The organism is Halalkalibacter suaedae, from assembly GCF_017939705.1.
Lineage (GTDB): Bacteria > Bacillota > Bacilli > Bacillales > Bacillaceae_D > Halalkalibacter > Halalkalibacter suaedae.
In genome coordinates this window covers 1-56,083 of sequence record NZ_JAGKSQ010000006.1, presented here as the reverse complement: position 1 = coordinate 56,083, position 56,083 = coordinate 1, and the positions used below count along the sequence as shown (strand labels likewise).

At 38.3% G+C, this 56,083-nt stretch carries 67 protein-coding genes and 1 rRNA gene (1 of these 68 cut by a window edge); 36 read left to right on the top strand and 32 right to left on the bottom strand.

The features are described 5' to 3' along the window. On the top strand, positions 1–633 hold the 3' portion of the coding sequence (locus tag J7W16_RS14915; RefSeq protein ID WP_210598119.1) for a carbon-nitrogen family hydrolase. 162 nt of this gene lie to the left of the window's left edge; 633 of the gene's 795 nt are visible here — the last part of the coding sequence; its start codon lies off the left edge, out of view; it ends in the stop codon at positions 631–633. 76 nt (positions 634–709) lie between these two features. On the opposite strand, the gene J7W16_RS14910 is transcribed toward J7W16_RS14915, so the two are convergent. From J7W16_RS14910 to glcT, 4 genes are all read right to left on the bottom strand, one after another. After that, complete coding sequence (locus tag J7W16_RS14910; protein ID WP_210598117.1) at positions 710–1,195, bottom strand: hypothetical protein; 486 nt, start codon at positions 1,193–1,195, stop codon at positions 710–712. Between the two features lie 348 nt (positions 1,196–1,543). Further along, on the bottom strand, positions 1,544–1,672 hold the full coding sequence (locus tag J7W16_RS14905) for a YflJ family protein (RefSeq protein WP_210598116.1): 129 nt from the start codon (positions 1,670–1,672) through the stop codon (positions 1,544–1,546). Positions 1,673–1,776: 104 nt separating this feature from the next. Further along, positions 1,777–3,807, bottom strand: coding sequence for a glucose-specific PTS transporter subunit IIBC (gene ptsG / locus J7W16_RS14900; RefSeq protein WP_210598115.1), 2,031 nt, complete (start codon positions 3,805–3,807; stop codon positions 1,777–1,779). Between the two features lie 171 nt (positions 3,808–3,978). Continuing rightward, entirely contained in the window at positions 3,979–4,809 is an 831-nt protein-coding gene (glcT, locus tag J7W16_RS14895) for a glucose PTS transporter transcription antiterminator GlcT (protein ID WP_210598114.1), read from the bottom strand. A gap of 262 nt (positions 4,810–5,071) precedes the next feature. On the opposite strand from glcT, the gene J7W16_RS14890 reads away from it, so the two are divergent. Both J7W16_RS14890 and J7W16_RS14885 read left to right on the top strand, forming a co-directional pair. Next, entirely contained in the window at positions 5,072–5,485 is a 414-nt protein-coding gene (locus tag J7W16_RS14890) for a thiol-disulfide oxidoreductase DCC family protein (protein WP_210598112.1), read from the top strand. A 171-nt stretch (positions 5,486–5,656) separates the two neighbouring features. Beyond that, a complete protein-coding gene (locus J7W16_RS14885; protein WP_210598111.1) occupies positions 5,657–5,992 on the top strand; it encodes a hypothetical protein in 336 nt (111 codons plus the stop codon). Positions 5,993–6,086: 94 nt separating this feature from the next. Here the strand turns inward: J7W16_RS14885 and J7W16_RS14880 are convergent, their stop codons facing one another. Both J7W16_RS14880 and J7W16_RS14875 read right to left on the bottom strand, forming a co-directional pair. Beyond that, positions 6,087–6,338 (bottom strand): hypothetical protein, encoded by a 252-nt coding sequence (locus J7W16_RS14880; protein ID WP_210598110.1) that lies wholly within the window; start codon positions 6,336–6,338, stop codon positions 6,087–6,089. A gap of 212 nt (positions 6,339–6,550) precedes the next feature. Further along, positions 6,551–6,688, bottom strand: a complete 138-nt coding sequence (locus tag J7W16_RS14875) for a hypothetical protein (protein ID WP_210598109.1) — start codon at positions 6,686–6,688, stop codon at positions 6,551–6,553. Positions 6,689–6,772: 84 nt separating this feature from the next. Here J7W16_RS14875 and rnhA point away from each other — a divergent pair, with 84 nt between their 5' ends. Beyond that, entirely contained in the window at positions 6,773–7,396 is a 624-nt protein-coding gene (gene rnhA, locus J7W16_RS14870; protein ID WP_210598108.1) for a ribonuclease H, read from the top strand. A 78-nt stretch (positions 7,397–7,474) separates the two neighbouring features. Then, positions 7,475–8,833, top strand: coding sequence for an aldehyde dehydrogenase (locus J7W16_RS14865; RefSeq protein WP_210598107.1), 1,359 nt, complete (start codon positions 7,475–7,477; stop codon positions 8,831–8,833). Between the two features lie 269 nt (positions 8,834–9,102). Here the strand turns inward: J7W16_RS14865 and J7W16_RS14860 are convergent, their stop codons facing one another. Then, positions 9,103–9,309 (bottom strand): zinc ribbon domain-containing protein, encoded by a 207-nt coding sequence (locus J7W16_RS14860; RefSeq protein ID WP_210598106.1) that lies wholly within the window; start codon positions 9,307–9,309, stop codon positions 9,103–9,105. Between the two features lie 152 nt (positions 9,310–9,461). Here J7W16_RS14860 and ggt point away from each other — a divergent pair, with 152 nt between their 5' ends. Beyond that, positions 9,462–11,075, top strand: a complete 1,614-nt coding sequence (gene ggt / locus J7W16_RS14855) for a gamma-glutamyltransferase (protein ID WP_210598105.1) — start codon at positions 9,462–9,464, stop codon at positions 11,073–11,075. A gap of 84 nt (positions 11,076–11,159) precedes the next feature. Here the strand turns inward: ggt and J7W16_RS14850 are convergent, their stop codons facing one another. Further along, complete coding sequence (locus tag J7W16_RS14850) at positions 11,160–11,609, bottom strand: Lrp/AsnC family transcriptional regulator (protein ID WP_210598104.1); 450 nt, start codon at positions 11,607–11,609, stop codon at positions 11,160–11,162. Positions 11,610–11,747: 138 nt separating this feature from the next. On the opposite strand from J7W16_RS14850, the gene J7W16_RS14845 reads away from it, so the two are divergent. After that, positions 11,748–13,529: a M3 family oligoendopeptidase gene (locus J7W16_RS14845; protein ID WP_210598103.1), complete on the top strand. Its 1,782-nt coding sequence runs from the start codon at positions 11,748–11,750 to the stop codon at positions 13,527–13,529. A 43-nt stretch (positions 13,530–13,572) separates the two neighbouring features. On the opposite strand, the gene J7W16_RS14840 is transcribed toward J7W16_RS14845, so the two are convergent. From J7W16_RS14840 to J7W16_RS14830, 3 genes are all read right to left on the bottom strand, one after another. Beyond that, a complete protein-coding gene (locus tag J7W16_RS14840) occupies positions 13,573–14,610 on the bottom strand; it encodes a cytochrome d ubiquinol oxidase subunit II (RefSeq protein ID WP_210598102.1) in 1,038 nt (345 codons plus the stop codon). A gap of 28 nt (positions 14,611–14,638) precedes the next feature. After that, entirely contained in the window at positions 14,639–15,973 is a 1,335-nt protein-coding gene (locus J7W16_RS14835) for a cytochrome ubiquinol oxidase subunit I (protein ID WP_210598101.1), read from the bottom strand. Positions 15,974–16,151: 178 nt separating this feature from the next. Next, a complete protein-coding gene (locus J7W16_RS14830) occupies positions 16,152–16,295 on the bottom strand; it encodes an FbpB family small basic protein (protein WP_210598100.1) in 144 nt (47 codons plus the stop codon). Between the two features lie 150 nt (positions 16,296–16,445). On the opposite strand from J7W16_RS14830, the gene J7W16_RS14825 reads away from it, so the two are divergent. The 3 genes from J7W16_RS14825 to J7W16_RS14815 all read left to right on the top strand — a co-directional run bounded on the left by J7W16_RS14825 (position 16,446) and on the right by J7W16_RS14815 (position 17,655). Further along, entirely contained in the window at positions 16,446–16,871 is a 426-nt protein-coding gene (locus J7W16_RS14825) for a hypothetical protein (RefSeq protein WP_210598099.1), read from the top strand. A 150-nt stretch (positions 16,872–17,021) separates the two neighbouring features. Then, the gene (locus J7W16_RS14820) at positions 17,022–17,168 is read left to right on the top strand and encodes a hypothetical protein (protein WP_210598098.1); all 147 of its coding nucleotides are present in this window, start codon (positions 17,022–17,024) and stop codon (positions 17,166–17,168) included. Positions 17,169–17,292: 124 nt separating this feature from the next. Further along, on the top strand, positions 17,293–17,655 hold the full coding sequence (locus tag J7W16_RS14815; protein ID WP_210598097.1) for a hypothetical protein: 363 nt from the start codon (positions 17,293–17,295) through the stop codon (positions 17,653–17,655). Between the two features lie 315 nt (positions 17,656–17,970). On the opposite strand, the gene J7W16_RS14810 is transcribed toward J7W16_RS14815, so the two are convergent. Next, on the bottom strand, positions 17,971–19,134 hold the full coding sequence (locus tag J7W16_RS14810) for an MFS transporter (protein ID WP_210598096.1): 1,164 nt from the start codon (positions 19,132–19,134) through the stop codon (positions 17,971–17,973). A gap of 114 nt (positions 19,135–19,248) precedes the next feature. Here J7W16_RS14810 and J7W16_RS14805 point away from each other — a divergent pair, with 114 nt between their 5' ends. Both J7W16_RS14805 and J7W16_RS14800 read left to right on the top strand, forming a co-directional pair. Further along, on the top strand, positions 19,249–19,629 hold the full coding sequence (locus tag J7W16_RS14805) for an OsmC family protein (protein WP_210598095.1): 381 nt from the start codon (positions 19,249–19,251) through the stop codon (positions 19,627–19,629). Positions 19,630–19,735: 106 nt separating this feature from the next. Next, a complete protein-coding gene (locus J7W16_RS14800) occupies positions 19,736–20,365 on the top strand; it encodes a YczE/YyaS/YitT family protein (protein WP_210598094.1) in 630 nt (209 codons plus the stop codon). A 63-nt stretch (positions 20,366–20,428) separates the two neighbouring features. Here J7W16_RS14800 and proC read toward each other — a convergent pair whose 3' ends face one another. Next, positions 20,429–21,226: a pyrroline-5-carboxylate reductase gene (gene proC / locus J7W16_RS14795; protein WP_210598093.1), complete on the bottom strand. Its 798-nt coding sequence runs from the start codon at positions 21,224–21,226 to the stop codon at positions 20,429–20,431. A 120-nt stretch (positions 21,227–21,346) separates the two neighbouring features. Here proC and J7W16_RS14790 point away from each other — a divergent pair, with 120 nt between their 5' ends. Continuing rightward, a complete protein-coding gene (locus tag J7W16_RS14790; protein WP_210598092.1) occupies positions 21,347–22,153 on the top strand; it encodes a YfkD famly protein in 807 nt (268 codons plus the stop codon). Between the two features lie 114 nt (positions 22,154–22,267). Here J7W16_RS14790 and yfkAB read toward each other — a convergent pair whose 3' ends face one another. Then, positions 22,268–23,380: a radical SAM/CxCxxxxC motif protein YfkAB gene (gene yfkAB / locus J7W16_RS14785; protein ID WP_419095845.1), complete on the bottom strand. Its 1,113-nt coding sequence runs from the start codon at positions 23,378–23,380 to the stop codon at positions 22,268–22,270. A 151-nt stretch (positions 23,381–23,531) separates the two neighbouring features. Here yfkAB and J7W16_RS14780 point away from each other — a divergent pair, with 151 nt between their 5' ends. The 4 genes from J7W16_RS14780 (at position 23,532) to pdaA (ending at position 27,065) form a co-directional block, all read left to right on the top strand. Then, positions 23,532–23,732 carry an SE1561 family protein gene (locus tag J7W16_RS14780; protein WP_210598090.1) on the top strand — a complete coding sequence of 67 codons (201 nt, stop codon included), beginning with the start codon at positions 23,532–23,534 and terminating at the stop codon, positions 23,730–23,732. Then, the gene (locus J7W16_RS14775) at positions 23,733–24,371 is read left to right on the top strand and encodes a histidine phosphatase family protein (protein WP_210598089.1); all 639 of its coding nucleotides are present in this window, start codon (positions 23,733–23,735) and stop codon (positions 24,369–24,371) included. It abuts the gene before it with no gap. A 116-nt stretch (positions 24,372–24,487) separates the two neighbouring features. Continuing rightward, positions 24,488–26,032: a fumarate hydratase gene (locus J7W16_RS14770; RefSeq protein WP_210598088.1), complete on the top strand. Its 1,545-nt coding sequence runs from the start codon at positions 24,488–24,490 to the stop codon at positions 26,030–26,032. Positions 26,033–26,264: 232 nt separating this feature from the next. Further along, a complete protein-coding gene (gene pdaA, locus J7W16_RS14765) occupies positions 26,265–27,065 on the top strand; it encodes a delta-lactam-biosynthetic de-N-acetylase (RefSeq protein ID WP_210598087.1) in 801 nt (266 codons plus the stop codon). Positions 27,066–27,132: 67 nt separating this feature from the next. Here pdaA and J7W16_RS14760 read toward each other — a convergent pair whose 3' ends face one another. Continuing rightward, positions 27,133–27,495 carry a GAF domain-containing protein gene (locus J7W16_RS14760; protein WP_210598086.1) on the bottom strand — a complete coding sequence of 121 codons (363 nt, stop codon included), beginning with the start codon at positions 27,493–27,495 and terminating at the stop codon, positions 27,133–27,135. A 108-nt stretch (positions 27,496–27,603) separates the two neighbouring features. On the opposite strand from J7W16_RS14760, the gene rlmD reads away from it, so the two are divergent. Beyond that, positions 27,604–29,016, top strand: coding sequence for a 23S rRNA (uracil(1939)-C(5))-methyltransferase RlmD (rlmD, locus tag J7W16_RS14755; protein ID WP_210598085.1), 1,413 nt, complete (start codon positions 27,604–27,606; stop codon positions 29,014–29,016). Positions 29,017–29,071: 55 nt separating this feature from the next. After that, entirely contained in the window at positions 29,072–30,019 is a 948-nt protein-coding gene (locus tag J7W16_RS14750) for an alpha/beta hydrolase (RefSeq protein ID WP_210598084.1), read from the top strand. A 650-nt stretch (positions 30,020–30,669) separates the two neighbouring features. Here J7W16_RS14750 and J7W16_RS14745 read toward each other — a convergent pair. Further along, positions 30,670–31,224: a hypothetical protein gene (locus tag J7W16_RS14745; protein WP_210598083.1), complete on the bottom strand. Its 555-nt coding sequence runs from the start codon at positions 31,222–31,224 to the stop codon at positions 30,670–30,672. A gap of 202 nt (positions 31,225–31,426) precedes the next feature. Then, positions 31,427–32,170, bottom strand: a complete 744-nt coding sequence (locus J7W16_RS14740; RefSeq protein WP_210598082.1) for a (S)-benzoin forming benzil reductase — start codon at positions 32,168–32,170, stop codon at positions 31,427–31,429. Between the two features lie 100 nt (positions 32,171–32,270). Here J7W16_RS14740 and J7W16_RS14735 point away from each other — a divergent pair, with 100 nt between their 5' ends. Together J7W16_RS14735 and J7W16_RS14730 are read left to right on the top strand one after the other, a co-directional pair. Continuing rightward, positions 32,271–34,193, top strand: a complete 1,923-nt coding sequence (locus tag J7W16_RS14735; protein ID WP_210598081.1) for a putative bifunctional diguanylate cyclase/phosphodiesterase — start codon at positions 32,271–32,273, stop codon at positions 34,191–34,193. A 56-nt stretch (positions 34,194–34,249) separates the two neighbouring features. After that, positions 34,250–34,546, top strand: a complete 297-nt coding sequence (locus J7W16_RS14730) for a hypothetical protein (protein ID WP_210598080.1) — start codon at positions 34,250–34,252, stop codon at positions 34,544–34,546. A gap of 507 nt (positions 34,547–35,053) precedes the next feature. On the opposite strand, the gene J7W16_RS14725 is transcribed toward J7W16_RS14730, so the two are convergent. The 6 genes from J7W16_RS14725 to J7W16_RS14700 form a co-directional block, all read right to left on the bottom strand. Further along, positions 35,054–35,440, bottom strand: coding sequence for an ectoine synthase (locus J7W16_RS14725; protein ID WP_210598079.1), 387 nt, complete (start codon positions 35,438–35,440; stop codon positions 35,054–35,056). 64 nt (positions 35,441–35,504) lie between these two features. Next, entirely contained in the window at positions 35,505–36,788 is a 1,284-nt protein-coding gene (gene ectB, locus J7W16_RS14720; protein ID WP_210598078.1) for a diaminobutyrate--2-oxoglutarate transaminase, read from the bottom strand. Positions 36,789–36,868: 80 nt separating this feature from the next. Next, positions 36,869–37,420 carry a diaminobutyrate acetyltransferase gene (gene ectA, locus J7W16_RS14715; protein ID WP_419095844.1) on the bottom strand — a complete coding sequence of 184 codons (552 nt, stop codon included), beginning with the start codon at positions 37,418–37,420 and terminating at the stop codon, positions 36,869–36,871. A 342-nt stretch (positions 37,421–37,762) separates the two neighbouring features. Further along, entirely contained in the window at positions 37,763–37,885 is a 123-nt protein-coding gene (locus J7W16_RS14710; RefSeq protein WP_210598077.1) for a YfhE family protein, read from the bottom strand. A 62-nt stretch (positions 37,886–37,947) separates the two neighbouring features. Next, positions 37,948–38,499 carry a GNAT family N-acetyltransferase gene (locus J7W16_RS14705; RefSeq protein ID WP_210598418.1) on the bottom strand — a complete coding sequence of 184 codons (552 nt, stop codon included), beginning with the start codon at positions 38,497–38,499 and terminating at the stop codon, positions 37,948–37,950. A 343-nt stretch (positions 38,500–38,842) separates the two neighbouring features. Continuing rightward, positions 38,843–39,748 (bottom strand): TIGR01777 family oxidoreductase, encoded by a 906-nt coding sequence (locus tag J7W16_RS14700; RefSeq protein ID WP_210598076.1) that lies wholly within the window; start codon positions 39,746–39,748, stop codon positions 38,843–38,845. 84 nt (positions 39,749–39,832) lie between these two features. On the opposite strand from J7W16_RS14700, the gene recX reads away from it, so the two are divergent. Further along, positions 39,833–40,639 (top strand): recombination regulator RecX, encoded by an 807-nt coding sequence (recX, locus tag J7W16_RS14695; protein WP_210598075.1) that lies wholly within the window; start codon positions 39,833–39,835, stop codon positions 40,637–40,639. Between the two features lie 17 nt (positions 40,640–40,656). Then, positions 40,657–40,977, top strand: a complete 321-nt coding sequence (locus J7W16_RS14690; protein WP_210598074.1) for a YfhH family protein — start codon at positions 40,657–40,659, stop codon at positions 40,975–40,977. Between the two features lie 19 nt (positions 40,978–40,996). Here the strand turns inward: J7W16_RS14690 and J7W16_RS14685 are convergent, their stop codons facing one another. Together J7W16_RS14685 and sspK are read right to left on the bottom strand one after the other, a co-directional pair. Then, a complete protein-coding gene (locus J7W16_RS14685) occupies positions 40,997–41,149 on the bottom strand; it encodes a YpzG family protein (RefSeq protein WP_210598073.1) in 153 nt (50 codons plus the stop codon). Positions 41,150–41,182: 33 nt separating this feature from the next. Then, a complete protein-coding gene (sspK, locus tag J7W16_RS14680; RefSeq protein ID WP_246880043.1) occupies positions 41,183–41,362 on the bottom strand; it encodes a small acid-soluble spore protein K in 180 nt (59 codons plus the stop codon). A 71-nt stretch (positions 41,363–41,433) separates the two neighbouring features. Here sspK and J7W16_RS14675 point away from each other — a divergent pair, with 71 nt between their 5' ends. Further along, on the top strand, positions 41,434–41,700 hold the full coding sequence (locus J7W16_RS14675; protein WP_210598071.1) for a YfhJ family protein: 267 nt from the start codon (positions 41,434–41,436) through the stop codon (positions 41,698–41,700). A gap of 207 nt (positions 41,701–41,907) precedes the next feature. Here J7W16_RS14675 and J7W16_RS14670 read toward each other — a convergent pair whose 3' ends face one another. After that, a complete protein-coding gene (locus tag J7W16_RS14670; RefSeq protein ID WP_210598070.1) occupies positions 41,908–42,888 on the bottom strand; it encodes a metal-dependent hydrolase in 981 nt (326 codons plus the stop codon). An 85-nt stretch (positions 42,889–42,973) separates the two neighbouring features. Between J7W16_RS14670 and J7W16_RS14665 the strand changes: the two genes are divergently transcribed. From J7W16_RS14665 to J7W16_RS14655, 3 genes are read left to right on the top strand one after another with little or no spacing between them, the layout of a single operon-like run. Beyond that, a complete protein-coding gene (locus tag J7W16_RS14665; RefSeq protein ID WP_210598069.1) occupies positions 42,974–43,285 on the top strand; it encodes a hypothetical protein in 312 nt (103 codons plus the stop codon). A 3-nt stretch (positions 43,286–43,288) separates the two neighbouring features. Beyond that, entirely contained in the window at positions 43,289–44,371 is a 1,083-nt protein-coding gene (gene mutY / locus J7W16_RS14660; RefSeq protein WP_210598068.1) for an A/G-specific adenine glycosylase, read from the top strand. A gap of 5 nt (positions 44,372–44,376) precedes the next feature. Continuing rightward, positions 44,377–45,132 (top strand): SDR family NAD(P)-dependent oxidoreductase, encoded by a 756-nt coding sequence (locus tag J7W16_RS14655; RefSeq protein WP_210598067.1) that lies wholly within the window; start codon positions 44,377–44,379, stop codon positions 45,130–45,132. A 223-nt stretch (positions 45,133–45,355) separates the two neighbouring features. Here the strand turns inward: J7W16_RS14655 and J7W16_RS14650 are convergent, their stop codons facing one another. Both J7W16_RS14650 and J7W16_RS14645 read right to left on the bottom strand, forming a co-directional pair. Continuing rightward, positions 45,356–45,691: a hypothetical protein gene (locus J7W16_RS14650; RefSeq protein ID WP_210598066.1), complete on the bottom strand. Its 336-nt coding sequence runs from the start codon at positions 45,689–45,691 to the stop codon at positions 45,356–45,358. A 20-nt stretch (positions 45,692–45,711) separates the two neighbouring features. Beyond that, entirely contained in the window at positions 45,712–45,936 is a 225-nt protein-coding gene (locus tag J7W16_RS14645) for a cytosolic protein (RefSeq protein WP_210598065.1), read from the bottom strand. A 97-nt stretch (positions 45,937–46,033) separates the two neighbouring features. Between J7W16_RS14645 and fabL the strand changes: the two genes are divergently transcribed. The 4 genes from fabL to J7W16_RS14625 all read left to right on the top strand — a co-directional run bounded on the left by fabL (position 46,034) and on the right by J7W16_RS14625 (position 49,659). Beyond that, entirely contained in the window at positions 46,034–46,783 is a 750-nt protein-coding gene (gene fabL / locus J7W16_RS14640) for an enoyl-[acyl-carrier-protein] reductase FabL (protein ID WP_210598064.1), read from the top strand. Between the two features lie 61 nt (positions 46,784–46,844). Further along, positions 46,845–47,024, top strand: a complete 180-nt coding sequence (locus tag J7W16_RS14635) for a gamma-type small acid-soluble spore protein (RefSeq protein WP_210598063.1) — start codon at positions 46,845–46,847, stop codon at positions 47,022–47,024. A 295-nt stretch (positions 47,025–47,319) separates the two neighbouring features. After that, complete coding sequence (gene ntdP, locus J7W16_RS14630; protein ID WP_210598062.1) at positions 47,320–47,847, top strand: nucleoside tri-diphosphate phosphatase; 528 nt, start codon at positions 47,320–47,322, stop codon at positions 47,845–47,847. 90 nt (positions 47,848–47,937) lie between these two features. After that, positions 47,938–49,659, top strand: coding sequence for an ABC transporter ATP-binding protein (locus J7W16_RS14625; protein ID WP_283246051.1), 1,722 nt, complete (start codon positions 47,938–47,940; stop codon positions 49,657–49,659). A 63-nt stretch (positions 49,660–49,722) separates the two neighbouring features. Here the strand turns inward: J7W16_RS14625 and J7W16_RS14620 are convergent, their stop codons facing one another. The 3 genes from J7W16_RS14620 to J7W16_RS14610 form a co-directional block, all read right to left on the bottom strand. Continuing rightward, a complete protein-coding gene (locus J7W16_RS14620) occupies positions 49,723–50,808 on the bottom strand; it encodes an FUSC family protein (protein WP_210598060.1) in 1,086 nt (361 codons plus the stop codon). Between the two features lie 55 nt (positions 50,809–50,863). Beyond that, positions 50,864–52,153 carry a glutamate-1-semialdehyde 2,1-aminomutase gene (locus tag J7W16_RS14615; RefSeq protein WP_210598059.1) on the bottom strand — a complete coding sequence of 430 codons (1,290 nt, stop codon included), beginning with the start codon at positions 52,151–52,153 and terminating at the stop codon, positions 50,864–50,866. A 234-nt stretch (positions 52,154–52,387) separates the two neighbouring features. Continuing rightward, positions 52,388–52,537 carry a sporulation histidine kinase inhibitor Sda gene (locus J7W16_RS14610; RefSeq protein ID WP_210598058.1) on the bottom strand — a complete coding sequence of 50 codons (150 nt, stop codon included), beginning with the start codon at positions 52,535–52,537 and terminating at the stop codon, positions 52,388–52,390. A 280-nt stretch (positions 52,538–52,817) separates the two neighbouring features. On the opposite strand from J7W16_RS14610, the gene bcp reads away from it, so the two are divergent. From bcp to perR, 3 genes are all read left to right on the top strand, one after another. After that, positions 52,818–53,291: a thioredoxin-dependent thiol peroxidase gene (gene bcp / locus J7W16_RS14605; RefSeq protein WP_210598057.1), complete on the top strand. Its 474-nt coding sequence runs from the start codon at positions 52,818–52,820 to the stop codon at positions 53,289–53,291. 197 nt (positions 53,292–53,488) lie between these two features. Continuing rightward, positions 53,489–53,797, top strand: coding sequence for a cyclic-di-AMP receptor (locus J7W16_RS14600; RefSeq protein ID WP_210598056.1), 309 nt, complete (start codon positions 53,489–53,491; stop codon positions 53,795–53,797). A 70-nt stretch (positions 53,798–53,867) separates the two neighbouring features. Continuing rightward, the gene (gene perR, locus J7W16_RS14595) at positions 53,868–54,305 is read left to right on the top strand and encodes a peroxide-responsive transcriptional repressor PerR (RefSeq protein ID WP_210598055.1); all 438 of its coding nucleotides are present in this window, start codon (positions 53,868–53,870) and stop codon (positions 54,303–54,305) included. A gap of 14 nt (positions 54,306–54,319) precedes the next feature. Here the strand turns inward: perR and J7W16_RS14590 are convergent, their stop codons facing one another. Continuing rightward, entirely contained in the window at positions 54,320–54,688 is a 369-nt protein-coding gene (locus tag J7W16_RS14590; protein ID WP_210598054.1) for a YgzB family protein, read from the bottom strand. A gap of 162 nt (positions 54,689–54,850) precedes the next feature. On the opposite strand from J7W16_RS14590, the gene J7W16_RS14585 reads away from it, so the two are divergent. Both J7W16_RS14585 and J7W16_RS14580 read left to right on the top strand, forming a co-directional pair. Beyond that, positions 54,851–55,717 carry a nucleotidyltransferase-like protein gene (locus J7W16_RS14585; RefSeq protein ID WP_210598053.1) on the top strand — a complete coding sequence of 289 codons (867 nt, stop codon included), beginning with the start codon at positions 54,851–54,853 and terminating at the stop codon, positions 55,715–55,717. 282 nt (positions 55,718–55,999) lie between these two features. After that, positions 56,000–56,083 (top strand): 16S ribosomal RNA (locus J7W16_RS14580); the annotation flags it as partial.

The following is a 56,083-nucleotide window of genomic DNA, read 5'->3' as shown; positions in this document are numbered from 1 at the left end:
ACGATTATTCAAGAGCTGGATACAGATATTGTCTTGTTCCTTCAGGGGATTGCTAAGAAGCATATGGTGAATTTAGTTGCGGGTTCTATTGCTGTTAAGGAGAATGGAAAGGTGTATAATCGTGCGTTGGTTATTGATCGTCATGGTGAGCTAATATATCAATATGACAAAATTCACCTCGTTCCAATGCTAAAGGAGCATCTCTATCTTGATGGTGGAAAGGAAGCTGGAACCGTATTTGAGTTGGATGGATACAAAATGGGCCTCATGATTTGTTATGACCTTCGTTTTCCAGAATTAGCACGTTCGCTCGCATTACAAGGTGCAGAAATTATTTTTGTTGTTGCAGAATGGCCATCAGCACGTGAGCTTCACTGGAACATCCTACAAAAGGCAAGGGCAATTGAGAATCAAGTGTTTGTTGCTAGCTGTAATCGGGTTGGAATATATGATGGGGTCGAATTTGCTGGTCAATCACAAGTGATCACACCATGGGGAGAAAGCCTATCTGTTGGTTCAAGTTCTACGGAAGAAACCTTAACTACCAGCTTGGATATGAGTACTGTCAAAAAAATTCGAAGTGAGGTCCCAGTTTTCAATAGTCGTGTCCCAAGCTTGTATAAGCATCAATAATCTTGATGGACTTGAAAGATCTCGTCTTTTGTAAGGTGTTCTAAAGGCGAGATCATGTCCATCATTTGAAATGGTTTTACTGATGACTAATAACCCATTTGAAAAACTCTTCAGTAGTAAGAAGCTGTTGTATTGTTTTGAGACTATCAATCATCGTAGGCCTATTTTTTTTTATTTCATTGAGCATTTTTTTCTTTTTCTTTTCATGGAGAATCCAAGCCAAAAGCTGACGATAAGAGATAAGTGGTAAATTCGTTTTTCCTTGATAATAATGTTGGATTAGTAGAAATGTAAAATCAATTTGTAGCAAGTCATTTGCAAATCCAATAGAGTCTATATGTAGTTTAGTTTGGAGAGTGTCTTTCATTTTAATTGAATGCGAGCCAAGCTGTTGGAGTGCTTCCTCCATTTTGTCGAATTCCTCATTTATATAAAATTTACGGGTGCGATATAGCTTATAAAAAAATTGAGGTTCCTCATTAAGAAAAAAGCCCTTAACATCTTTATCGACATATCCTTGTTTATGAAGTCTTAACAAATCTAAATGCTTGTACTTCCTCATCGAAAAAATAGTCTCTAACGATGTGGTCATATCCTTTCCTTGCTGAAAAGGGATGGATGTTGATTGTATGGTTGGAGAGTACTGATGTAGGAACTATATTTGTTATGTCTAAATCTCCTATAGAAAGCAACCTTTATTCCCTGATTAGATGCGAATTTCGCTATTTGCTTCACTATATTCGACATAAATTCCTCCATTCATGATCGTTCAGTGTCGTAAGAACGTTTATCTAATTGTACATCATGTATAATATTTGTCTATGCATTTGAAGATATCGCTTATAAATAATTAGAGGGTTGTCGTAAAAAGGACTTCGACCTTTTTGCAACAACCCCACCTTGTAAGTCCTTATTTATTTTCAAAATATAAATTGGCCAGAACATGTGCTTTATATCGTTCGATTTTCCGACCTTCAATATAGCGAATCCCTAAGTCTTTTAATTTCTGAACATACCAGCCCTTCGTTCCAACGTACATTAAGCTCACCCTTTCAGCATAAATAATAAAACGAGTGAGCAATATATCTGCTCACTCGTTACTTATTTCATCTTATGCAAAAGGGTGAAAAAAATGATACGAAATTACTTTTGACTAATGGAAATGATGTTCGTATCGTTTAGCTTTGCATTTCTGTTAAGGATTTCAACAAACTCACCTTCAGCTAAGTTTGTGAAGACGATCGGTGTAATAATTGATGTTGCATTTTCTTTAATATAATCAAGGTTAAAGTTTAAAAGCTCTTGTCCTTGTTTGACTTTATCTCCTTGTTCAACAAGTGTTTCAAAGCCTTCTCCCTTTAAGTTGACTGTATCAAGACCAACATGAATTAAGATTTCTTTTCCTTCTTCAGAAAGGATTCCAATTGCATGCTTCGTAGGGAATAGGTTAACAATTTCTCCATTAACAGGTGAGACAACCTTTCCTGCTGTTGGTTCAATTGCAAATCCATCACCCATCATTTTGCCAGCGAAAACTTGGTCTGGAACCTCTGTAATTGGAAGGACTTTCCCTTCAAGTGGTGCATTAAAAGCAATATTTCCTGCAACTGCCTCTGTTTGTTTAACGTCCTCAGTTACTCTAGCTGGAGTACGTCCACTAATAATATCTTGCATCTGTGTTTTAATTTGATCCGAACGTGGACCAAAGATTGCTTGGATGTTATTCCCCATTTGCATGACACCAGAAGCACCTAATTTTTTCAGTGTATCTTTTTCAACTTTTGAGACATCATTCACACTAATACGAAGTCTAGTGATACAAGCATCTAGATTAGAAAGATTTTCCTTTCCGCCTAACGCTTTTAAGACGTCGTAAGGTAGGTCAGAAACTGAACCAGCTTGAGCAACTTCTCCCGTTTCGTCTTCTGCAACTTCTTCACGTCCAGGAGTCATTAAATTGAATTTCTTGATCGCAAAGCGGAAACCGAAGTAATAAATAAGGGCGAACACTAAACCTACTGGAATAACAAGCCACCAATCGGTTCGACCTGGTAAGACACCATAAAGTAAGAAGTCAATGACCCCACCAGAGAATGTCATACCGATTTTAACATCAAGCATATGCATGATCATAAATGATAACCCAGCAAAAATAGCATGGATACCAAACAAGACTGGTGCAACGAATAAGAAACTAAATTCAAGTGGCTCTGTAATACCAGTTAAGAATGAAGTGAGGGCTGCTGAAAGCATGATCCCAGCAACAACCTTCTTTTGAGCTGGACGAGCACAATGATAAATAGCAAGTGCAGCTGCTGGAAGACCGAACATCATGAATGGGAATTTACCAGTCATAAAGGTACCAGCTGTTAATTCTGCTCCATCTCGAATTTGAGCAAAGAAGATTTGTTGATCCCCACGAACGAGGTTTCCAGCTGCGTTTGTATACGTACCGAATTCAAACCAGAATGGTGAGTAGAAGATATGATGCAAACCAAATGGAATTAACGAACGTTCAATCACACCAAAAATAAATGCTGCTAACGTACGGTTTGAATCAACCATGATATGAGATAAACCGTTCATTCCTAATTGAACTGTTGGCCAGACAAAATGTAGAAGCACACCTAGTAATAGAGCGAAAAATGCAGTTGCAATAGGAACAAAGCGTTTCCCTGCAAAGAACCCTAAATAAGAAGGTAACTCAATATTAAAGTATTTGTTATACATATAGGAACCCAGTAACCCGGCAAGAACCCCACCGAATACCCCGGTACCCAGTGTTGGGATTCCGAGTACTAACTGATATTGAGGATTTTCAGCGTTAATCATCTCCGCTGTGATTCCTCCTGTAACTCCCATCGTAACATTCATAATTAAATATCCGATGATTGCGGCAAGACCTGCAACACCATCCCCATTAGCAAGACCGATTGCAACCCCAACTGCAAATAACAGTGGTAGGTTTGCGAAAACGATATCCCCCGCATTTTGCATGATGCTTGCTAGCATCACAACCCAAGTTGCTTCTAAAGCAGGGATGGCTGAAGTGATATCAGGATTTTGAAGAGCATCTCCAAATGCTAAAAGAATACCTGCAGCTGGTAATAATGCGACAGGAAGCATTAATGCTTTACCAACACGTTGGAGAACTCCAAAAGATTGTTTAAACATGTTTTTTCCCTCCTATTAAAATTTTGGAATTTGATAAAAATGCAACAAAAAAGGCATGAGTGGAAGAGATTAGCACAAATAACAGGAGAATCCTCTCCTTAACATGTGCAATCTCTCTTCCTCTCATGCCTGCATAACCAGTCACACGGTAAAAGAATGATTGATAGTATATTATTTTTTCGACAGACGCTGTAGATGTAGTGTTAAGTATACTGCTTCCGCATCTGGAACCGCTTTCCGCAGAGTCTGTTGCATGATCTTCATCAGTTTCCACGACAAATTGTAGCACAGTGGATATTCGGTCTGCAATACCTTTTTTAATAATTCTTGGTTGTCAATATAATCCTCAGTTTCAATACGTTCAATTGCATGGTGAAGATGACGAACTAAGCGTAGATAGTTAATATCGTTAGGATCAATTGATAATTTCAACGACTCTTCAACAACCTGAATCAATTCACCAATTAATCGAGTGTGTTTGTTTACTTCTTGCAATGAACGCCTCGACAATGCACTATGAATATGCAAAGTAACAAAGCCGATTTCTCCTGATGGAATTAAAATATTTAACTCGCGATTGATATACGCAATAAGTTCAGTAGCAACTGCATATTCTTTCGGATAGGCGAGCTCTGTTTCTTTTAAGAAGGGATTCGTTATATCCAGTCCTTGTTTGACTCTTTTGACAGCATAAAATAAGTGATCAGTTAGTGCGATATGGATATGTTCATATAGAGTAACTGAGAATCTTGCTTCGACAATTTTGATTAAATCATCCATGATACCAATAAACGATTCATCAATATAATCAAGCAGCTGCTTATATTGCTCCTGCTCCTTCGTTTCCTTTAGTACAAAGAACTTCTCAGCAAGTGTTTCTGAAACTGTTTCACCTATTTTTTTCCCGAAGCCGACTCCCTTGCCAATTAATACAACCTCACCGTACTGGGAGTCATCTGCGACAAGAACATTGTTATTTAACACCTTTTTAACAGATAACATGAAGACCCTCCTTCCGCATTTTATGTCGAAATTTCACTAATTTATATGATAGCCAGAAAGCATGAAAGCGTCAATGATTATAACCTTGATCTTTAGGGGATTTTGTGAATAAAACGGAAGTGACTTATCTCAAAGCTTCGATTCCGGTCATTGTCGTAGATTGGATCAGATAAAAACAGCCTAAACAAATGGTTTTCCTGAGATGAAAGCTATATAATTTTAACTAGATTGTTGTTGTACTGTTACAGAAGGGGAAGTGTTTATGGATCATTCTAATCAAGGAGATCGTCCTATTTTACTTTTTGATGGTGTCTGTAATCTTTGTAATGTTGTTGTCGATTTTATTTTACGATATGAGGTAGATTCACGCTTTTTATTTGCTTCATTACAATCAGATAAAGGGAAAGAATTAACAGAGAAATATCATCTTTCTAAAGATATAGATTCTGTAATCGTAATTAAGAGTGGTTCCGCATACTGTCACGCGAATGCTGTTTTTCAAGTATTAGATGTATTGCCATGGTATTTTAGAATAATAAAAGTGTTCAAAATCCTTCCAAATAACCTATTGATTGCTGGTTATAAACTAATTGCAAAAAATCGGTATCGCTTCTTTGGAAAGAGAGAGACTTGTCGTTTACCAAAGAAAGAAGAGAGAATGCGATTTTTAGGTTGATTGAATAAATGTTAGTATTTTTCATTTTAGTCTGAACATTCGACGTGTTATGATAAGGGTAGTCGAAATTGTTATTCTTTCTTATAGCCGGTTTGCATATTATAAGAATAAGAACGAAATGAACGGCTATGGTAGAAAAGATAGAAACATATTTAGGGAGGGAATCATTAGATGGAAAAGAAACAAGTTGAGGCTTATTTTGAAAAACGAGTGCAGGAGGCCAAACGTCAATTTGAGCGTACGGTTGATTGTAAGCATACTGAATTTGATGATCTCTACCCATATATGACCGAACAACCACAATTCTTTTGGTATAAACGATATGTGGCATGGCAGGAATTACTGACGGTTGTTCAAACTGCTGAAGATATGGATGTCTCTTGGGAGAGTATCTTTCTAGAGAAGCAAGCAGATTTTGTAAAACAAAGAGTCTTAGATGCGAAAGTCTTAGATGATTGGTATGAAGAACAAGAAAAATTTGAAGAAGCTGAATCAAAAAATGAATAATATATCGACTCGTTCAGTAGTTACAGACTGAACGAGTTTTTTTTATATGATGATCTGATTCAATATGATAACAACTAAGCTACGAATTGAATTCTTAGTTAACGGTTATGTGTGAATCCTTGTGCTGATAAATGCCGTCTAATTTGTCACCAATATCCTCTTCAATTTCTGATGTTGTTGGTAGAGAATCATAGCTCTCTACGATCTTAAATGATTGGAGACATAAAAGGTGGTATGGGTATTTTTCACCGAGATCTTCGATAAGGGCATAAAGTTTGTTGCCTTTTGTACTAATCAGATCTCCCGGTTCTTGCACAGAGCGTTTTCGATTAATAGTAATATTCATGCCAATCACCTCTTTTTTCTTCCATTATCGGAAAAAGAGCAGAGATTTATTCGCTATTAAGAAGAAAAATATAGTTGAGCCTGTAGACGATCTCGTTGAAATGAGACAATCGACAGGCCTTTTTATATGACTTGATTTTTGGTGGCTGCTGAATTCGTTTATCAACTTACTTATTCTCTGCGTTAAACGTAATTTCAACAGTTGGAAATTGCTTATTTTTTGTTTTTGTGGTTTGCACGATTGGAACCATTATCAATCATTTCACTTGCTACACCTTCGTTGAACAATGTCTCAGTTGGAGTTTGGTTATTTGTAAGAGCTTTGTCTTTTTGTGGTTGACGTTTCTTCATAATTAATCCCTCCTATTATTGTCTATAAAACGTTTCACTGTTACTATTTCATTAGAAGGAAAAATATATTCAAGAGGTGTCACTTTGGCTAAAAAGAAGTATTACGTTGTTTGGAATGGTCGTAAAAACGGAATATATACAACATGGGCTGAGTGTGAAGCTCAGGTGAAGGGTTTTACTGGGGCGAGATTTAAATCATTTCCTACAAAAGAAGAAGCAGAACAAGCATTTTCAGACGGGAAGCCAGCATCATCAACAAAGAAAGCAAAGAGTGTGACAACAGAAGCGAAATCAACGGACGAAATTGAATGGGATAGCATTTCCGTAGATGTTGGATGCAGGGGAAATCCTGGAATTGTTGAGTACAAGGGTGTAGACACAAAGACAGGAGAAATTCTTTTTTCACATGATGAAATTGAAATTGGTACAAATAATATGGGTGAATTTCTAGCAATTGTTCACGGATTAGCTTATCTTCAGAAACAAGACAGCTCGAGAACAATCTATTCTGATTCAATGACCGCGATAAAATGGGTCAAGCAGAAAAAGGCAAAATCTACGTTAGAGCGAAATGCGAAAACAGAATACATATGGTCGTTAATGGACCGTGCAGAGCAGTGGCTTCAGACAAATCGCTATTCAAACAAAATTGAAAAATGGCAAACAGTTGAATGGGGAGAAATTAAGGCTGACTATGGTAGAAAATAATGTCTCTTCTGAAAAAATATAGTGAAATAATTTTCTAACTGTCTTCATTCAAGTCATTCTTGTTAGGAAGTGAATAGGATGAACATTCTTGAAATCCAGAAATTCTTTTTTGAAAAAGGTCAAACGAGAAACATTGATTTTCGAATAGAACAATTAGAGATGCTGAAAAAAGCAATAAATTCATATGAGGATCAACTGTTAGAGGCTCTGAAAAATGATTTAAATAAGACATCGGAAGAAGCTTTTTTGACGGAAATCGGGCCCGTCTATCAAGAAATTACTCATATGATTAAGCATTTACCAGATTGGGCGAAAAGAGAAAAGGTGAAAACAGCTCATTCTCATACCGGCTCAAAAGGGTATATTTATCACGAACCCCATGGTGTGTGCTTAATTATTTCACCGTGGAATTATCCGTTTCAACTAGCTGTTGCCCCACTTATTGGTTCTATTGGTGGTGGCAATTGTTCTGTGTTGAAGCCATCGGAGTTAACCCCTCATACATCGGCAGTTCTTTCTAAAATGCTAAAAGAACATTTTAATGAAGAATATATTACAGTGATTGAAGGCGATGCCGAGACGAGTCAAGCCCTGTTAGCACAACCGTTTGATTATATTTTCTTTACAGGAAGTGTGGCGGTTGGTAAAAAGGTGATGGAAGCCGCAGCTAAGCATTTGACTCCTGTCACGCTAGAATTAGGTGGGAAAAGTCCAGCAATTGTCGACAAGACTGCTGATTTACATTTGTCGGCAAAACGTATTGCATGGGGGAAATTTATAAATGCAGGCCAAACTTGTGTAGCTCCTGATTATGTCTATGTCCATCAAGAGGTCGAGCAGGAATTCATGAGATTGTTAAAAAAACATATCAAACAACTGTACGATCAAAGCTGGGACAAAGAGCGTTACCCGACGATCGTTAGCAAACGACATTATGAGCGACTTGTTGGTTTTTTAGATGATGGTCATATCGAAATTGGTGGAGGCGTTCAGGAGGAAAGGCTCGCAATCATGCCAACAGTAGTGACTGGTGTTAGCTGGGAAGCACCTGTAATGCAGGAGGAAATCTTCGGTCCGATTCTTCCACTCTTTTCTTACTCAGACTTAAATGATGTGATTGTGAAAATTAGAGAGATGCCGAGTCCTTTAGCACTTTATGTGTTTACAGAATCTAAGGACGTAGAAGAAAGATGTATTCATCAGCTACCATTTGGTGGTGGCTGCGTAAATGATACAATTATGCATTTGGCTACTCCTTATCTCCCATTTGGAGGTAAGGGTACAAGTGGAATGGGAGCCTACCATGGGCATGAAAGCTTTCGATCATTTACAGTGAAAAAAAGTATTTTGAAACAAACGACTAAATTTGATTTACCCCTACGCTATAAGCAAGGGCCGCTTGTGATGAAGCTACTTAGGAAATTGTTTATGAAATAAGCGTTTGTTTAGTTATTAATAGAAGAAAAGGTCGGGACATAACTAAGTGTGTAAATGAAAATACCGAAGAAATCAGTGACTTAGCGGATGAAATATACGTAGACTCCTGCGGGATGCAAAAGCCAAAGGTGAGACCCCGCAGTGCAAAGCACGAGGAGGCTCACCGGCTTCCCGCGGAAAGCGAAGTATATTTCAGGAGCGGTGTTGCTACACAGTCTATGATTTTGGGGCTTTTCATTTAATTGAGTCACATTTGTCCAGGCCTTTTTCTATCCTCCAAAAAAGAAGTCAATCACATTTGATGTTTTAGACATTTGACTATTATAAAGCTCGGAATAACCGCAGTTTGTGCAGTAGACGACAAGAAATTTATTGTTTTGGACGTCAAACATTTTAGAGAGTCCCGTCCCTGTCGTAGCAATCTCCTTCGTTTTCGCTTCGGTATGACCACATTTCAAACAACCTTTTTTGCTCATTTAAATCCCTCCAATCTGTGTTGCTTATTTATACGAATGAAAATCTAATAAGTTTCAGTGTTGTCAGTAAATTTGGGTTAGACTATAATAAAGAAGTCTATTTATTTAGTTTTACGAAATAAATAATAGAGTACATAATAGGAGGTCTCTTAATGAAACTTGATGGTCAAACATATCCATATCCCTCTAAACGTAATGTTATATATGGCAGAAAGGGAATGGTCGCGACATCTCAACCTTTGGCTGCTGAGGCTGGATTAGATATTTTGAAAAAAGGTGGAAATGCAATTGATGCAGCCATTGCTACGGCGGCTTGTTTAACTGTAGTTGAACCGACCTCGAACGGAATTGGTTCTGATTGCTTTGCACTTGTATGGGTAGATGGTAAATTGCACGGACTTAATGGAAGTGGCCAAGCACCGGCTGCACTTACTATTGAAGCAGTGAAGCAATTAGGTCATGAGAAGGAATTACCTAAGTTTGGAATGGTCCCCGTAACCGTTCCTGGAACTCCGAAGGCATGGGCTGAATTATCGAAAAAATTCGGTAAATTACCTTTGACAGAGGTTTTAGCTCCAGCAATTGAGTACGCTGAAAATGGATTTCCTCTTTCGCCGACATTAGCGAATTATTGGAATCGTGCTTATAAGGGCTATTCAAAAGTATTTAAAGGAGAAGAGTTCAAGCATTGGTTTGAAACATTTGCTCCAGAAGGAAAGGTTCCACAAGTAGGTGACATATGGAAATCGCCTGGCCATGCAAGAACACTCCGTTTGATCGCTGAAACGAATGCAGAAGCTTTTTATACAGGTGAATTAGCTGAAGAAATTGATTCGTTCTTTAACGAATATGGCGGCTTTCTTAACAAGGAAGATCTGGCAGCATATGAGCCTGAATGGGTTGAACCAATTAGTATAAACTATCGCGGCTATGATGTTTGGGAAATCCCACCAAACGGTCAAGGACTTATTGCTTTAGAAGCCTTAAATATTTTAAAAGGATTTGAATTGACTGAAAAGGAAGCAACCGAAACATATCATAAGCAGATTGAAGCGACAAAGCTTGCCTTTATTGATGGAATGAAATACATCACAGATCCGAGTGAGATGAAGGTAAAGGTGGAGGATTTGCTTTCAGATGCCTATGCAAGTGAGCGTCGCAGCTTGATTGGTGATGAAGCAATTACGCCAGAGCCTGGAACTCCGCCAAGTGGAGGGACGGTCTATCTCGCAACAGCAGATGGTGATGGCAATATGGTTTCCTTTATTCAAAGCAACTATATGGGCTTTGGCTCTGGTATTGTCGTGCCTGGTACAGGGATTGCAATGCAAAACCGAGGTCATAATTTCTCGCTAGATCCAAGTCATGATAATGCCTTAAAGCCGGGCAAGAAGACGTACCATACCATTATTCCAGGATTTTTAACAAAGGGTGATCAGGCTGTTGGTCCATTCGGTGTTATGGGTGGATTCATGCAACCACAAGGTCATCTGCAGGTTGTTGTTAATACTGTTGATTTTGGACTTAATCCACAATCGGCTCTAGATGCACCTAGATGGATGTGGTCAGAGGGTAAGACGGTACATGTTGAGCGTCACTTACCAGCCCATATTGCTGAGCAACTAGCAGGTATTGGTCATGATATTAAAGTGGCACTTGAAGGAGGCTCGTTCGGCCGTGGGCAGATCATTTGGCGTGATCCTGAAACAGGCGTCATGTCTGGGGGTACTGAGTCGAGAACGGATGGTCATATCGCGGTTTGGTAGGTGAATAAAAAGTGCTGCAATTCTGTAGTTCGTATAAGTCCTACAGTGGTTGCAGCAGCCCTGCTAATTAGTATTATGTTTGAATTACAACTTCAAGCCAGTTCTACTCTTGAAGCGGCGTAAAAGGATATGGCTTTCGACACGGGTGATGCCTTTTAGAGCGTAAAGTTCTTCGTTAATAAAATGTTCGAGCTGTTCAAAGTCTTCAACAAGAACATGCATATGCAATGTGCTTGGACCAGTCATTTGATAACAGCTTGCGACTTTTTGGTTTTCAGCTAATGTCTCTGCAACGGAGACGAGGGACGTTGGTTCACAATCAACTTCAAAAAAGGCAGAAACCTTTTTTCCGATCTTATCGGAATTAATCACGACACTGAACTTTTCAATGACTTCTTCGTCAATTAATTGATTGATACGTTCTCTAATGGCGACTCTAGATAAGCCTAGTTCTTTAGCGATATCGACATAGGACATGCGACCATTTACCGTAAGTAGCTCTAGAATTCGACGATCTGTTGCATCTATTTTCACTTTGTCATCACACCTTTAGTATCGTTGTTTTTCTATTATAAACAATCCTAGTAGCAGGGAATAGGTCTTCTTTGTACTAGTCATAGAAATAGTCATAATCTATATGTTACTACAATTATAACTTGGAGGTAATTATTAATGAAATATCCAGAGGTATGGGAGCTTTCTTCGATTTTTAAAGGAGGAAGTGAATCTGAAGAATTTAAAGCTTTTGTCAAGGAAACAGACGAATTGCTAGAAAAGTTGGAAGCTAAAATAGGAGAGCAGGAAGCCACAATTGAACATTTAGAGGCAACTATTGTTGAAATCCAAAGCTATATGCAGCGAACAAGACAAGCCGGTGCCTTCATTAGTTGCTTAACTGCACAGGATGTTAAGGATAAGCAAGCAACATTATGGCAAGGTAAAATGACTGAGCAGAGAACGAAGCTGAGTGCAATCTGGGGTTCGATTGAGGAAGATTTGGCTGCTCTGTCTGCAGAAAAGTGGAACGAATTAATCTCAAGACCTGCGTTAAATGGAGTAACCTTTAATTTGGAAGAACGTCGACAACAGGCAATGGAGAAGCTACCACCTGCAGAGGAGAAATTAGCTGGTCAATTAGCGATCGATGGGTATCATGCTTGGGGTAATGTCTATAACGAAGCAGTTGGACGTATGCAAGTTCCATTTGAAGAAAACGGTGAAGAGAAGCTGCTTTCTGCAGGACAATTGCAAAATCGTCTAAATAGTGATGACCGCGCTGTACGTGAGAAAGCATTCGATGTGTCTGAGCAGGCTTGGGCAAAAGAATCCGATCTTTTCGCATCAACATTAAACCACTTAGCTGGATTTAGACTTAATTTGTACAAAGCACGAGGGTGGGAAGAAGTTTTAAAGGAACCACTTCAAATTAACCGGATGCAGGAAAAGACTCTATCAGCAATGTGGGATACGATTACTGAAAATAAGCCTAAATTTTATGATTTCATGGCTAGAAAAGCAAGTCTTCTAGGTGTGGATAAGCTTGCGATGCATGATGTGTCGGCACCTCTTCCAGTTGAAGGTGATGCAACGATCAGCTATGAGGATGCTTGTGATTTAATTATTAAGCACTTTAAGCCACTTAGCCCGAAGCTTGCTACCTTCACAGAGGGGGCACTGCGTGATGGCTGGATCGAAGCAGAAGATCGTGCTGGTAAGCGTCCGGGGGGATTCTGTACTTCATTTCCATTAACAAAGCAATCAAGAATTTTTATGACGTACGACGGGACTATGGCCAATGTTGCTACATTAGCCCATGAGCTAGGACATGCATACCATAGCCATTGCCTAAAGGATATGGAGCCATTTGCACAGCAATATGCAATGAATGTTGCAGAAACAGCATCAACATTTGCTGAAAATATAATTGGTGATGCACTCGTGAAAGAGGCTCCGACAGAAGACGTGAAGATTGCTCTTCTTGAGAGCAAGATCTCAAGATCATTAGCATTTTTCATGAATATCCATTCTCGTTTCTTGTTTGAAACACGATTTTATGAGGCTCGCAAAGAAAAGCTCCTTTCAGTTGAAGAGCTAAATAGCCTAATGACCGAAGCCCAAAAAGAAGCATATGGAAACCAACTTTCAAATTACTCACCGACCTTCTGGGCATCAAAGCTTCATTTTCACATTACAGGTGTTCCATTTTATAACTTCCCGTATACATTCGGTTACCTATTTAGTCTTGGTATTTATAAAAAAGCACTTGAAAAGGGAAGTTCATTTGAAGATGATTATATTGCCTTACTTCAAGATACGGCAAGTATGACAGTTGAAGATCTGGCACAGAAGCATTTAAATGTCGATCTTACAAAACCAGACTTCTGGCAGGAAGCGATTGACGTCGTTCTTGCAGATGTTGACGAATTTATGGCGTTAACAAGCAAAGTGAAATAGCTAAAAAAAGATGGCATTGGTTGAAAAACCAGTGCCATCTTTTTTAATGTGTTGTTTTTTCTTGACGTAAGTATCGTTTGTCCTTCATAAATAATCTCCAGAACCAAATGAATACTGGGACGAGGACCGCCATTCCGATGCCATAGCCAATAAGTAGTGAATGGAACATGGTCTCATTCGTAAAGGCATCATAGATTGTCACATCAGGATAGAGAAAATAAGGCATATGGGCTGAGCCATAAGCGAAGCTAGCAAGACCAAACTGCAAGGCGATCAGGAGTACCGCAGCACGAGGTTGACCGATCGATACTTTCTTTGATGGCCACCATAGTGCGCTATAGCCTGCAGCAAAAGCGAATAATGATAAAGTGAACCAATGCCACTCATTAGCCATATTCTCAAACATCCAAAAGGCATTAGGAATAAGTGTGAAGATAGCACTAACTGCAAAAACAAGAGTGATCGGTCCTAAAATAATCGCATTTTTTCGGTAGACATGGTACGTCTCTTCAGAACCAGATTCCCTCGCATAGTCACTTAACAGTAAGGAAGAGAGAAATAATTCAGTGCTAAGTCCAAATCCGATATGGGTGTAAAATGTTGGACTTGAGAACAATTGATCGAGGAGAACATATTGTCGATCACCAACCACCTCGATAAATCCGCCGATCGCAGCAGGCAAAATACTTATCAGCAGAGCTGGAATAAGTAAGCCAGTAATCCCTGAAATAAGAACGAGCATATTCGTATACTTTTGAACCGAATAGGAGTAAACCATGAAAGCACTGCGAATTGCCAGGAAAAATAAAACGAGACAAAACGGAACAATCATAATTGTGCCTAAGGATGATGCCCCGTACGGGAAAAAGCCAACGAAAGCAACGACAAGTAATACTAAAAAGACGTTTGTGACTTCCCAGGAAGGGGATAAATACCGATTCGCTACACTTGCCGCTTTTGTATCTGTTCGTTTTCGGTAATACATTGCCCAGAAGCCAGCACCAAAATCAATCGACCCGGCAACGGCATAAATAAATAGGATGACCCAGAGGATGATGATCGCTAAATAGACGTCCTGCAATGTTCTAACCTCTTTCTATAAGTCGAGTTTAGTTTATACCTAATTCCTTCGAGACAGGGTTTCTGTAGAAATAGAAATGCATAACAAGACCTGTAATGACGAGAAGCACTAGGTAAAGGGAGAGGAATAGAACTAGTAACATTCCTAAGTTGCCCGAGTTCGTTGCAGCTTCCCCTGTACGTTGAATACCATAGATAGTCCAAGGCTGTCTCCCTGTACAACTGAAGATCCAGCCCGTTTCAATTCCAATCATAGCTAATGGTCCTGAAGCAACAATTCCTGCTAAGAGCCAGCGTGGGAATGGTTTCTCTTTTTTTCGAAGAATAAACCAGAATAGCCATGCAATAGCTGCTAAGCCAAGTAGTGAAAAGCCGATCCCAACCATCACATTAAATAAAGTGTGGACAAATAGAGGTGGCCATTCATCCTGTGGATAATCATATAGTCCTCTTACAACACCATCTGTAGACCCGGTAGCGAGCCAGCTTAGCATTCCTGGTATTTCAATACCTCCTACAACTCTACCTGCGATAGGATCAGGAGTCCCCATAATCGCCAGAGGTGCATTTGACTGGGTTTCAAATAGCCCTTCTGCTGCTGCAAGTTTTACCGGGAGATACTCATGTAACATTTTCGCCGTGTCATGACCATTATTTGCGGTGAAGATTGACATCACTAGAGCAACCCCAAGTGAAAGCATCATACCTTTACGGTGATAAGCTGTTTCTCTTTCGCTAAGCCCGCCTCGGAATAATTTATAAGCGGCAACAGCAGCTAAGACAAATGCTCCTGCCATATAGGCAGTTCCGATGACGTGCAATGCCGTTACGTAAACACTAGGGTTAAAGACCGCGGCAATCGGATCGACATTGGTTACTTGCCCATTAGCTGTTATATCGAAGCCTCTCGGTGTGTTCATCCAAGCATGTGCATCCGTAATTAAAATGGCTGATGCCGATGCACCTAATGCAACAAAGAACACACTAACAATCCGCATGGTTGCCGAAAGTCGATCAGCGGCATACACATAAATAGATAGAAATAAGGCTTCAAGGAAGAAGGCAAAAATCTCAACCTGAAATGGAAGTGCAATCACTTGCCCAACAATTTCCATATAACCAGGCCATAAAAGCACGAGCATAACCCCAACAATTGTTCCAGAGGGGATGGCAACACCTAATAAGATGGCGACACCCTTTGTCCAGCGCTTGGCAAGTGTCCCGTAATCCGGATCCTTACTAATTAGCCTCATCACCTCTGCTAACAAAATCATCAAAGTTATTCCAACACCAAGAGTAGCAAAGATAATATGAAAAGCCATCGACGAACCAAATAACATGCGTGCAAGCATAACAGTATCCATATGAACCTTCCTTTCGGATATGTAACAGATGATTGTGCGTTTATACTTTGCGTAAACATGATTGGTTCTATTCACTATATCTTCCAAGTCCATAAAAAAAAGAAGCCCCATTGATCAAGGAAAGTGATTTAGGATTTTCTCCCCATCTCGATTTCCTTTAATCTTCAGAGCTTCTATATTATTTATTATTTTGATTATCATTCGTCTTTGTTTGACGATCGTCTAAACGTTTATCAATGGCTTCCATTGCTTTTGGATCATTTAGTAATTGGTTTTTATTTTGCTGCATTAGTTCTTTAAATGATGTGGTTTGTCTTCTCATTAAAACGGCACCACCTTTTTAAGAAAATTTTGATATTTTAATTGTACCAGATGTACGCCAAAAATAAATATAAGAATTGTAACAATTTTTTGAATAGAAAGTGATATCGCACTTTCATTTGACATAATTTATAACAAAGGAAAAGAAGAGGTGAATGACTTGTATTTTCGGCCGTTTCAACGAAATATAAATCCTGAAGACCTTTTATCATTAATTAATACGGAAAGTGCAGATGTATTAGAAATTGATTTTCTGTCATTATTAGCAAAGCGAAGAGAGGAACGTCGAATTTGGAGTCAGATCCTTGAATTACGAAAAGATGAGTATGAGACGCTTAAAAGGCTGTACACAGATTTAACATCAAGCAAGCCAAAGGTGAACCAAGAGATTTTCCAGCCTCCTGGTAGTTACCAAGAAGGTGTAGAGAACCAGTTGCAACGGCATAAGAACAGAGAACAAAAATTATTAAAATTAAAAAATGAAGCGGAAGATCCGAATACGCTAGAGACAATAAATAATTTAATTGGCATGATTGAATACGAAGAGAATTTATTAGAACAAATTGGTACAAACTAAACAAAGAAAAATGATTAATATCCTATTTACAAAGACAGATATTATTGTTAGAATATTTTTAACATTAAAAATCAAATCAAATATTTTTTTAAATAGAAACTGAGCGAGTGCTCAATCGGGAGAAAATGAAGAATAAAGGGAGTGTAGAAAATGACTGTTTCAGAGAAGAAGATGATTGATGAAATGCAAAAGAAATTAGAAAGATTGGCTAGTGAGTTAAATGAATTAAAAAAAGGAACAAGAGAAGGTTTTGAACCATTAGATACTGACGATTTTTTGACTCAAGCCTATAATTAAGAAAGAAAGTGTGTTGGAGAGGCAAGGGGCCTTTTAGACACACTTTTTTACATAGTAACAATACTTTTCATTTTCGACTCTTTATTGTTAAAATAGAAAAAACAATGTCAGGGAGGAATGGATCATGGAAGAGAAGGAAGAGAAAAAAGAGAAAAAAAGTCAGTCACTAAGAAATGGACTTTGGATTGGTGGCGGAATTGCTTTTGGAATCATTCTTTCAAGAAAAGAATGGAGAACAAGGCTTCTAAATAATTGCAAAAAAGCAACGAATAACACAAAGGAAGCTATGCTCTTTTTGCGTGATAATCGTGAAGAGCTTCAATACCAATTTAAACAAGCAACTACAGATATCACTGAATCAATTAAGGGAATCTCAGCTGATCTAAAGACAATTGGGCAAACAGCTTCACATCTAAAGGATAGCTCTGAGGAATTTGTAAAGGTAACAAAGGAAGCTGCAGAGGAAATGAAAAATTTAAAGAAATAAAATGTATAGAACCTTTTTTACGGGACAATATAATAAACGAGGAGCAGCAAGTTGCTGTTACTCATCACCAGAACCGATCAAGATTGTTCAAAGATACAATAGGAAAAGTAACGATATTGCAGTAAGTACCTTAAATGAGGTGGTTGCGTTGGAGAAAGACAAGAATTTTCAAGAATGTTACTAACATGACTGAAAAAGAAGGTGTCTCCAAAAGATATACATCGTTTCGACCCCAGATTGTTCGATGAATAAGGATCATTGAAAGGTGTAAGGTGATTAGAGAAGGTGGCCACATTCGTGTGCCACCTTCTTTTTTTAATAAGTTATTTCTTGCTTCCTCGTAGAAATAATAACGAAGATCATGAATAGAATAGAGCCTATCACGACAAAGAAACTAATCGATGTAAATACTTGAATAAAGACACCACCTAAATATGGCCCAAGTAAGCTGCCTAGGCTAAAGGCAATTCCACAGAGTAAATTCCCGGTTGGTAATAACGACTTAGGTGTGACATCGGTCATATAGCTAATTCCAAGTGAAAAGGTGGAGCCGACCAGCATACCAGCAAATAGCAGACAAATGGTCAGTGCAAGCGCAGAGGACTCAAGAAAACTAGCTGCGAAAAAAGTCAGACTTCCGAAGAAAAGTATGTATGTTAGAAGTCGTCTTCGCCCAATGCGATCACTGAGCATGCCTAAAGGAAGCTGGGTGATGACACCACCAACCGCAAATGCGGCTAATGCAATCGATATGTAGCTGACATCTAGACCAATTCGTAAACCATAAATGGGAAAGCTTCCATTTAGCGAGGCTTCTAAAAAGCCATAGCAAAGAGCTGGTAATAATGCCACCCAGCAAAAGCTAAGAGTTGTTTTAAATCTTGATGCTGTTTCTTTAAATGAATTTATTGCGACTTCCTCCGTGTCATCTTGAACAGGCTTCTCGTTCTTTAATAAAAAGAGAAAGAGCCAGGAAATTAGGCACATGCAAGCTGATAAGATGAAAGGAAGGCTTTCTGAAATGGTGACGAGAGGTGTCATCAGAGGTCCTGCAGCGAAACCAATCCCAAAAAATAAACCATATAAGCTTATATTACGCCCACGATGTTCCTTTAGTGTTGAGGAAGTGATCCAGGTCTGTGTACCAAAATGTAGTGCGTTATCACCAATACCAATACAAAGACGCAGGAAGAACCAAAACCAAAATGATTTATACAAAGGGAAAAAGGCCAAGGAAACAATGACTAGTAGACCACCTAAAAGAATAATAGGTTTATAGCCGTATTTTCTTAACGGGTATTCCATAAATGGAGAAATTATAAGTATTCCAATATAAAGTCCAGTTGCGTTCAATCCATTCATTGTTGAAGATATACCATCCTGTTCAAAGATGATTGAAATTAATGGCAAAAGCATTCCTTGACTGAAGCCGCTGATTGCAACGATGCTAATTAAAATCCAGAATTGTAATCGATTCATTTTATCCCCCATTTCTGTAATACTATAACATAGTTATGCTTGGATAGAAAAAGAGAGATAGGGAATGACTGGTGAGGCAGAGCCTGTTACAATTAGAGTAAAGGAGATTGATATATGGAATTTAGAATGAAGGAACATGGTTTTCAAGGTGAATTTAATTTCGGAACACTTGATGTTTCTGGTGACGATAAATACGGATTTCGTCCGTATCAGTTATTAGCAGCCTCTGTTGCAGTATGTAGTGGCGGTGTACTTAAGAAGATTCTCCTAAAAAAACGGATAAAATTTGATGATATAACGATTCACGTTGATATCAAGAGAAATGCAGGGGGAGCACAGGAGATTACAGATATTCATCTTGATTTTATCATCATTGGTGGGAATGCCTCTAAAGAAAAGCTAGCAAAATCACTAGAAGTCGCTCGAAAAAACTGTCCGATTGTTCAATCAGTACATAATAGTATTAATATTACCGAGAGTATAGAACAGAAATAGAGATACTATTTCCTCGGAAATTGACGAATGCTTAGTGAAGAAATTGCTGAAAAAAATAAAGAAAAAGCAGTACTGCTAAATTAAAGAAAAGAAATGAGGAAATTGAATGAATCCTGTAATCATAAGGATACTTAGCTACCTTGGAGGGCTAGCGATCGTTTCATTTGGAGTGTCATTAACAATTATTGCTGGTCTCGGCGTTGGTGCTTGGGACGCTTTAAATGTTGGACTAGCTAACTTAACTCAGTTCACTGTAGGAAATTGGGTTATTATTATAGGGGTTTTATTAATTTTTATTAATGGTTTACTATCTAAATCGCGTCCGCAATTCCTATCGATTATAACTGTGGTTTTAATAGGATACTTTATTGATTTTTGGCTTCTTGTTGTTTTTAGAAATGTACTGTTTGGTGAGTTTTTCTTGCAATTATCGATTCTTTGCCTTGGAACGGTGATTATTGCCTTTGGTGCAGCGATATACTTACAAGCGAAATTTGCGGTAATTCCAATCGATGGATTGATGCTCGTTGTGAGGGATCGATTTCAAGTTAATTTCCTTGTGGCTAAGACAGCAACTGAATTATTAGCATTAATTTTCGCTTTTATTGTCGGTGGCCCAATCGGTATAGGAACCGTTATCGTTACATTCTTAATAGGACCTCTCATTCAATGGTTTTATCCTATAATAGAGAAACGAATTCACTGGCAGGAAGTTGAGAATCAAAATGAAGGATAAGGTCTGAATAAAAGAGGATGTCACTATGGGGGAGAAACCCTTTATAAAGTGACATCCTCTTTTTTAATTCTGCCCTTGCTTTTTTGCATGATTATTTGTGGCTTCAATAGCTCGCTGCAATGCTAGGCTGAAGTGATCATGATCAAGTGAGGCTATACCAGCTGCAGTTGCTCCGCCTGGTGATGTAACCTGTTCTCTTAATAGCGATGGGTCTCTATGGACATCTAACATTGCTGCACTACCGATGATCATTTCAATGACAAGTTTTCTTGCTTGTTCAGAGGAAATACCATAATTTAATGCTGCTTTCTCAAGGGCTTCGGTGAAATAATATAAGAATGCAGGAGCACTTCCAGTTATTGCTGTTAACTGGTGCACTTGTTCCTCATTTAACTCCTCTGATGGCCCAATTGCTGAAACAATTGCTGAGAACCTCTGTTTTTGACTGTCTGTTACATGCTGACCATAAGCGTAGATTGACATTGATTTACCGACAGCAGCAGCTGTATTAGGCATTAACCACGCAACAGCCGTTTCACTCGGTAAGTGTTCCTCTAAGTATGACGGTCCAATTCCAGCAGCAACAGTAATAACAAGCTGACCTTCTGATACTAGTGGTCGCAATTTCGCTAAGACTGATGAGTGTTCATGTGGAGGACATGCAAGCAAAATGACATCTTGTGATTTTACAACATTCTCCCATTCTAAAGTCGTATGTACTGCGTATTTTTCTTGAAGTTTTTGAAGCTTTTGCTGATTGGAAAAGTTTGAAATGGTAATAGACAGTGTTTGGTCTTTTTCTAATAATCCAGAAAAAATTGCCTCAGCCATTCGTCCAGCACCAATAAAAAGAATATTCATTTGTCCCACTCCTTTTCTTATAACGTTACCAGAAAACAACTCTTTTAGGTAGATGGATAATATTTTAATGAGTGCTCAAACTAAATAGTAAATTGATTATGATTAAGAGGAGGAAGAAAAATGAAACGAAAAATTGTGGCATTGATGGCTGTTTTCTTAATGATGACATCGTCTTTATATGTATTTGCAGATGATGACAAAGAAGAGAAAAAGAAAGACTTTATAGTACCAGACTCAGTTGTGAAAATTGGTAAAGAAAACACATATACAAATCCAACACAGGATTTACCTTATTTACAGCCAAGTGAGTTAGCTGATGAATTGATACAGTCAACAGATATTCGGATTGAAAATCCCGATCTAATAAAAATTCTAAATGAATCGACAATGAATTCATCTAAATTAGCCATTGGGTTTAGAGCATCAATCTATCTTGGTGAATGGCCACTGTCTTATCAATCAGAGGGAACAGAGGTTAACTGGGAGTACCAAAAAGTAAACACAAATTATATTGATAACCGAGGCGGAAAAGATTCCAAGAAGCTATCGTATATACAAGAACAACAGAAGAAGGTCAATGGTGGCTTATCAGCGAAAATTCCAAATAGCGATGCAGTTAAGAAAATGATGATGATCAAAGCAACAGAGCATACAAACTTACCATTATCATTTGAAACAGTTATCGGACAAGGTACTCGCAAGAATAATGAATACAATGTCGCAGCCAAGCAGGTAGGCTATTTAAACAGCTTCGTACCGGCAGCTAATGAAAAAGGGAAAGTAACATATGGAGAAGTGTATTTGACCGTTAAAGGTGGAAAAAGAAAGCTTGAAATTAAGAATGTAACACAACAAGGAATTGGAGCATGGATTCCAGTTCAAGATCATCTCTCCTTCTCATTTATTGCCGCAAAGCAGCCTAAATAATTGAAACGGAAACAATCTGTGAAGCACATAAAACAATTGAGAAATTGACTGCTTCAACTAGTCAATAATGTTAAAAGGTGCCATAGGGTTTTAGCCTATGACACCTTTTTTATATTAAATATTCGATTGTCGTTTACTGAAATCAATATTCTTGTAGTAGGCATCTTTCACGAGCACGTTAGGCCCGAGACATTTAACAGACGGACAATGGCAGTTAAGAGAATTAGCTAGATTTGTGTCCATCCATCTGTCATAGGCTAATAACAGATTTGTTTCCTTAATATTTCCAAGTGGTGGTGTATCACCAAAGTCGGTCACAATAATATTGCCGTCAAAAATATTAACGTTTAATCTTGATCGACCATCAGGGTCATTACGAACAGTGACGTTATCTGAATTATATAACCGTCTTTGGAGAAGAAGATCTTCTTCATTAGAGTTACAAGGATAAAAGGGCAGTGTGCCAAACAGCATCCAAACATTTGGGTTACGTATGTCAAGCAAGCGATGAATGCCTTGACGGATCTCATCAAGACTAGCAACTTCTAGCTTGCTTGCGAAGTCACTTGGATACATTGGATGAATTTCATGCCTTTGACAGCCCATCTCAACGATTTGTTCATGAATCTTTTCAATATGTGGCAATGTTCGTTTATTAAGCATTGTTTCTGCTGATACTAAGACACCCTCGCTTGTTAATGCCTTGGCATTGTCTATCATGCGATTAAACAGGGCTGCTCGTTGTAAGTGGCTTGGTTTTCGATCCATTACAGCAAATCCAATTTCGGCAAAATCGTCGACACTTCCATAATTGTGAGAGATATGAAGTACGTCGAGGAATGGAATGATCTTTTTGTACCGTTTTAAATCAAGAGTTAAATTTGAATTAATTTGAGTACGTATACCCCTTTCATGGGCATATTGTAAAAGAGGAACAACATACTGATCAACCGATTTCATTGAGAGCATTGGCTCCCCGCCCGTTATGCTGAATGAACGCAGTGTTGGTATTTCATCTAGTCTCTTAATTAAAAGATCTAACGGTAAAGGGTCCGGGTCTTTTGATTGAAGAGTGTAGCCAACAGCACAATGCTCACAACGCATATTACAAAGTGTAGTTGTCGTAAACTCAATATTTGTTAACGTGAGCTTGCCATATTCCTTTATATCTTCATACGCTTCCCATGGGTCATAAGAAGGTGTAATTGCTGGTTGAGTATGTATCACAAAAATCGGACTCCTTTTGTATAATCTCATTAATCATAACGTAAATAGACTAAGTTGACGAGGGGAAGTAAGCTAATTTGTTTCAATCATTTAAGTTTGGTACAATTTAGAAGTTATTTTAATACTGTATGCTAAAAAGGAGCGAACATTAATGGGTGGAGCAATACATGACAAAAAAGAACAAATGAAATATTTACAAAATAGATTAGATATGGTGTTAACTGTGCTTGATTCTATGGACCCCGAACAAGCTGGAGTTGAGGAAATTGACAGCCTGCTAAAGATGCTCGATGATATTGAACTAAAATGTAAACAATTTCGTATTGATTGGTCTGAACAAGGAGCTAATTAAGTGAATCTCTATTTAATTAGACATGGTGAGTCAGAGGGGAACCTTTTAGGAAGAATCCAAGGTCATGCTAATTATGTGTTAACAGCTCAAGGTAGAAAGCAGGCCGAATTCCTCGGTTCCTATTTAAAAGACCTAGAAATCGATTACTTGTACAGTAGTGATTTATTGCGAGCTTTTGCTACAGCGGAGATTGCCTCATCCTCGCTAGATATTGCTCCTGTACCATGGGAGAAGATTAGGGAAGTCAATCTAGGACCGCTTCAAAATAAGACAAAAGCCCAAATCTACCAAACCTATCCACAGGTACTAGAAACGTCGATTTTGACGTCTGGAATAGAGGGAACAGAAAGCATAAATGCACTGTCACTTAGATGCAATGACGTCGTTACAGAGCTTCGAAATAAACATATGAATGAAAATGTTGCTCTTGTCTCACATGGAGGCTTCATTAGTGTGTTTCTAATGTATCTTTTCTTGGGAGATGACTGGTCAAAGTACGATCGACCTTTTCAAATTAATAATACAAGTGTTTCAAGAGTTGAGTGGAAGGAACATCGTCAATCACCACTTATTCACTACACAAATCAAACGATTCATTTAGAAAATGAATGGAAGAGTACTCAAAAAGGAGTACTCTGAAATAGGATGCATGGCTTAAGGTACCCAAGAGCCATGCCTTTTTTGTCTTTCCGAATGTTTAGACTAGCTATATAATAGAATGAGTATTAATTTGAATTAACAGGGAGATGTGGAAAATGGAGAAGCTTCAAGAAAGTGTGTATAAATTAATTGTTGAAACATCTACTAATCTACCAAACGATGTACGTCGGGCGATTGTATCGGCTAAAGCCAAGGAAAATGCAGGAACAAGAGCAGCCCTTTCTTTGACAACGATTACAGACAATATTGGAATGGCTGATGTGAATGTATCGCCAATCTGTCAGGATACGGGGATGCCAACGTTTGAAATTAAAGTTCCAGTAGGTGTGAACCAAATAGAAATGAAGAAGGCAATTTATCTTGCAATGGAGCAGGCTACAGCTGATGGTAAGCTGCGTCCTAACTCTGTTGATTCACTAACAGGCCAAAATAGTGGGAACAACCTAGGCGAAGGGACACCTGTGATCCATTTTGAGCAATGGGAGAAAGATGTTATTGATATTCGATTAATTCTTAAAGGTGGTGGCTGTGAAAATAAGAATATTCAATATAGCCTACCAACAGAGCTAGAAGGTTTAGGTCGAGCTGGACGAGACTTAGACGGAATTAGAAAGTGTATTATGCATTCGGTCCATCAAGCTCAAGGTCAGGGCTGTAGTGCTGGCTTTATCGGAGTCGGAATCGGTGGAGATCGGACGACTAGCTACTCACTTGCGAAAGAACAATTATTCCGAACCGTTGATGATGTGAATGAGGTAGAAGATTTAAGTAAGCTTGAAGCGTATGTTATGGAAAACGCTAACAAGTTGGGTATTGGGACAATGGGATTTGGTGGCGAGGCAACATTACTAGGCTGTAAAATCGGAGCAATGAATCGTTTACCGGCAAGTTTCTTTGTTTCCGTAGCTTATAATTGCTGGGCATATCGCAGATTAGGAGTCGTTCTAGATCAGTCGACGGGATCAATTCAAGAGTGGCTTTATAAGGATGATGAAACTGTCGACCTGAATTCTGCATCTGAGGAAGTAGCTGCAACGACTGAGGAAAAGCAGGAAGTGCGTGAGGTTGTTTTGGAAGCACCGATTACAGAGGAACAAATTCGCGAGTTACAAGTTGGTGACGTTGTCGTAATTAATGGCATGATGCATACAGGGCGTGATGCGATTCACCATCATTTAATTGACCATGATGCTCCGATTGATTTGAATGGCCAAATTATTTATCACTGTGGACCGGTTATGCTGAAGGATGAAGAGGGGCAATGGCATGTTAAAGCTGCTGGCCCAACAACAAGTATTCGCGAGGAACCGTACCAAGGAGATATTATGAAGAAATTTGGTATTCGTGCCGTGATCGGTAAGGGTGGAATGGGGCCAAAAACTTTAAAAGCATTAGGGGAGCACGGTGGTGTGTATTTAAATGCTATTGGTGGTGCAGCTCAATATTATGCAGACTGTATTAAAGGTGTAAAAGGTGTCGACTTAATGGAATTTGGTATACCAGAGGCAATGTGGCATTTAGAAGTAGAGGGGTTTAAAGCAATTGTGACAATGGATTCGCATGGAAACAGTTTACATGCAGATGTTGCTAAAAGCTCACTTGAGAAGCTATTTGAATTTAAGGAAGCTGTATTCAAGTAAAATTATTGATTAAAAATGTTGTATAGGCTACTGGAAGGGTTCAGCTACAGAATCTTTTTCAGTGGTCTTTTTTTTCTTCTTAAAAAGGATCTGAGAAGACGTCGGTAACTAGGTATTTAGCGTGAAATAGCTAATGATATATTTCCTTGTTCATATGAAACGGTTAGTGAGATTACATAAATAAAACTCAATGTAGAGAAACTAAAGAAAAAAAGAGGGGACTGATTGCGAAATGATAAAAAGATTACTTTTGTTTACCTCGATTCTTATCTTTAGTTTAAGTGTCTGCACAACTTTTGTTCATGCGTACGATAATACAACATACAATTGGAGCTTTAAGCCGCAGAAGGATAATAAACCAGCAACAACAGAGCCACATTTTCTTGAGATGTTAGAGAAGGCCAATGGATTTTTTATCGGTGATACGTCAAGAAAGGAACTATATTTAACATTTGACAATGGGTATGAGAATGGCTATACAGAGAAGGTACTTGATGTACTAAAAGAAAAAAAAGTACCTGGAGCCTTTTTCGTCACAGGTCATTATTTGGACAAATCATCTGATCTCGTGCTGCGTATGGTCGAGGAAGGACATATAGTAGGAAACCACTCATGGCATCACCCAAGTTTACCAGAGGTCGGTGATGGACGACTAGTAAGGGAGTTAAATAAAGTAAAAGAACGATTCACTGAACTAACAGGTGTGAAGGAAATGAATTATTTGCGTCCACCTCGTGGTCAGTTTAGCGAGCGCTCTTTGGCCTTGTCTGAGAAATTAGGCTATACGAATGTGTTTTGGTCGATGGCTTATAAGGACTGGGAGGTTGATAATCAGAAGGGTGGTCAATATGCATACGATCAAATCATGAAACGAATTCATCCAGGTGCGATCATGCTTATCCATTCTGTCTCAAGTGATAATGCAGAAGCTCTTCCACGTGTCATTGATGATGCAAGAAAACAAGGGTATGTATTCAAAAGCTTAGATGATCTAATGCTCGAAAAACAATTAGCAGATATTCCGTTTCCGTAGGTTTTTTAATGAAAAAGACTAAAGATAGGAATTGCCCTAGCTTTAGTCTTTAACCTTTAACCTATCTTTAATTAGAGTAGCTTTGTTGTCCAATTGCAGCTGCTATTGTTTCAAGAGTACTAATATCCGTCACATCAAAGGCAATTGGCTGGCGGCTTCTTACAACCATCATTCCGATTTCCTCTTTCATCGAGTTTGTGATCGGGAACTTCAATTCACCATTGCATTCCCAGCGCAAGTCATCATCATAGTTGGAAGCTGCGACTAGCTTATGGTCTAGGTTTTCATACATATAAATACCTACCCAATCAATATAGAGTACCTGCTCTACTAGACTTTCAACAGTTATATTAAAGATCGTTTGTAGGCTTTCACGTTTGTAGACGTGAGCCATAATTTGTAGGGATGCAACATCAGTTGGTATTGACACATGATCTCTCCTTTACTCATTATCCTTGTTCTATTCTACCAGAGGAAGACCTATTTTCGCGCTAGTAAGTTTAGGAAGAACTGTGGGAACATGCTATAATAGGAATTCATGTTATGGACGGAGTTGAGTGAAGTGAATCGAAAACAGGATCAGAAAACGCTAGAAATCAAGATAGGTCAACAATTTCCTTTGACGATTAAACGTCTCGGAATTAATGGAGAAGGGGTCGGCTACTTCAAAAAACAGGTTGTCTTTGTTCCGGGTGCACTTCCTAATGAGGAAGTGGTCGCAGAAGTAGTCAAGGTAAGTCCTCGTTTTTCAGAAGCCAAAGTGGTAAAAGTTCGAAAACGCTCAAGTGAACGGATTACACCTCCTTGTCCAATTTATGATCAATGCGGTGGCTGTCAGCTGCAGCATATGAAATATGAAGCAACATTAAGAGAGAAAAGAGATATTATTAAGCAGGCATTTGAGCGTCACACCCAATTACCTGTAGAAAAGCTACGTATCGAGAATACGCTAGGAATGGAAAATCCATGGAACTATAGAAATAAGAGTCAGCTCCAAGTGTCTAAAAAGGGTAGTAAGGTAACAGCAGGTCTATATGCTAGTAATTCACACCAATTAATTGATTTATCTGAGTGTCATGTTCAACATAAATCAACGAATAAGGTGACCCAGGTAGTTAAACAGATTTTAGAAGATTTGAATGTCTCCATCTACAATGAACGTAAGCATAAGGGGGATGTTCGAACGATCGTAACAAGAGTTGGTTTTGCAACAGGAGAAGTTCAAGTTGTTCTTGTTACGAAGAATGAGGAGCTTCCACGCAAAGAAGCGATTGTCAACGAGATCCAAAGAAGATTACCAGAGGTGACTTCGATTATCCAAAATATTAATGGGAAAAAGACATCATTAATTTTCGGTGATGACACCCTTCATCTAGAAGGAAATGAAACGATTGAAGAAAGACTAGGTGAATATTCCTTTTCATTATCAGCTAGAGCATTCTTTCAATTAAATCCAGAGCAAACAGTGAAGCTGTATAATGAAGCGAAACGAGCTGCCTCACTTACTGGAAAAGAAAAGATTGTCGATGCTTATTGTGGTGTTGGGACAATCGGACTTTGGCTTGCAGATCAAGCAGCTGAGGTGCGGGGAATGGATGTCATAGAAGAAGCAGTTGAAGATGCACGTGAGAATGCCAAACGCCATGGCTACTCGCATATGCTATATGAGGTTGGAAAAGCAGAGTCATGGATGCCTAAATGGGTTAATGAAGGATGGAAGCCGGATGTCGTTATTGTTGATCCGCCTCGAACCGGCTGTGATGATAAATTACTTCAAACGATCCTCAAGGTTCAGCCAAAACGAATTGTCTATGTCTCCTGTAATCCATCAACACTTGCTAAAGATGTGAATCAATTAACGAAAAAGGGATATAAAATCCAATCGATTCAACCTGTTGACATGTTTCCTTGGACATCACAGGTAGAGAGTGTAACGGAGCTAGTGAAGTAGTTTTTATGCGAAGAGCAGGCTAACCGTTGTGATATTGAGTCTAGGAGGAAGTGAAATGCATGGGAAAGATTCACTGCTAAATGCTGTTCAACAAATCCAACAAGCCGATCCAGACTTTGGGATAACCTCTCTAGATTTAGCGAAGGCAATTGATATATATAAGTCTTATTATCATTTAGATATCGATGCTTGTGACTATCATTTCGGATATGCTAGTTTGAAGAAAGATCGAATTTTCATCCAACGGTTTACGCCTAAGCATGCAACGGGCATCGTTATTTTTCTTCATGGTTATTTAGATCATACGGGATCATTTTCATCATTTATCGGTCACCTCACCAGCTTAGGATATGACACTACTTGTTTTGATTTGCTTGGTCATGGTTTATCTAGTGGAGAAAGGGTAACTTTAAAAAGCTTCACACAGTATGTTGAGGCATTGAAAGTAGTTTATGAACTGGTACACTCAAGCCCTTTACCGATCCATATCGTTGGTCACAGTACCGGAGCTAGTATTGGATTGGATTTTGTTCAGGAACATCAGAATGCAATAGACCGACTTGTACTTGTTGCACCATTATTTCAACCTCATTCGTGGAATCTAGCTAAACTGGGTTTACGATTGACTAAACGAATTCTCAGGAGATACCCGAGAAAGTTTACAAGGAATTCAGGAGATCAAGCATACTTGACGTTTACCGCTAATGATCCATTGCAAGAAACGAACTTACCGATAAGCTGGTTGAATGCTCTCAATGACTGGATGAACAAAGGAGTTTCAAGATCAACCACGCCAGAGCTCTCCTTCTTAATGCTACAAGGAAATAAAGATCGAACAGTAGATCCTGTAGTCGGCCTAAAACGAGCTCAGAAACAATTTCCAACTAGTGACCTTATCTTAATCGACAAAGGACATCATCAGCTTTTAAATGAATCTGATGTCATTAGGAAACAAGTATTTTCACTTATACATGAATATCTATCTAAAAGAGTTACTAATTAATTAGCTGTAGTTCCAAAAAGGGAAAGAGGCTGAGACAGAACTAAAATCGCTGACTAAAATTTGAAATAGCGGATGTAATATACTTAGATTACTGCGGGATGCAGAACCTAAAGGTAAAAAGGTGCTCATTTTTAAGCAGTTAAAAGTGGATAGCATCAAATTTTGAACCTGTCGACCAGGTCTCGTGAAGCGAGACGGACGACAGGTTATTGGCATTTAAAGAGAATGGCCGTAAAAAGTCGCTTCGAACACGCTACCGGGATGGGGGGCACGCTTTCCGCAGGCGGGCGTTGAACTAACCGGCTCTGCCGGTGGATTTCAACCTGCCCTTTCCTCCTGCAGGAGTCGGCCCGCCCATCCCGTCCGCTTTGATGAAAGGAAAGATGGTTTTATCTTCTCTTACAGTGAATATCAAGAGAATATGAAGACTTTTTGGTAGAAAAGAAGTAGTCGAGTATACGAGATTTATTTATATTGTTCTCATCACAAAAGTCTACTTCGAACCCCTCTTTAGTCTTATAGGGTGGGTCCGAAGCTAGAAATCAAGAACAAACAACTTTAAGTCACATATGGAATCGATTGTCTTGTGGTACAAAAAAATAATTCCAAGCGTTTTTTTTTTGTTAACTCCTTATTCTTTAGTGTTCTGTTTACTGTTTACTAAAGAAAATGAAAATGCTTGTTAGCCAGTAAGATAGTAGTGCTAATCCGTAATCTACTAATAGAAGATAGAAATTATTCATACCATTCGTTAGTCTAAATAACCCTAACAATTGAAGTGCTCCAGCAAAAGCAAATGCAAATAGAAGACTTAATAACAAACTATATAGGTAGAAATTTTTATTATTATTTATAACATATTGATACAATAATAGGTATGAAACAGGTAATAAAGCAGCATCAATTGCAATATTTGAGGTTAAAAACGGGAATAAAAAATATGGGTACTCCCAAAAATTATGCCTGTTCATAAAAGCATCAAAATAAGATAAAAAGACATGGTATGTGTAACCAAAAAAACATATGATAAATAATTTCTTTCGATCTACAAAAAAGTAAAAGGCAATCAAAGGTAAAACAAGCATCAAACAAGCCAACCAAAATTGCCATGTATCAAATGAAGAAAAAGCCTTCCAATATTGATTTATTGCTTTGGTTAGGTCATCTTCAAGATTATTAATATTAGTAAGCATCTGTTCTTGCAAATTATTACTCAGCCCTTTCACATAATATAATTTTGTCGAATTTATTCTACCTTTAGTTTGACGAAAAAAGGATGACAATATGTTAGCTGTCAAAAAATATTTCCATTACAGTGCTTCATATTGATTTATCGATAAAAAACAGACCAAATCATATGAGATTTGGTCTGCTTTTATCTTGGAAAGGAACGAGACTACTTAGGGATTAATTAATATAGTTATGAACATTCACAATTTGACCATTAGGAAAGTCTTCAGTCACCAATAGATTAATGATCACGTTAGCGACTGTAGTAGGAGAAAGCAATTGACCGTCTTCTTTAAAGCTCTGAAATTTCTTCAGTTCAACAAAATCTTCACTAGATGTTTGGCGGATTGTTGCCTGCATGTTGGTATCCATTATGCCTGGAAGAAATGAACAGATTTGAACAGGGTGATCAGCTTGTTCTTGGTCGACTGCGACATTCTGACTAAACAAATCTAATCCAGCTTTTGCAGCACCATATCCACTCCAACCGAAAATAGGTCGACTTCCAGCCCCAGAAGAGATATTAATAATTCTCTTATTACCCGAAAAGCTTTCTGTATGTCTAATAAATTCAGCTGTTAATAGAATCGGAGCAAGTAAATTAACATGAATGTTCTTTGTCATGTCCTCTGTATTTGTACGCTGGATTGGCTTTATCGGCTCCAGAATGCCAGCATTATTAATTAAATGAATGCTTTCAGCTGTTTCTAATGGAATAGTTGAGAAAATATCATTCATAAGTGTTAAAATTAGATCATGTCGACTTAAGTCAAATGGATGTACAATACATCGCTCATGTTCGAATTCAGGATCCTTTGTTCTTGAAATACAAATAACGGTTGTATTCGTGTCAGTAGCTAAAATTTGTGTAATTGCTTGACCTAAGCCTTTTGAATGTCCAGTAAGGATAATATAATGCATTTTTTGCCTCCTAATTTATGCGAGAATAGAGGAATTTGATGATAATTGTTGAAAAAGAATATGTAAGCGTTTTATTCCGCTTGACTCTGGGGGTCATGTCATGAAGAAAAAGTACTTATTTACTATTAATCGTATGCTCATATTAATAGTAGGTATACTAATATTACATTTATTATACCATTATATTTTACCACTTTTTTCATTTTATCAAAATTGGATTCGATTACTATTTGATGGTATTTTTATTAGTGCATTTGTGCCATTTTATATATTATTTGTGAAGAGGATAAGAGAGCGGAATGAAGCACAAAACCAAATTGAAAGTATGTATGGGGCTGTGCATTCGGTTGTCTGGCTTCAGGAAATTAAAACAAAGAAAATGATCCGGGTTTCAGATTATGTGTATGATCTTTTCGGTTATACGAAAGAAGAGATGCTACAGCATTCTGCATTGTGGGAATCAATTATTCATCCAAATGACAAAGGAAGGTTAACCATAGATAATTGTGAGCAGTCATTCTTAGCTAAGGATAATATTACAAGGAAATATCGAATTATTCGGAGGGATGGGGAGGTTAGATGGGTTCAAGACCAGATTTATCCGATCTTTTCCGAAAATGGCGAGTTAACGAATATTGGTGGAGTTATCACGGATATTACAAAACAAGAACAAGCTGCAGAGCAGGCTCGTTATTTGTATTTTAACGATCCGATTTCAAAATTTGCAAATTATGAGGGATTAAAAGATACTTTATCACATAAAGTAAAGGTCGGACAGCCATTTGCATTTTATATTGTTAAGGTAAATAGGTTGAACTTCATTAGGAAGCATATTGGACAGCCTATTGCAGAGGAAGTTGTTACAGTTCTAGCGGACCGAATAAGACCGATACTCAGTGACAAGATGAGTGTTGCTAAAATAAGTGATAGTCGATTTGCGGTCATTGATGGGCAACTGAGGACATCGAAACAAATGAGTAAACTACTGAAACGTTTCATTCTTTTAGTGGAAAGACCAATTCATGTTGAGCAATATGAATTTTTCCTTACTGCAACAATTGGTATAACTCATTTCTATAATGAAGGGGAAAGTCATACGGATTTACAGCAAAATGCTCAGTACGCCCTTGAGCACGCCAGGGAAAATCATGAACCGCTGGCTTTCTATCAGCATTCAATGAAGACAGAACAAGGAAAACAAGTCCAAATTGAATCTGATTTAAGAAAGGCAATTGAGAATCATGAGCTTCTGTTACACTATCAGCCTAAAATGAACCTTAGAACTGGGAAGTTAGTTGGGGTCGAGGCATTAATTCGTTGGGCACATCCTAATGGAAGTATGATTTATCCTCCTGGCTTTATCCAGCTTGCTGAGAGTACGGGTTTGATTCTTCCGATTGGGGAATGGGTTATTCAAGAAGCGTGTTTGCAGTTAAGGAAGTGGCTAGATGCAGGAATAAATATTCCTTCTGTATCGATTAATCTCTCTGTTAGCCAACTGTTCCAGCAAAATCTGGCGGAGAAGATTGAATTGTCTCTCAGACTGAACAACCTACCTGCAGAAAGTCTAGAAATTGAAATTACAGAAACAATGGCAATGGATAAGGGCAATATTATTAAAAGTGTGACACGCTTAAAAGAAATTGGACTTAAAATAAGTATTGATGATTTTGGTACAGGATTTAGTTCGCTTCATCAAATAAATAATTTACCTATTGATATAGTAAAGGTAGATCGATCATTTGTTTCTGAGATCACCTTTGATGATAAAGCAGCGACACTAATCTCCTCGATCATTAAGATGACTCAGCACCTCAAATTGGAAACGGTTGTCGAAGGAGTCGAGACAGAAGAGCAACTAAGATTACTATACAGCAATGGGTGTGAGATCATTCAAGGATATCTAATAAGTAAGCCACTTCCTCCAGAAGAGCTGACATCGCAGATAACTATTTTACAAATGAGGCTTCGAAAAATGACTAATCAATATAATCGTTCTTTAATGTTAAGTGAAAATTCTTGATATTTTTTTCAACTACTGTATATAGTTAGTGTACTAAGGATTAAAGGAGGAGGAGCATGAACCTCTTTAAGGCACATATTGTTCATCCGAACACACAAGTACCTCTAATTGTTTATTTTAATGAAAGTGATGGTCATGTCACGTTTGAAAAGGATAATGAGGTGCTTGAACTACTGTTACAGCTGCAAAAGGATTTAGCTCAAGATAAAAAGTTCTTACAAAATATAAGTCAAACAAACCATCTATGTAAAACACAGTACCCTGTTGATACGTTTGGTGACGTTTATGAATTTTTGGGCAAATTAGGTATAAAGAAAGAGGACCTTTCTTTTCAACCACTTTACCTACATTAAGGCAGGTTTTGGTAAAACACCATAAGAACAAACAAAAAATTGTCCAGAGGGACACTTTTTTTGTAGTAGTAAAATTGCCATGTTAAGATGCTGCGACTCCGCTACCGGAATGGGGGGTACGCTTTCCGCAGGCGGGCGTTGAACTAACCGGCTACGCCGGTGGATTTCAACCTGTCCTTTCTTCCTGCAGGAGTCGACCCGCCCATTCCGTCCGCTTTGTAAGATGAGAAATGGGAATCTATTTATAACTGTTATACTCATAGAACTTTAGAAAGGGTTCTTTCTGTAATATAGTGATTACAAGTCTACGGTGAATGGCAATATGTTTAAATAAGCGTGGTGCCAATTAATTGCTCTGTACTGGAAAGGTAGTTTCAAACCTATTTATGTCGCCATTTAATTAGCTTTTTTATTTTTATCAATTTATGTAGACGAAATAAAAGACCTTTGAGAAATGAATCTCAAAAGCCTTTTGTTAATGCTTGAAGTGTCCCGAGGGACACTTTTTTAGTCTTCATCTACCGGATAAACACCGTTCTCATCATGTACTTCTCTACCTGTGATTGGTGGGTTGAATACACAAACCATGCGCATGTCAGTTGTTGCACGTAGAAGATGCTCATCGTTTTTATCTAGTACATAGATTTCGTCTTTTTTAATTGGCCATACTTTTCCATCTGCAATTGTTTCAACTTCACCTTCGCCTTCAATACAATAAACAGACTCTAAGTGATTTTGGTACCAGATATGAGTTTCTGTACCTGCTTTAATGATTGTATCGTGTACAGAGTAGCCCATGCCATCTTTCTTTAGGACTAGACGTCGGCTAATCCAATTTCCACCATCTACTTCTTGCTCTGTACCTAGGACATCTTGTAATTTAACAACTTTCATCGATATTACCTCCGTATGTTAAGAAATTTTTTACAATATGTAGGGGAGTCGGTCTCCCCTTAGATTAAGATGTTACAAGTTCTTTTGCACCAAGAACTGCTTTAATACTATCTTCAATAATTGCAAAGCCTTTTTCTAGACCTTCATCATCAATTGTTAGTGGCGGGAATAATTTGAATACTTCATCCTTTGGACCAGATGTCTCCATGATTAAACCGCGTTTGAACGCTTCTGCAGCAATCTTTGGAGATAAGCCGTCTACTTCTGAAGAAATACCTACCATATAGCCACGCCCTTTAGCTTCACCCTTTAATTCAGGGTAATCAGCAACTAAACGCTCTAGGAAAGCAAACATGCGTTTTGAACGAGTCTCAATTCCTTTTTCGAAATTAGGGTCTTCCCAGTAAGAAAGTGCAGCTGTTGCTGTAACAAATGCATGGTTATTTCCACGGAATGTACCATTGTGTTCACCAGGTGCGAAAATATCAAGATCTGGACGAATCAATGTAATGGCAAGTGGAAGCCCCATACCACCAATTGACTTAGACATACAAACGATGTCTGGCTTAATTCCAGCCTTTTCAAAGCTGAAGAATGTTCCAGTACGACCAACACCTGCTTGAACATCATCTATAATTAATAGGATACCCCAACGCTTACAAATATCTTCTACACGTTGTAGCCACTCGAATCTTGCAGCATTAATACCGCCTTCACCTTGGACTGTCTCGAGGATCATCGCAGCAGGAATTTCTACCCCACTACCTCCATCCGTTAGGAAACGCTCGAGATACTCCAGAGTGTCGAGGTTGTCATTGACAAAGCTATCATATGGCATCGTTATTACGTTTTGTAATGGAACACCTGCACCTTTACGCTTAAAGGCGTTACCAGTTACTGATAATGCACCAATTGTCATACCGTGGAACCCGTTTGTAAAACTAATAACTTCTGTACGACCTGTTACTTTACGTGCAAGCTTTAATGCACTTTCAACAGTGTTTGTTCCAGTTGGTCCAGGAAACATCACCTTATAGTCTAAATTTCTTGGTTTTAGAATTACATCGTTAAATGTAGTTAAAAATTCTGCTTTTGCAGTTGTTGCCATATCAAGTGAATGAGTAATTCCATCACTTAAAATATAATCAACTAATTTCGATTTCATATGAGGATCATTATGGCCATAATTTAATGCACCAGCACCAGAGAAAAAGTCTATATACTCCTTACCCTGCTCATCCCACATTTTATAATTCTTTGCTTTAGTAAAAACGGTTGGAAAACTACGTACATAACTACGAACCTCTGACTCTAGCTTTTCAAAAATACTCATATCTGTTTGACTCATCTTCTCATTCTCCTCCTGTTACCTAATCTATAGGTAATATTGTTTTGGCGTTCCTGATAATGATGTCATATTCATAATGCTTAATGTTTAATAGGACCGACTCTGAATGTGAGTTCTTCCTCATGTCCTTCTTCTGGAAATAGATCCTCAGAGAAACATTCTTTTACTTCGCATTTAGTATCATAAGACTTAGCTAATCGACGGAACAAGGCTTGAGATGCTTCATTGGATGGAGTGATCGTCGCCTCGACGAATTCTACATTCTTACAACCAGGTCGGCTGACAAGCTCTTTTAATAACTTAGATGCTAGACCTTTACCTCGCTGCGTTGAATGGACTCCAATTTGCCATACAAATACAACATCTTGTCGCTCTGGAGGAATGAAAGCTGTGACGAAGCCAACAATCTTGTCGTCTTCTTTTGCGACAACACACGTTTCTGCGAAAAACTCACACATCATAATGTACTTGTAAGCAGAATTCTGATCGAGTGTTGATTCATTTACTAATTCCCACATTCCTGCACCATCTTCAACGGTCGGTTTACTAAAAACAACTGACTTTGACTTAACAGCAGCAGGAGCCGTTTGACTTTTAATGTCGGTGTCCCCCTTACGTCTTGTTTTAATCACTTAATTATCATAAGGTGATCAAAATTTAAACGCAACTGAGGTATGAGGGGATTAATCGTGCTGAGACACCATTAGAAAGGGTTAAGAGAAGTAAGGGCAATCATTGCTGTAAATGCTACTAAATGGTGATGATTTCTTACGAATTGAAAAAAGCCTGTTTAGGGTGAAGTAATCTAACACTAGTAATGGTAAGGGATTGAAGATAATATTAAAAAACTAGTTTTTATGAAAAAATACACATAATTTTTCATAAAAAGATTAAAAAAAGCAGACAAAAGGGCAACTGTCCTTTTGTCTGCTCATTATTGCTTCATTGTTCTGATGCTTTTAAAGCTCGGAAATCTATTTCTCGTTACTTCTTCTAGCAGCACGATCAGCGGCCTTAAACTCAGAAGCAAAATTAACTTCTTGGGCTTTACGTAACGTGCTTCGTTCTTCTTGTGCTCGGCGTTTTTTGCTTTCCATATTAACCACCACTTTCTATTAGGATAGTTTAAGTGTGGTCAATAATTAAAAAGTTTAATCTCCTAAGCTTCTTTTATTTCTAGATCTTCATGAACCGTTCTCATTAAGTGCAGGTGGTATTGGTCTTTTTCAATTTGAAATAGATTATACACATCGGCTTGCTGATTGAGTTGCTCATACACATCACGGCGAATCTCATTCGCTAACGTACAATACTCTAATTTTGCAGCTGCCATATATGAACGTATATTTTCCTTACGTATACGCATAAAAACTGTTTGGATGTCACATGAAAAAAATAGTTCTTCAAAAAAGGCGTCTTTTGCAAGCTTATTATAGCCTTTACCAAAATAAGGCTTGCCAATCCAAGTTCCTAAAAAACCACTTCGCTCTGAAATATCAAATAAATTGATAGTCCCAATTGGTGATCCCCACTCATCAACAATCGTACGTGAAATGAGCTCGCCGCGCTCTTCAGCTTCAATTGTCTGCTTCGTCATGAATACAAACTCATCATACGAATATGCTTTTTGACGTACAAAAGGGAACACAGCCGGATCAACTAATAATTCATAAAGAGCATGACAATCTGCAACGTCTCGTTTCTTTAAAATCACAAAAAACCCTCCTTGTCATAATGAGGGCAGATAAATAGATCCACCCTCGAATTTAATGTAAAAACGTATCAAATTCGGGGTGGGAATCGAACCCACTAGAACCAGCTTTGCTGATGGCGCACCAATTGCCTTCCCAATGCTTATAAAATTGGCTATTTAGCGATATAGTGGATTCTAGGGTCTTGTAACGTCTTCACCTTAATATTAGTTCTTGTTTTATATATTATACGCTTATTTGCTCTTGAATCCTTTCTTATATTAAATGTTTTTTTACAAAAAAGATACCTCTTTTTTATAAATTTTATGTGAAAAAGTCTACCAATTATTAAGAAAAAATTATCTACTTTAAAATATGATTAAGAGCGACAGAAAGTGACTCGAAACGATAAGAATATTCATATTTTTTCGCCTTTTCTGGCAGCACTTTATTTCCATCGAGGACAAGTGTACTCATCTCTCCAAGCAGTAATTTGAGAGCGAATGCAGGTACAGGAATCCAATGCGGTTTGTTTAAAATTGTCGCAACCGTTTTTCCAAAATCATTCATTTGTATAGGAACTGGATTTGTAACATTCAGTGGTCCGATAATTTCTGTTTGTTCAATCGCTAAGTCAAACATTCCAACAACGTCATCAATATGGACCCAACTGACCCATTGTGATCCTTTGCCAAGAGGTCCACCAACATATAAGCGATATGGTAAGACGATTTGCGGAAGGGCACCCTCAGACGCATCTAGAACAATTCCTAAGCGACAATACACAACACGTACTCCGAGATTTGATGCTTTCTCAGCTTCTTTTTCCCAGTGTTGAACGACAGTTGATAGGAAGTTCGTTTCAATAGGCTGTGAAGATTCAGTAAATGTTTCAGTTAACGAATTTCCGTAATACCCTATGGCTGATGCATTAACGAGAACCTCAGGTTTTGATTTAAGCTTTGAAAGTAAGTCAATGACTGTTCTTGTTGACGTGATGCGGCTATTTAAGATAGCTTCTTTACGCTTCTTTGTCCAACGTCCATCACCAATTGATTCCCCTGCTAAATTAATAAATGCCTCAATTCCTTCTAAATCTAATTCAGGTTTTGTCCCATCTTTTAACCATTCGATATAATGAACATGATCTTTAACTGGTTTGTTTGTGGCATCTCTTGTTAAAATGAAGACAGAGTGACCTTTGCTTACAAAGTAATTTGTCAATTTCGTTCCGATTAAACCAGAACCACCAGCAATTGCAATTTTCATTAGAAGACCTCCTTTTAGGCTAACTAAGTTAATTGTAGTTCTTTTATTATTATTTTTCCAAAATAAAGCAAGAAGGTGGATGAAATGAGCAAAATAACAAAAATTACTTTACAAAAACGAAATAAGGGCAGATACAATATTTTTCTTGATAGAGGGCAAGGAGAAGAATATGCTTTTAGTGTTGATGAGGATGTTCTGATTAAATACCAGCTGAAAAAGGGCTTAGAGCTTGATGAAGAGTATCTCAAGACATTAATTGAGGAAGACGAGAAAAAGAAAACATACCATCTAGCGTTGAACTATTTGTCTTACAGGATGCGTTCTATAGATGAAATCAAAAAGTATTTACTGAAGAAGGAAAGAGTTGAAGAACATATAGACGAGGTTATTCAAACCTTAATTGAACAAAAATTACTTGATGATCATGAGTTTGCACGTGCCTTTGTTCAAACAAAACGACTCACTCAAGTGAAAGGGCCTCTGAAATTGAAGCAGGAGCTTATGCAAAAAGGGGTTAGTAAAACTGACATAGAAGAAGTCATACAAACGATTCCAAAAGAAGAACAGATAAACGAAGCGAGGAAATGGCTTGAAAAGCAAGCGAATAAAAGTACAAAGCATTCAAATCGTGCGTACAAGGATAAGCTTGCAATTCAGCTTCAGTCAAAAGGATATTCACATTCGATTATTAATGAAGCCCTTCATCATGTCGAGATTGAAAAGGAAGGTGACGATGAGTGGGAAGCTTTATGCTACCAAGCGGAAAAGGTCGAAAAGAAATACCAGGGCAAATATGAAAGATGGGAGTATGTCCAGCGGTTTAAACAGGCATTATACCGAAAAGGGTTTGCGGCAGAATTAATTGAACGCTATATTGATCAGAAACTATGATAAGGGGAGAATTTACTATGGAAGAAAAGCGATTTAGTGAGATGACTGAATATGAATTAAGACAAGCAATTGCCACCTTAAATGAAAAGGCAAAAAAGGCGGAGCAAATGGGAATGATGAACGAATTTGCTGTATATGAAAGACGAGTTTTAATGGCAAAGGCTTATTTGCTAAACCCAAAAGATTTTAAGAAGGGAACAACCTACCGCTTAAAAGAAGGGGATTCGCGTTTTTCGCTTTCTTATTTAAATGGATATTTTGCATGGGGGTATCGGGATGGTGGAACAGTGTTAGAAGCAGTGCCTATCTCATTACTTGAAGAAGAAGGGGAGGAGTAAATCCCCCTCCCTAAACATACTATCTTTGCGTACGTCTATTTATTCTGAACTTTATATCATGTTGGCTCATTTGTGTTTCTCCACCAATTTGGTGAGAAGCGTGCTTAGGGTTAGCTCGTGGTGAATCAAAAGGACTCTTGTAATCAAATTCTGTATTTTTCTCCTTACCCATAACAGGCACCTCCACGATAGTTAAATGTATTAACTAGCTGTTTGTGTCTCCATCACTGTTTCTCATACGTTCTCTTGGGTGTGTATTAATAGTCCCATCTGCACGTAAGGATTCATGTTTGTTATGATCTTTAGGTGAGTTCCCCTGGAACTTAATATGATTTGGAAAGCCTTTTGCTTTGTTTCTCACGAGTTGCTTCCCCCTTTCCAACATGTGTTCATTAAATAGTATAGACACTGTCATTTTTATTATGATGAGTAAACTTTGACAATGGAGGAATTAAGATGGAAGATCGTTTTCAGCGTTTAACGGAGCAATTAATTGCTGTGAATCAAAAAATTACTGCGAACCAGGCTAGAACTTGGGTTGAAAGCCTTTGGGAGGATTTTGAAACCTCTAGAGCCAAAGGTGGGTGGACGTATAAAGGACAGGACGTTACTGAACAAATAGTCATGAAATGGATTGTGCAGTATGGTCCACACTTACATATGTATGAACCAACAAAAGATAAATTTTCACACTTAAACCAGGATGATCACATGAAGCATTAAAATAAGGCCACTGCAAAAGGTATGATTTTTACCTTTTGCAGTGGCCTTTAAGCAATGAGCGAAACCGTTGCAATGTCTTAAGTCTTGCTATGAGTGGGTTTTTCATAGCAGGCGTGCAACGTGTGGAGCCATTGCTGCTGCCTCGAATCTGCTAAAGAGGCCTTTTTAAGTGGCCTCATGGTTTTTTCACCTTTTCTAGCCTTATTGTTATTGAAGAATTATATTAAGTTTCTTTTGGAGTGCTTCTTCACTGAATACCCAGCCTGTATAGGAGCTAATAATCTCTAACTGTTGGTCCAATTGAACGATTGCTACGAAGGGGTAATGTCCTTTGCTGCGATAGCGAAGATCCACAAATCGTACCTCTGTAATGTCATCCTTTTCTTCAATTTCCCAACGATAGGATGGTGAGAAGGACAGAAATGCATCTAGATTTGAATCTTTACGTGCAGCATTAATGACCTTAGTATCAGGAATTGGGTCAAATGAATACTGTTCAAAGTATTCGAACTTTCTTCGGAACGACTCCGTTACATACATAACCTTTGGTGTTCTGATAACTACATGCCATTGGTACCAACGAATCGTTGGTGAAACAAATACATGGGTTGCATCTGGATGTTGTTCTCTTGCTAGTTTGACGATTTGTTCCTTCTCATAAATGCGCCATCCGTAATACAAGATCAGAATGCCATACAATGTAAGCATTGTCGGTCCAGCTGCAAAGCCTACCGTCCAAAGCAAAATCGCAACTAAATGACTAACAAAGATAAATGGGTCAAATATATTAATGACTCCTAAGGCGATCCATTTGTTAGAAATTGGTCGGAGAGCCTGTGTTCCGTACGCATTGAAAATATCAACAAAGACGTGTAAAAAGACGGCAATAAATGACCAAAGTAATACGATAGGCCAGTTTACCTCAGGATTGAAAATGGTTATTCCTGCTGTAATTAAGATAGGCCATGTCAAAACCGCGGGGATAGAGTGAGTTAGCCCTCGGTGATTTCGAATATACACTGCATTGTTACGCAGTTTTAATACCGTATCGAAGTCTGGAGCTTGAGAGCCAATAATCGTCGCAGCCATAACCGAAGTTGATAGTAACGGGTCATTTGCGATAGTAGGACTGATTGTTGCGAGTCCTCCCAATGCGATGCCCATTACAACGTGAGTACCTGTATCCATCGCCAAGAACCTCCTTTTCGGTTATTATGGTTATAGTTTATTTATACCCGAATCACACGAGAATAAAAAGGGAGACCCTAAAAAGATGACGAAACCTTTACAAATTTTCATGGAATACAAAGTTTATCCAAATAAAATACATGAATATGAACAGGCAATGAAACATATTAAGACTGTACTACCTGAATATGAAGCAACACAAGTAGAGTGGTACGTTGCTGAGGATCAGCCTTACTTATACGTTGAAATGTGTGAGGTACCTACTCGGTCTCATTACCATGTTCTAAAGGAATTAAGAAAATCCTCTAATCACCCTGTATTCAGTAGAATCATTCCTTTTATTGAAGGGGGAGCCGCTAAAATCCATTGCTGGGCATTCCAACGTAAGGAGTTATAAAAAATGCATGAACAACTTAGAGAATTTAATATAGATGGATTCCAAGACAATTTAGTGTCGTGGTTTACATTGCACCAGAGATCATTACCGTGGCGAGAATCGAAGGATGCTTACAGGGTATGGGTTTCAGAGATTATGCTCCAACAAACAAGGGTTGATACGGTTATCCCATATTACCAAGCATTTATGAGAGAATTCCCAACGCTTGAGGAGCTAGCGTACGCAGAGGAGGACCGAATCCTTAAGGCATGGGAAGGGCTCGGATATTACTCTCGTGTGCGTAATCTCCAAACGGCAGCAAGACAGGTTGTTGAAGAATATGCTGGACAAGTCCCATCGAGCTTAGCTGAAATATCAAAATTAAAAGGTGTTGGTCCTTATACAGCTGGCGCAATTCTAAGCATCGCCTACGGAAAACCAGAACCAGCAGTTGATGGAAATGTGATGAGGGTGCTTTCTAGAGTTCTCATGATTGATGCTGATATTGCTAAGGTGTCGACGAGGAAGTTATTCGAAGCCATACTGTATGACTTGGTTTCAAAAAAAGACCCGTCCGCTTTCAATCAAGGTTTAATGGAGTTAGGTGCCCTCATATGTACACCGACGTCACCAGGATGCCTTCTATGTCCTGTTAGAGAATATTGCCAGGCAAATCAAGCTGGTATTCAAGAAAGCTTACCAGTTAAAAGTAAAAAGAAAAAGGCAAAGGCAAAACAAATGGCTGCAGTTATCATTAGAAATCAAGCTGGAGAAGTTCTAATTGAAAAACGGCCAGACAAAGGTCTACTTGCCCGAATGTGGCAATTCCCAAATATTGAGACGACGAAGATAGAAACTCAACCGAAGGAATTAAAAGAGGCCCTTGCCGAAGACAATGTGCCAGTCAATATTGGGGAAAAGGTTCAACAGGTTGAGCATGTATTCTCACACTTAATTTGGTCGATATCAGTATATGAAGCAAATACGGTCGGGAATACCAATTTTAACCGGGAAGGACGATGGGTCAAGGTGAGTGAGTTGGAGCAGTACCCTTTTCCAGTCTCACATCAAAAAATTATTGAAGAGATAAAAAGAAGGCAGGTGTAAGTAAAATGGATTTAAATATGAAGAATAAGGTCGTTTTAATTACAGGTGGTTCAAAAGGGATTGGTTTTGAGATTGCCAAGTCTTTTCTAGAGGAGGGTGCAAGAGTAGCCATTGTTGCTCGTGGAAAAGAGGCATTAAGTGAAGCAAAGGCCCGGCTAGGTGACATTTTAACGATTCAAGCTGACCTTTTAAATGAGCAAGAACGTGCCAATACGGTTGAAGAGGTTGTTCATCATTTTGGTACAATAGACGTTTTAATTAATAATGTTGGTGGAAGCAATGGTTCAACTGCCGATGAAACAACGATGGACATCTTTAGAGAAGCATTGGAACTAAATTATTTTTCTGCTGTCCATTTTAGTAAGCTCGTATTGCCGATCCTAAAAGCAAAACAAGCGGGAGCAATAATTAATATTTCCTCTGTCTTTGGTAGAGAATCGGGTGGAAAGATTACATACAACAATGCAAAAGCCGCAATGATCAGTTTTACTAAGGCCTTAGCGGATGAAGTAATAAAAGACGGAATTCGAGTAAATAGCGTCGCACCAGGTTCAATCTTACACCCCTCAGGCAATTGGCAACGTAGGTTAGAAGAAAATCCTGAAAAAATAAACCAATTCGTCAAAGACGAAATACCTGCTGGTCGTTTTGGAACACCCGAAGAAGTAGCAAACGTAGTCCTCTTCCTCGCATCCGAAAAAGCAAGCTGGATCTCAGGAGCCACGATCAATGTTGACGGAGGACAATCGAAGAGCCACTAATCAGGTGAACTTCCTGATTAGTGGCTCGAAAAGCGGAGAGAAGTTCTCCGCTTCATGTTTTAAATCAGGTGAACTTCCTGATTAGTGGCTCGAAAAGCGGAGAGAAGTTCTCCGCTTCATGTTTTAAATCAGGTGAACTTCCTGATTAGTGGCTCGAAAAGCGGAGAGAAGTTCTCCGCTTCATGTTTTAAATCAGGTGAACTTCCTGATTAGTGGCTCGACTCTACATATCGTCATTAACGAGATGAATTTCTTTTATTTTTTCCTTTGTCTCCTCTGTACCTAATCGATACAATTCATCAAATACATCATTCAACCCACGCTGATATTCATTGTGATCTCGGTCGATTTTCTTGTCATCAAAATGACGAAATGTAAATAAGTTACCGAGTTCTACATCATGGGCTTGTACCTCATGAAGGAGTTTCTCAAATTCTTTCTTCTCTTCAGGTGTAGCAGAAATTTCATACTCAATCAATTGGCCATCATCTACTTTAATTGGACTTATCGTTTCCATACTTATTGGGTTTAAATTAACATAGAATAATTCCTTTTCCATTGTGAACAAACTCCTTTCTGCTAATCTGGGTGAACTTCGGTGCCTTGTGTCCAAGTCGCTTCAGGGTGTTTCAAGCCACCTCTATTTTCTATTTCAAGGATGATCTCTCGGTGAATCGAAGCACCCTCAGCGTTTAAATATGGTGTCATCTGCTGAAGACTATGATGAAAATAAGCAAGTTCTTTTTCAGTCCATTGGTCAATCGACATCATTGATAATTCGGTCATATCTCTTCCTACATACATAAAAAGACCTCCCTTATTCATTTATGTTTAGTGTTCCTGTTCGTAATGCGACCTATACGATATAATGAAAAACAGGATATACATAGGAGGCTATAATATGGAAAATAAAGTTGCACTTGTCACCGGAAGTAGCAGAGGAATTGGCAAAAATATTGCCTTGAAATTAGCTAATAAAGGATATGACATCGTTATTAATTATGCTAGGAGTAAGCAAGCTGCACTTGATACAGCTAAGGAAATAGAAGCATTAGGACAGAGAGCACTTGTTGTCAAAGCGAATGTTGGAAAACCAGATAAGATTAAAGAATTGTTTGAGCAAATTGATGAGCATTTTGGTCGCTTAGATATATTAGTTAATAATGCTGCTTCAGGGGTACTACGTCCATTAATGGAGCTTGAAGAGAGTCATTGGGATTGGACAATGGATATTAACAGTAAGGCTTTGCTATTTTGTGCTCAGGAAGCCGCACGTAGAATGGAGAAAAATGGAGGAGGACATATCGTCAGTCTAAGTTCATTAGGTTCAATTCGATATTTGAAAAACTATACAACGGTGGGTGTATCAAAGGCTGCGGTCGAAGCTTTAACAAGATATTTAGCTGTTGAATTAGCTGAAAAAGGAATTGTAGTTAATGCCGTTTCTGGTGGGGCTGTTGATACAGATGCACTTACTCATTTTCCAAATCGTGAGGAGTTGCTTGCAGATGCCGCTTCACGGACCCCGGCAGGGCGAATTGTTGAAGCAGATGATTTAGCGAATACAGTATTATTTTTACTATCAGAGGAAGCAAAAATGATTAGAGGCCAAACGATCATTGTCGATGGTGGTATTTCTTTATTAGCTTAAAATTTCTTTGAATAAAACTCTCCCGCAACGGACATCTTAATAGTCGTGGGAGGTGATACACATGGATAACCAACAACAAGCATCTAAAACAAATAAGCAAGAAGTAAGAAAGCAAAACGCTGCTTCTGCTCAAGGTCAAAGCTATAACACTGAGTTTGCTAGCGAAACGAATGCACAAGAGGTTCGTCAACAAAACGCTCAGTCTGAAGCACGTAAGCAACAAAACTCTTCACAACAATAATTTTAGCAAAAGAAGAAGCACCCTCTAACTTTTCGTTTAGAGGGTGCTTTTTCTTTGTGAAAGTACCTTTCTGATAAGGACTAAATAGGCACTTTAATTAATTACATACATAAATGAAGGTCAAAGCGTTTCAAAACAATTCGTAAAGCGTTATAATAGAAGAGATAAAGAAAAGTGATAAACGTGTAAAAAAAGTAGAGAATAGAGTAGAGGCCTTTATTTTTCGGACAAGTATCACGAATATGGACTACTCTACCTACCGACGTCTGCAAAATTGAACAGAAAGGAGTAAAGTATGAACTTTCCCAAAGTAGGAAGCAATATTGAAATCCATAGTTATAAGCATAATGGATTAATTCATCGCATTTGGGAAGAAACAATCGTGCTTAAAGGGACGTCAAAGGTTGTCATTGGAGGGAATGATCGGATATTAGTTAAGGAATCGGATGGTCGAAATTGGAGAACTAGAGAACCTGCGATATGCTATTTTGATTCTGAACAATGGTTTAATACAATCGGTATGATACGATCGGACGGCATTTATTATTATTGCAATCTTGGCTCACCTTTTACATGGGATCAAGAAGCATTAAAATACATTGACTATGACCTTGATATTAAGGTGTTCCCTGACATGACCTTTAAGCTCTTAGATGAGGATGAATATGATCTCCATAGCAAGTTAATGAATTATCCACCAGCTGTTGATGACATACTAAAGAGAAGTGTCGATGAGCTTATTTCGTGGATTCACCAGCGTAAAGGACCGTTTGCTCCTCAATTTATTGAAAATTGGTACGAACGTTTCCTACAATATCGCTAAATTGAAGGGTCTGATCTTGTTCCTCTGATCAGGCCCCTTACTATTAGAGAAAAAAGGGGGTCGACGAACCTGGATAGTATGAAACGCTATATGGCGTTCGTCAAGCCATATTGGAAAGAAATTATTATAACTATTATTATTGGACTATTTAAGTTTGGGATACCGCTTTTGTTACCGCTTGTCATGATGTATGTTATTGATGATATTATCATGGTTGATATGATGACACAGGATGAGAAGCTATCGATATTATTTAAAATAATGGGTGGAATGGCTTTTTTATTCATTATAATTAGACCACCAGTTGAATATTTTAGACAATACTATGCACAATGGATAGCGAGTAAAATCCTTTATGATATTCGAGATCAACTGTTCACGCATATCCAGAAGCTGAGTCTCCGTTATTACTCTAATCATAAAGTCGGGGAGATCATCTCTCGGGTCATTCATGATGTTGAGCAGACGAAGAATTTCGTTATTACAGGACTAATGAATATCTGGCTTGATCTAGCTACCATTATTATTGCAATCATAATTATGCTTAATTTAAATGTCTGGCTAACATTAGTTGCGATTGCAATGTTCCCTTTTTACGGTTTTTCCGTGAAATACTTCTATGCCCACCTCCGTCATTTAACGAGAGTGAGATCTCAAGCACTAGCCGAGGTGCAAGGACATCTTCATGAACGAGTTCAAGGGATGAGTGTTATTCGTAGCTTTGCCCTTGAGGATTATGAGCAGCAACGCTTTGCTGAGAGAAATGGTCATTTCTTAGACAAGGCCATTGACCATACGAAATGGAATGCGAAAACATTTGCTGTTGTTAATACAATTACAGATATCGCTCCATTATTAGTGATCTTTGTCTCTGCTTATTTCGTTATCACAAACAATCTTGAGGTTGGGGTTATGACAGCGTTTGTCTTATATATGGAGAGATTGTATGGTCCGTTACGTCGCCTAGTCAATTCATCAACTACATTGACCCAAGCTATTGCGTCAATGGACCGTGTCTTTGAATTTATTGACGAGAAATATGATATAAAGGATGAACCCAATACGATTCCTTTAACGAAGGCTGAAGGACGATTATCATTTGAACAGGTTGGTTTTCAATATAGCGATGATGATAAACCGGTGTTGAAGGATTTAAATCTCGACGTTAAGCCTGGTGAGACGATTGCATTTGTAGGAATGAGTGGCGGAGGAAAAAGTACACTTATTAGTTTAATTCCACGTTTTTTTGATGTGACGACAGGTCGGATAGTGTTGGACGGTATAGATATACGGAATTACAAAGTTCGAACACTACGCGATAATATCGGGATGGTCATGCAGGATAATATTTTGTTTAGTGATTCTGTTAAGCAAAATATTATGATGGGTAATCCCAATGCAACTGATGCAGAAGTGATTGCTGCTGCTCAAGCTGCGAATGCACATGAGTTCATCATGAGCTTACCTAATGGTTACGATACCGAGGTTGGGGAACGTGGCGTTAAGCTATCTGGTGGTCAAAAGCAGCGTGTCGCCATTGCTAGGGTATTTCTCAAAAACCCATCAATCCTAATTTTTGATGAAGCGACATCTGCTCTTGATTTGGAAAGTGAACATTATATTCAAGAGGCTCTTGAGAAATTAGCAAAGGACCGGACAACATTCATCGTTGCTCACAGATTATCAACAATTACTCATGCAGATCGAATTGTCGTTATTGAAAATGGTGAAATTGCTGAAGTTGGAAACCACAATCAGTTGATGAGCAGGGATGGAAGCTATAAAAAACTATTTGAAGTACAGAAACTATAAAAAAGGGCGTGTCTGAAGGTGAGAGTACAACCTTTGACACGCCTTTTTTGATTTATCTTTTACTTAAATGTCTTCCTCTGCTTGGATTTTCACTTCATTCTCTTCCTGGTGATAATTGAGGAAGCTATCAAGCAATTGGTCTAAATGCTCAAGTTGTTCCTGATATTCAATCAATTGTGATATGGCTGGAAGGATATGAAGCCATTGAGTATTCTTCAATTTATCCTGTTCCCGGAGGTTGATAAAATCAGCTAAAAGCTCTTCCTTCCCCTCGCTTAATGCCTCGGTTAGTTCACTTGTTCTTTCGGTATTGACCTTGCCGATATACCGTAAAAAAAGAAGTTCATGGTAGCGGGTTAATTCATATAATTGCTTTTCAAACATCTTATGTGTTTGTCCGGAGATGTCATTGATATCAATAAAACGATGTTCAAGATTTTTTAAGACAAATAGAGCTTTTTTGGTCGTGACTAGCATTTGTCGGTAAACAACGACCTTTCTAGCTTTACCATATTTATTACGCATAAAATAATTTCTTTCTTCTTTATAAAGAAGATAAAGATTATCTACCTTTACCATCTTTTCTTCAAGACGACTAATGTCATTTTTTAATGAACGGTGATCGGCATCATGGCGAATAACAAGCATCATCCATTGGTGAATATCCTCTGTCGCCTTTAATAATTTTTGATATAATTTTGTTTCATAGCGTGGTGGTATGAATACTAAGTTGATTATAAAGGCTGAAATAACCCCGAGAAGGATTAGAAAAAAGCGGCTTGACGCAAATTGAATGAAATCCACACTCGGACTTTCCATGATAATAATTATTGTTACGACTGCAATCGGAATGGTTGTTGGCTCTAATTTAAACTTTAGTATTAGTGCAATAGCCAAAACAACGGCCAGTCCGACGATAAAAGGATCAGAACCCATTGTCATTACTAGAACAACTGCTAGGAGTGCACCGATCACATTTGCTTGAACTTGGTCTAAGATGGTTTGGAACGTTCGATAAATAGAGGGTTGAACCGCAAATGCCGCAGCAAGTGCAGCAAATGTCGGTGGTTCAAACCCAAGCCAAATGGCTAAGTATAGTGAAAGCATTACTGCCAGACCCGTTTTAAAAATACGAGCTCCAAGTTTCATAGCTAAATTAAAACCCCTTTGTGACGCGTCCACCCTTTTTTAGGGGACAAATTTTCTAGTCCATGGCAGCAAATGATTGCTCTACTGCTTCTAGTGTTCTATCGATATCTTCATCAGTATGAGCAGTGGTCAAAAACCATGCTTCATATTTTGATGGAGCTAAATTAATTCCTCTTTCAAGCATTTCTTTAAAGAATACCCCGAATTTTTCGCCGTCTGTTTGTTCGGCCTGTTCGTAATTTGTCACTCGTTCAGAGGTGAAATAGACGGTAAGAGCTCCCTTTAAACGATTCACTGTTATTGTTTGTCCGTGCTTTTTCGCATGTGAGAGGATTCCTTCTTCTAATCTTTGGCCTAAACGATCAAGTTCTTCGTATATTCCTTTTTCCTTGAGGACTTCTAGACAAGCGATGCCAGCACTCATCGAGGCAGGATTCCCAGCCATCGTTCCAGCTTGATATGCAGGGCCAAGAGGTGCAACCTTTTCCATTATATCAACTCGACCACCGTAAGCTCCAATTGGTAAGCCGCCACCGATTATTTTTCCGAGTGCTGTCATATCTGGTTCAACACCTAAATAATTTTGAGCACCGCCATACATGAAACGAAAAGCTGTGATGACCTCATCATAAATAACTAAGGCACCGGCATCGTGAGTCAATTGATTCACTTCTTCTAAAAAGCCCTCTTTCGGTTCAACAATCCCAAAATTTCCAACGATAGGTTCAACAAGAACTGCGGCAATCTCGTCTCCCCATTTTTGAAGAGCTTTCTTATATGCTTCAATATCGTTAAATGGAACAGTGATCACTTCTTTGGCTATACTTTTTGTAACACCAGCTGAATCAGGAGTTCCAAGAGTTGATGGACCTGAACCAGCAGCTACTAGGACTAGGTCGGAGTGTCCGTGATAGCAACCTGCAAATTTAATAATTTTATCCCGTCCTGTATAAGCACGAGCCACTCTAATTGTTGTCATTACAGCCTCTGTGCCTGAATTAACAAAGCGAACCTTTTCTAACGAAGGAATTGCGTCTTTAAGCATTTTGGCAAATGTATTTTCAAGCTTTGTTGGTGTTCCGAAAAGTACACCATTTTCAACTGCTTCCTGAATAGCCTTGGTAATATGGGGATGTGCGTGCCCAGTAATAATGGGTCCATAGGCTGCGAGGTAATCAATATACTTATTACCATCGACGTCCCAGAAATATGCCCCATTTCCTTTTTCCATAAACACCGGTGTTCCACCACCGACTCCTTTATACGCTCGTGATGGACTATTGACACCGCCAACAATATGTTCTTGTGCCTCTTTATAATATGCTTCTGATTGTACCCGTTTCATAATTGCCTCCTATATATTACACATACTTGTTTGTTATTCAACCACAGTGCCAGTGAGAGAGCAAGTAAGAATATAGGAATAAGGAAAATCAAACTAGGCATTTAGGATATAACTCTTCATTTGAGAATGATAAATAAGGATCATAGGAGAGCGAGTAGGTGGGGATCAATCGATCGGTAGAAGAGAGTTGTTTTATGTTGAAACCACTATGTATTATTTTATACATCCTACAAATTATTTCTGAACTGGAGGTTTACTAAGTTGGTTCTTTAGGTTTCTTTTTGAGATTTCCTGAAAAAGTAAATCTACAAAATCAGAGCTTAAGCCCTCTTTAATCGCCCGCTCGTATGCTTGGATTAGAAGTTCATTTGATAAAATATCCATGCAACTAACTCCCTTCTTGATACTTAAAATGTAGAAATGGTTCATGTAGTATTTTATCAATAAAAAAATAGAAAGACTATAGATATAAATGATCATTATAGTTACTCGCACCGTGCTTTTACTGAACCATTATGATCTTTTTTCAATCTTTTTATTCGCGAGGTAGGTTAAGTCATTTCCTTTTGCTAATATAAATACAAACAAAATGGCTTGTCAGATATGGTTGTAATATTGTATATCTTAGGCTACGCTTAAGAAAAACAGAGGAAGGATGATTGTAATGTCAATTGAGATAGGTCAAGTTGCACCTTCTTTCGAGCTTATTGCTAGTAATGGAGAGATAGTAACCCTTGAGGAATTTCGTGGTAGTAATGTTATCTTGTACTTTTACCCTAAAGATATGACACCTGGTTGTACTACCCAAGCTTGTGATTTTCGTGATCGAACGGATGATTTCTCAGACCTTAATACAGTTGTGGTTGGTGTAAGTCCAGATCCTGTTGCAAAGCACGAGAAATTTATTGATAAGTACAACTTACCTTTCTTATTGCTAGCTGATGTCGATCATGAAGTTGCTGAGAGCTATGGTGTTTGGAAATTGAAAAAGAACTTCGGTAAAGAGTATATGGGGATTGAACGATCAACGTTTGTGATTAACAAAGATGGAGTCTTAGTGAAGGAATGGAGAAAGGTCAAAGTAAAGGATCATGTAGAGGAAGCTCTAGCTTATGTAAAAGAAGTTGTAGAAGATTAAAGCTAGTCTATTTGTTTTAATCTTAATATGAAGTGTCTTGGTCAGGCAAGAGGAAAGTTGAAGAATGAATGTACTCTCTATTAATTTATGGGTTAGTACAATTCTCAATTACTCCTCCTTTATCAAACATTAATAGGAACATAATAATATTAACTAGAATAAATCTAGATAAAAGCCTTAAGTTGGAGGGGAAGCCGGTGAAATTACTTATATGTATTATCGATAACGTGTTTGCGGATGGGGTAGAAAAACAGCTTAAACAACAGGGCTATCGAATGACTGAACTTGCAAGTTCTGGGGGGTTCTGGCGTAAGGGGAATACAACATTTCTGTTTGGGGTTGAGGAAGTAGATGTTCCGGATTTAAAGCGGGCACTTCACTCAGCGTGTCTAAACATTGAAAAAAACAAACAGCTTAAAACGAAGCAGGCCCACAGGTATACCTCATTCCTAATTGATGTAAAAGATGCTGTCCCAATTCTTGGATTTAATAATGATCTGAATTGACAACGTTTCAAATGCATATTATACTTATTATAAAGTAAGAATGGTTTTTACGGAAAGAGAGGTGCATGACATGTCTACTCATCGCTTACAAGATGCACTTGATGCTCTAAAAAGTACTCGCGTGCGTATGACTCCTCAACGTCATGCGATTCTAGAATTCCTATTTGAATCAATGATCCATCCAACTGCTGATGATATCTATAAAGCATTAGAGGGACGTTTTCCAAACATGAGTGTCGCAACAGTTTATAATAACTTACGCGTATTCAAGGAAGCTGGTATCGTAAAAGAGTTAACGTATGGCGATTCGTCAAGTAGATTTGATTCAATAACATCAGATCATTATCATGTGATATGTAGTGATTGCGGGAAAATTGTTGATTTTCATTATCCCGGCCTTGATGAGGTTGAAACATTAGCTGAGCATGTCACGGGTTTTAGAGTTCATAATCATAGAATGGAAATATACGGATATTGTCCTTCTTGTCAAAAGAAATTGGAACATTAATAAAAAGCGCCCAACTAGGAGCGCTTTTTATTAATGTTCTTTTTATTGTTATAATGCTCACTAAACTCTTTTCCTTCTAATGACTTGTCCATTGTTAAAGGTTCACTGCAGTGCATGCAAGCATCAACCCGGCCGAGCATCTTAGTCGCACCACCGCAATTCGGACAGACCACTTGGACCGTTCGTGTCGAAAGCATACCAATCCAAAAATAAACTAGTGTGCTCGCAATGATACATAGGAAACCAATCAGCATGGAAATAGTCATAATTACTTGAGAGCTTTTAAAGAATATTCCTATATACATCACTAAAATCCCAACAAAGACCAGACCTAAAGCAAAAGTACGTACTTTATTTATTTTATTTGTATACTTCAATGCCATGAATGTCTCCTCCTAACCTCTATATTATAACACATAGATTATCAGTCGGAACAAAAGAGATTCGTTCGACATCTTGCAGGACTTCATTATATTTTGTAGAAAATATAAGTTCAGAATTTTTTATAGATATTGTAGGTCTTGAAGTTGAGAGGGGATTACATAATGGAAGATTTAATTAGGCAGCTATATCAAGATCGTGCAGGGGAAAGAGATACATTAGCAATTGTTGTGGTTGAAAAGGAGTACCATCCATTATCGATCACGGATGGTTTTGATGTTATTATTCTTTTGGTCAATCAAAATACAGATATTACATGGGATGTTAAACATTATACTGTAGCAAACAAGTATGTATCGTTTCACTCGTTAAGCCAAGCTATGGTACATCAAACCTTAATAATTGGAAATCACCGCCGGTTGATTGATTGGATTATCAATGGAAAAATTATGTTTGATAGGAATGAGTTCTTACAGGAAGTCAAAGAGAGGATCGATATTTTCCCTCCAGGAGATCGAGCTAAGAAAATGACGATACAATTCACGAAGATGCTCAGACGCTTTGAAGAAGGGAAGACTCTTTTTCGTAGTGGGCATTTATTTGATGCCTTTAGTAATATGATGCATTCCCTCCATCACTTAGCAAGGCTGTCTGTTATTCATCATGGACTTTTTCCCGAGGTCATCGTCTGGGAACAAGTAAGGTATATCGAGCCGCAAATTTACAAGTTATATCATGAGCTCTTACATAGTGAAGAATCATTAGAGAAAAGAATCGAATTATTAATATTGGCTACTGAATTAGCCATTCATTCAAAGACCGAGGTAGGTAGCCAGCATTTTCTTTCTGTTATTCAATCAATGAATAAAGAGTGGAGTGCGTCTGAGTTAATGGGTTTGTCTGAGCTTTCTGATTATCGTTTGGATATAGAATTGCTTGTACGACATTTACTTGAAAAGCGAATTCTTACTAGTGAAACAGAAGATACTAGGGCAGTTGGAATTAATAAAATCAAATATCTTTTAAAATAAATTTATTAAAGTGTTGACGATTGATCTCTCAGGTGATATATTATTACTTGTCGCTGAAACACGCGGCAAACGTTTTTAAAAAACAACTTGACTTGATGAGTTGAGAAATGTTATGATCTAAAAGTCGCCTTGAGAGGTTGACGAAATGAGTTCTTTGAAAACTGAACAAAAGCCAAGCGAAATAGAGATTTTACTGTTGACTTCAACAGTGAGGATATCTCGTCAATTTAGACTTTTTTAAAAGTCAGCAACAAGTATTGAGCTATTTAAACTCAAACCAATTTTATGGAGAGTTTGATCCTGGCTCAGGACGAACGCTGGCGGCGTGCCTAATACATGCAAGTCGAGCGGACTAATGGGAGCTTG

Bases quoted from the DNA above. Each gene is read 5' to 3' on its own strand.
- J7W16_RS14610 (WP_210598058.1), bottom strand. From the start codon at position 52,537: ATGGATATTTTATCAAATGAACTTCTAATCCAAGCATACGAGCGGGCG.
- J7W16_RS14655 (WP_210598067.1), top strand. From the start codon at position 44,377: ATGGATTTAAATATGAAGAATAAGGTCGTTTTAATTACAGGTGGTTCA.
- J7W16_RS14665 (WP_210598069.1), top strand. From the start codon at position 42,974: ATGACGAAACCTTTACAAATTTTCATGGAATACAAAGTTTATCCAAAT.
- bcp (WP_210598057.1), top strand. From the start codon at position 52,818: ATGTCAATTGAGATAGGTCAAGTTGCACCTTCTTTCGAGCTTATTGCT.
- J7W16_RS14725 (WP_210598079.1), bottom strand. From the start codon at position 35,440: ATGAAAGTTGTTAAATTACAAGATGTCCTAGGTACAGAGCAAGAAGTA.
- J7W16_RS14590 (WP_210598054.1), bottom strand. From the start codon at position 54,688: ATGGCATTGAAGTATACAAATAAAATAAATAAAGTACGTACTTTTGCT.
- ntdP (WP_210598062.1), top strand. From the start codon at position 47,320: ATGAACTTTCCCAAAGTAGGAAGCAATATTGAAATCCATAGTTATAAG.
- perR (WP_210598055.1), top strand. From the start codon at position 53,868: ATGTCTACTCATCGCTTACAAGATGCACTTGATGCTCTAAAAAGTACT.
- rlmD (WP_210598085.1), top strand. From the start codon at position 27,604: ATGTTATGGACGGAGTTGAGTGAAGTGAATCGAAAACAGGATCAGAAA.
- J7W16_RS14830 (WP_210598100.1), bottom strand. From the start codon at position 16,295: ATGAGAAGACAAACCACATCATTTAAAGAACTAATGCAGCAAAATAAA.
- J7W16_RS14615 (WP_210598059.1), bottom strand. From the start codon at position 52,153: ATGAAACGGGTACAATCAGAAGCATATTATAAAGAGGCACAAGAACAT.
- J7W16_RS14710 (WP_210598077.1), bottom strand. From the start codon at position 37,885: ATGGAAAGCAAAAAACGCCGAGCACAAGAAGAACGAAGCACGTTACGT.
- J7W16_RS14800 (WP_210598094.1), top strand. From the start codon at position 19,736: ATGAATCCTGTAATCATAAGGATACTTAGCTACCTTGGAGGGCTAGCG.
- fabL (WP_210598064.1), top strand. From the start codon at position 46,034: ATGGAAAATAAAGTTGCACTTGTCACCGGAAGTAGCAGAGGAATTGGC.
- ectB (WP_210598078.1), bottom strand. From the start codon at position 36,788: ATGAGTCAAACAGATATGAGTATTTTTGAAAAGCTAGAGTCAGAGGTT.
- J7W16_RS14735 (WP_210598081.1), top strand. From the start codon at position 32,271: ATGAAGAAAAAGTACTTATTTACTATTAATCGTATGCTCATATTAATA.
- J7W16_RS14635 (WP_210598063.1), top strand. From the start codon at position 46,845: ATGGATAACCAACAACAAGCATCTAAAACAAATAAGCAAGAAGTAAGA.
- J7W16_RS14620 (WP_210598060.1), bottom strand. From the start codon at position 50,808: ATGAAACTTGGAGCTCGTATTTTTAAAACGGGTCTGGCAGTAATGCTT.
- J7W16_RS14585 (WP_210598053.1), top strand. From the start codon at position 54,851: ATGGAAGATTTAATTAGGCAGCTATATCAAGATCGTGCAGGGGAAAGA.
- J7W16_RS14625 (WP_283246051.1), top strand. From the start codon at position 47,938: ATGGCGTTCGTCAAGCCATATTGGAAAGAAATTATTATAACTATTATT.
- J7W16_RS14815 (WP_210598097.1), top strand. From the start codon at position 17,293: ATGGAAGAGAAGGAAGAGAAAAAAGAGAAAAAAAGTCAGTCACTAAGA.
- J7W16_RS14675 (WP_210598071.1), top strand. From the start codon at position 41,434: ATGGAAGATCGTTTTCAGCGTTTAACGGAGCAATTAATTGCTGTGAAT.
- J7W16_RS14845 (WP_210598103.1), top strand. From the start codon at position 11,748: ATGAAATATCCAGAGGTATGGGAGCTTTCTTCGATTTTTAAAGGAGGA.
- J7W16_RS14910 (WP_210598117.1), bottom strand. From the start codon at position 1,195: ATGAGGAAGTACAAGCATTTAGATTTGTTAAGACTTCATAAACAAGGA.
- J7W16_RS14770 (WP_210598088.1), top strand. From the start codon at position 24,488: ATGGAGAAGCTTCAAGAAAGTGTGTATAAATTAATTGTTGAAACATCT.
- pdaA (WP_210598087.1), top strand. From the start codon at position 26,265: ATGATAAAAAGATTACTTTTGTTTACCTCGATTCTTATCTTTAGTTTA.
- recX (WP_210598075.1), top strand. From the start codon at position 39,833: ATGAGCAAAATAACAAAAATTACTTTACAAAAACGAAATAAGGGCAGA.
- J7W16_RS14645 (WP_210598065.1), bottom strand. From the start codon at position 45,936: ATGTATGTAGGAAGAGATATGACCGAATTATCAATGATGTCGATTGAC.
- J7W16_RS14835 (WP_210598101.1), bottom strand. From the start codon at position 15,973: ATGGATACTGTTATGCTTGCACGCATGTTATTTGGTTCGTCGATGGCT.
- J7W16_RS14700 (WP_210598076.1), bottom strand. From the start codon at position 39,748: ATGAAAATTGCAATTGCTGGTGGTTCTGGTTTAATCGGAACGAAATTG.
- J7W16_RS14810 (WP_210598096.1), bottom strand. From the start codon at position 19,134: ATGAATCGATTACAATTCTGGATTTTAATTAGCATCGTTGCAATCAGC.
- proC (WP_210598093.1), bottom strand. From the start codon at position 21,226: ATGAATATTCTTTTTATTGGTGCTGGACGAATGGCTGAGGCAATTTTT.
- J7W16_RS14670 (WP_210598070.1), bottom strand. From the start codon at position 42,888: ATGGATACAGGTACTCACGTTGTAATGGGCATCGCATTGGGAGGACTC.
- J7W16_RS14860 (WP_210598106.1), bottom strand. From the start codon at position 9,309: ATGAGCAAAAAAGGTTGTTTGAAATGTGGTCATACCGAAGCGAAAACG.
- mutY (WP_210598068.1), top strand. From the start codon at position 43,289: ATGCATGAACAACTTAGAGAATTTAATATAGATGGATTCCAAGACAAT.
- J7W16_RS14750 (WP_210598084.1), top strand. From the start codon at position 29,072: ATGCATGGGAAAGATTCACTGCTAAATGCTGTTCAACAAATCCAACAA.
- J7W16_RS14905 (WP_210598116.1), bottom strand. From the start codon at position 1,672: ATGTACGTTGGAACGAAGGGCTGGTATGTTCAGAAATTAAAAGACTTA.
- sspK (WP_246880043.1), bottom strand. From the start codon at position 41,362: ATGTTGGAAAGGGGGAAGCAACTCGTGAGAAACAAAGCAAAAGGCTTT.
- J7W16_RS14780 (WP_210598090.1), top strand. From the start codon at position 23,532: ATGGGTGGAGCAATACATGACAAAAAAGAACAAATGAAATATTTACAA.
- J7W16_RS14805 (WP_210598095.1), top strand. From the start codon at position 19,249: ATGGAATTTAGAATGAAGGAACATGGTTTTCAAGGTGAATTTAATTTC.
- J7W16_RS14880 (WP_210598110.1), bottom strand. From the start codon at position 6,338: ATGAATATTACTATTAATCGAAAACGCTCTGTGCAAGAACCGGGAGAT.
- J7W16_RS14875 (WP_210598109.1), bottom strand. From the start codon at position 6,688: ATGAAGAAACGTCAACCACAAAAAGACAAAGCTCTTACAAATAACCAA.
- J7W16_RS14685 (WP_210598073.1), bottom strand. From the start codon at position 41,149: ATGGGTAAGGAGAAAAATACAGAATTTGATTACAAGAGTCCTTTTGAT.
- J7W16_RS14885 (WP_210598111.1), top strand. From the start codon at position 5,657: ATGGAAAAGAAACAAGTTGAGGCTTATTTTGAAAAACGAGTGCAGGAG.
- ptsG (WP_210598115.1), bottom strand. From the start codon at position 3,807: ATGTTTAAACAATCTTTTGGAGTTCTCCAACGTGTTGGTAAAGCATTA.
- J7W16_RS14820 (WP_210598098.1), top strand. From the start codon at position 17,022: ATGACTGTTTCAGAGAAGAAGATGATTGATGAAATGCAAAAGAAATTA.
- J7W16_RS14790 (WP_210598092.1), top strand. From the start codon at position 21,347: ATGAAACGAAAAATTGTGGCATTGATGGCTGTTTTCTTAATGATGACA.
- J7W16_RS14730 (WP_210598080.1), top strand. From the start codon at position 34,250: ATGAACCTCTTTAAGGCACATATTGTTCATCCGAACACACAAGTACCT.
- ggt (WP_210598105.1), top strand. From the start codon at position 9,462: ATGAAACTTGATGGTCAAACATATCCATATCCCTCTAAACGTAATGTT.
- J7W16_RS14740 (WP_210598082.1), bottom strand. From the start codon at position 32,170: ATGCATTATATTATCCTTACTGGACATTCAAAAGGCTTAGGTCAAGCA.
- J7W16_RS14890 (WP_210598112.1), top strand. From the start codon at position 5,072: ATGGATCATTCTAATCAAGGAGATCGTCCTATTTTACTTTTTGATGGT.
- J7W16_RS14865 (WP_210598107.1), top strand. From the start codon at position 7,475: ATGAACATTCTTGAAATCCAGAAATTCTTTTTTGAAAAAGGTCAAACG.
- glcT (WP_210598114.1), bottom strand. From the start codon at position 4,809: ATGTTATCTGTTAAAAAGGTGTTAAATAACAATGTTCTTGTCGCAGAT.
- J7W16_RS14690 (WP_210598074.1), top strand. From the start codon at position 40,657: ATGGAAGAAAAGCGATTTAGTGAGATGACTGAATATGAATTAAGACAA.
- J7W16_RS14650 (WP_210598066.1), bottom strand. From the start codon at position 45,691: ATGGAAAAGGAATTATTCTATGTTAATTTAAACCCAATAAGTATGGAA.